Source organism: Nitrosospira multiformis, from assembly GCF_900111585.1.
GTDB classification, from domain to species: domain Bacteria; phylum Pseudomonadota; class Gammaproteobacteria; order Burkholderiales; family Nitrosomonadaceae; genus Nitrosospira; species Nitrosospira multiformis_B.
On the sequence record NZ_FOHI01000001.1, the window covers coordinates 591,016 to 648,686 of the forward strand.

General features: G+C 54.8%; 39 protein-coding genes and 1 tRNA gene (1 of these 40 running past the window's edge). 19 read left to right on the plus strand and 21 right to left on the minus strand.

Going from position 1 to position 57,671, the window contains the following annotated elements:
* Entirely contained in the window at positions 1 to 9,588 is a 9,588-nt protein-coding gene (locus tag BMW46_RS02805) for a non-ribosomal peptide synthetase (RefSeq protein WP_256376925.1), read from the plus strand.
* 100 nt (positions 9,589 to 9,688) lie between these two features.
* Complete coding sequence (locus BMW46_RS02810; protein ID WP_074704257.1) at positions 9,689 to 10,873, plus strand: papain-like cysteine protease family protein; 1,185 nt, start codon at positions 9,689 to 9,691, stop codon at positions 10,871 to 10,873.
* A 21-nt stretch (positions 10,874 to 10,894) separates the two neighbouring features.
* On the opposite strand, the gene BMW46_RS02815 is transcribed toward BMW46_RS02810, so the two are convergent.
* The 4 genes from BMW46_RS02815 to BMW46_RS02830 all read right to left on the minus strand — a co-directional run bounded on the left by BMW46_RS02815 (position 10,895) and on the right by BMW46_RS02830 (position 16,754).
* On the minus strand, positions 10,895 to 11,866 hold the full coding sequence (locus BMW46_RS02815) for an alpha/beta hydrolase (RefSeq protein ID WP_074704260.1): 972 nt from the start codon (positions 11,864 to 11,866) through the stop codon (positions 10,895 to 10,897).
* 44 nt (positions 11,867 to 11,910) lie between these two features.
* Positions 11,911 to 14,151 carry a TonB-dependent siderophore receptor gene (locus BMW46_RS02820; protein WP_256376926.1) on the minus strand — a complete coding sequence of 747 codons (2,241 nt, stop codon included), beginning with the start codon at positions 14,149 to 14,151 and terminating at the stop codon, positions 11,911 to 11,913.
* 190 nt (positions 14,152 to 14,341) lie between these two features.
* Positions 14,342 to 15,649: a lysine N(6)-hydroxylase/L-ornithine N(5)-oxygenase family protein gene (locus BMW46_RS02825; protein ID WP_074704268.1), complete on the minus strand. Its 1,308-nt coding sequence runs from the start codon at positions 15,647 to 15,649 to the stop codon at positions 14,342 to 14,344.
* Between the two features lie 10 nt (positions 15,650 to 15,659).
* Positions 15,660 to 16,754 (minus strand): GNAT family N-acetyltransferase, encoded by a 1,095-nt coding sequence (locus BMW46_RS02830; protein ID WP_074704271.1) that lies wholly within the window; start codon positions 16,752 to 16,754, stop codon positions 15,660 to 15,662.
* Positions 16,755 to 17,226: 472 nt separating this feature from the next.
* Here BMW46_RS02830 and BMW46_RS02835 point away from each other — a divergent pair, with 472 nt between their 5' ends.
* Both BMW46_RS02835 and BMW46_RS02840 read left to right on the plus strand, forming a co-directional pair.
* Positions 17,227 to 18,894, plus strand: coding sequence for a cyclic peptide export ABC transporter (locus tag BMW46_RS02835; RefSeq protein WP_074704274.1), 1,668 nt, complete (start codon positions 17,227 to 17,229; stop codon positions 18,892 to 18,894).
* Between the two features lie 4 nt (positions 18,895 to 18,898).
* A complete protein-coding gene (locus tag BMW46_RS02840; RefSeq protein WP_256376927.1) occupies positions 18,899 to 20,173 on the plus strand; it encodes a PepSY-associated TM helix domain-containing protein in 1,275 nt (424 codons plus the stop codon).
* Between the two features lie 64 nt (positions 20,174 to 20,237).
* Here the strand turns inward: BMW46_RS02840 and BMW46_RS02845 are convergent, their stop codons facing one another.
* The 7 genes from BMW46_RS02845 to rplU all read right to left on the minus strand — a co-directional run bounded on the left by BMW46_RS02845 (position 20,238) and on the right by rplU (position 24,105).
* On the minus strand, positions 20,238 to 20,636 hold the full coding sequence (locus BMW46_RS02845) for a thiol-disulfide oxidoreductase DCC family protein (protein WP_074704277.1): 399 nt from the start codon (positions 20,634 to 20,636) through the stop codon (positions 20,238 to 20,240).
* Entirely contained in the window at positions 20,633 to 21,466 is an 834-nt protein-coding gene (locus BMW46_RS02850) for a hypothetical protein (RefSeq protein ID WP_074704280.1), read from the minus strand. The genes BMW46_RS02845 and BMW46_RS02850 overlap by 4 nt, the downstream gene beginning before the upstream one ends.
* The gene (locus BMW46_RS02855) at positions 21,460 to 21,975 is read right to left on the minus strand and encodes a hypothetical protein (protein ID WP_074704283.1); all 516 of its coding nucleotides are present in this window, start codon (positions 21,973 to 21,975) and stop codon (positions 21,460 to 21,462) included. Before BMW46_RS02855 ends, BMW46_RS02850 begins: the two co-directional genes overlap by 7 nt.
* Before the next feature lie 12 nt (positions 21,976 to 21,987).
* Positions 21,988 to 22,203 (minus strand): hypothetical protein, encoded by a 216-nt coding sequence (locus BMW46_RS02860; protein WP_011381135.1) that lies wholly within the window; start codon positions 22,201 to 22,203, stop codon positions 21,988 to 21,990.
* A gap of 183 nt (positions 22,204 to 22,386) precedes the next feature.
* Positions 22,387 to 23,451 (minus strand): Obg family GTPase CgtA, encoded by a 1,065-nt coding sequence (gene cgtA, locus BMW46_RS02865; RefSeq protein ID WP_074704286.1) that lies wholly within the window; start codon positions 23,449 to 23,451, stop codon positions 22,387 to 22,389.
* Between the two features lie 72 nt (positions 23,452 to 23,523).
* Positions 23,524 to 23,781, minus strand: coding sequence for a 50S ribosomal protein L27 (rpmA, locus tag BMW46_RS02870; RefSeq protein WP_011381133.1), 258 nt, complete (start codon positions 23,779 to 23,781; stop codon positions 23,524 to 23,526).
* A gap of 12 nt (positions 23,782 to 23,793) precedes the next feature.
* Positions 23,794 to 24,105 (minus strand): 50S ribosomal protein L21, encoded by a 312-nt coding sequence (gene rplU / locus BMW46_RS02875; RefSeq protein ID WP_074704290.1) that lies wholly within the window; start codon positions 24,103 to 24,105, stop codon positions 23,794 to 23,796.
* A 192-nt stretch (positions 24,106 to 24,297) separates the two neighbouring features.
* Between rplU and ispB the strand changes: the two genes are divergently transcribed.
* The 4 genes from ispB (at position 24,298) to ampD (ending at position 26,638) form a co-directional block, all read left to right on the plus strand.
* A complete protein-coding gene (gene ispB / locus BMW46_RS02880; RefSeq protein WP_074704293.1) occupies positions 24,298 to 25,266 on the plus strand; it encodes an octaprenyl diphosphate synthase in 969 nt (322 codons plus the stop codon).
* Between the two features lie 158 nt (positions 25,267 to 25,424).
* Positions 25,425 to 25,501 (plus strand) — tRNA-Pro (locus BMW46_RS02885).
* A 277-nt stretch (positions 25,502 to 25,778) separates the two neighbouring features.
* Positions 25,779 to 26,021, plus strand: coding sequence for a PP0621 family protein (locus BMW46_RS15705; RefSeq protein WP_074704296.1), 243 nt, complete (start codon positions 25,779 to 25,781; stop codon positions 26,019 to 26,021).
* Positions 26,022 to 26,092: 71 nt separating this feature from the next.
* Positions 26,093 to 26,638: a 1,6-anhydro-N-acetylmuramyl-L-alanine amidase AmpD gene (ampD, locus tag BMW46_RS02895; RefSeq protein ID WP_074704610.1), complete on the plus strand. Its 546-nt coding sequence runs from the start codon at positions 26,093 to 26,095 to the stop codon at positions 26,636 to 26,638.
* 60 nt (positions 26,639 to 26,698) lie between these two features.
* Here ampD and BMW46_RS02900 read toward each other — a convergent pair whose 3' ends face one another.
* Positions 26,699 to 28,372, minus strand: a complete 1,674-nt coding sequence (locus tag BMW46_RS02900; RefSeq protein ID WP_074704299.1) for an ABC-F family ATPase — start codon at positions 28,370 to 28,372, stop codon at positions 26,699 to 26,701.
* A gap of 205 nt (positions 28,373 to 28,577) precedes the next feature.
* On the opposite strand from BMW46_RS02900, the gene BMW46_RS02905 reads away from it, so the two are divergent.
* Both BMW46_RS02905 and tilS read left to right on the plus strand, forming a co-directional pair.
* On the plus strand, positions 28,578 to 29,546 hold the full coding sequence (locus BMW46_RS02905) for an acetyl-CoA carboxylase carboxyltransferase subunit alpha (protein WP_074704302.1): 969 nt from the start codon (positions 28,578 to 28,580) through the stop codon (positions 29,544 to 29,546).
* A gap of 25 nt (positions 29,547 to 29,571) precedes the next feature.
* On the plus strand, positions 29,572 to 30,921 hold the full coding sequence (gene tilS, locus BMW46_RS02910; RefSeq protein ID WP_256376928.1) for a tRNA lysidine(34) synthetase TilS: 1,350 nt from the start codon (positions 29,572 to 29,574) through the stop codon (positions 30,919 to 30,921).
* Positions 30,922 to 31,156: 235 nt separating this feature from the next.
* Here the strand turns inward: tilS and BMW46_RS02915 are convergent, their stop codons facing one another.
* The 6 genes from BMW46_RS02915 to BMW46_RS02940 form a co-directional block, all read right to left on the minus strand.
* Positions 31,157 to 31,855, minus strand: a complete 699-nt coding sequence (locus BMW46_RS02915) for a pirin family protein (protein ID WP_074704308.1) — start codon at positions 31,853 to 31,855, stop codon at positions 31,157 to 31,159.
* An 83-nt stretch (positions 31,856 to 31,938) separates the two neighbouring features.
* A complete protein-coding gene (locus BMW46_RS02920) occupies positions 31,939 to 33,585 on the minus strand; it encodes an MFS transporter (RefSeq protein ID WP_074704311.1) in 1,647 nt (548 codons plus the stop codon).
* A complete protein-coding gene (locus BMW46_RS02925) occupies positions 33,582 to 34,943 on the minus strand; it encodes an alginate export family protein (RefSeq protein WP_081355641.1) in 1,362 nt (453 codons plus the stop codon). The genes BMW46_RS02920 and BMW46_RS02925 overlap by 4 nt, the downstream gene beginning before the upstream one ends.
* Positions 34,944 to 34,994: 51 nt before the next feature.
* Positions 34,995 to 36,875, minus strand: a complete 1,881-nt coding sequence (locus BMW46_RS02930; RefSeq protein WP_074704317.1) for an amidohydrolase — start codon at positions 36,873 to 36,875, stop codon at positions 34,995 to 34,997.
* Positions 36,876 to 36,956: 81 nt separating this feature from the next.
* Positions 36,957 to 37,583, minus strand: a complete 627-nt coding sequence (gene ycaC / locus BMW46_RS02935) for an isochorismate family cysteine hydrolase YcaC (RefSeq protein ID WP_074704320.1) — start codon at positions 37,581 to 37,583, stop codon at positions 36,957 to 36,959.
* 110 nt (positions 37,584 to 37,693) lie between these two features.
* Complete coding sequence (locus BMW46_RS02940) at positions 37,694 to 38,326, minus strand: isochorismatase family protein (protein ID WP_074704323.1); 633 nt, start codon at positions 38,324 to 38,326, stop codon at positions 37,694 to 37,696.
* A gap of 248 nt (positions 38,327 to 38,574) precedes the next feature.
* On the opposite strand from BMW46_RS02940, the gene BMW46_RS02945 reads away from it, so the two are divergent.
* The 4 genes from BMW46_RS02945 to radA all read left to right on the plus strand — a co-directional run bounded on the left by BMW46_RS02945 (position 38,575) and on the right by radA (position 44,637).
* Complete coding sequence (locus BMW46_RS02945; protein WP_218141741.1) at positions 38,575 to 39,477, plus strand: LysR family transcriptional regulator; 903 nt, start codon at positions 38,575 to 38,577, stop codon at positions 39,475 to 39,477.
* A 613-nt stretch (positions 39,478 to 40,090) separates the two neighbouring features.
* Complete coding sequence (locus BMW46_RS02950) at positions 40,091 to 41,806, plus strand: hypothetical protein (protein WP_143049076.1); 1,716 nt, start codon at positions 40,091 to 40,093, stop codon at positions 41,804 to 41,806.
* Between the two features lie 11 nt (positions 41,807 to 41,817).
* A complete protein-coding gene (locus BMW46_RS02955; RefSeq protein WP_074704332.1) occupies positions 41,818 to 43,152 on the plus strand; it encodes an FMN-binding glutamate synthase family protein in 1,335 nt (444 codons plus the stop codon).
* Positions 43,153 to 43,278: 126 nt separating this feature from the next.
* Positions 43,279 to 44,637, plus strand: coding sequence for a DNA repair protein RadA (gene radA, locus BMW46_RS02960; protein ID WP_074704335.1), 1,359 nt, complete (start codon positions 43,279 to 43,281; stop codon positions 44,635 to 44,637).
* 137 nt (positions 44,638 to 44,774) lie between these two features.
* Here the strand turns inward: radA and BMW46_RS02965 are convergent, their stop codons facing one another.
* On the minus strand, positions 44,775 to 45,302 hold the full coding sequence (locus tag BMW46_RS02965; RefSeq protein WP_074704338.1) for a peroxiredoxin: 528 nt from the start codon (positions 45,300 to 45,302) through the stop codon (positions 44,775 to 44,777).
* 173 nt (positions 45,303 to 45,475) lie between these two features.
* Here BMW46_RS02965 and BMW46_RS02970 point away from each other — a divergent pair, with 173 nt between their 5' ends.
* Positions 45,476 to 46,294: a DUF6962 family protein gene (locus BMW46_RS02970; protein ID WP_256376929.1), complete on the plus strand. Its 819-nt coding sequence runs from the start codon at positions 45,476 to 45,478 to the stop codon at positions 46,292 to 46,294.
* A gap of 72 nt (positions 46,295 to 46,366) precedes the next feature.
* Positions 46,367 to 46,726 carry a group II truncated hemoglobin gene (locus BMW46_RS02975; protein WP_074704344.1) on the plus strand — a complete coding sequence of 120 codons (360 nt, stop codon included), beginning with the start codon at positions 46,367 to 46,369 and terminating at the stop codon, positions 46,724 to 46,726.
* Positions 46,727 to 46,802: 76 nt separating this feature from the next.
* Here the strand turns inward: BMW46_RS02975 and BMW46_RS02980 are convergent, their stop codons facing one another.
* The gene (locus BMW46_RS02980; RefSeq protein WP_074704346.1) at positions 46,803 to 48,221 is read right to left on the minus strand and encodes a DEAD/DEAH box helicase; all 1,419 of its coding nucleotides are present in this window, start codon (positions 48,219 to 48,221) and stop codon (positions 46,803 to 46,805) included.
* 559 nt (positions 48,222 to 48,780) lie between these two features.
* Positions 48,781 to 50,655 carry an ATP-dependent zinc metalloprotease FtsH gene (gene ftsH, locus BMW46_RS02985; RefSeq protein WP_074704613.1) on the minus strand — a complete coding sequence of 625 codons (1,875 nt, stop codon included), beginning with the start codon at positions 50,653 to 50,655 and terminating at the stop codon, positions 48,781 to 48,783.
* Positions 50,656 to 51,046: 391 nt separating this feature from the next.
* On the opposite strand from ftsH, the gene BMW46_RS02990 reads away from it, so the two are divergent.
* The 3 genes from BMW46_RS02990 to BMW46_RS03000 form a co-directional block, all read left to right on the plus strand.
* Positions 51,047 to 52,825, plus strand: coding sequence for an autotransporter assembly complex protein TamA (locus BMW46_RS02990; RefSeq protein WP_256376930.1), 1,779 nt, complete (start codon positions 51,047 to 51,049; stop codon positions 52,823 to 52,825).
* A gap of 6 nt (positions 52,826 to 52,831) precedes the next feature.
* Complete coding sequence (locus BMW46_RS02995) at positions 52,832 to 56,884, plus strand: translocation/assembly module TamB domain-containing protein (RefSeq protein ID WP_074704352.1); 4,053 nt, start codon at positions 52,832 to 52,834, stop codon at positions 56,882 to 56,884.
* A 480-nt stretch (positions 56,885 to 57,364) separates the two neighbouring features.
* Positions 57,365 to 57,671, plus strand: the beginning of a protein-coding gene (locus BMW46_RS03000; protein WP_074704355.1) for a glycosyltransferase. Its footprint extends 1,646 nt past the window's final position; 307 of the gene's 1,953 nt are visible here — the first part of the coding sequence; its start codon is at positions 57,365 to 57,367; the stop codon falls past the right edge of the window.

Consider the following 57,671-nt stretch of genomic DNA (forward strand, 5'->3'; position numbering starts at 1 on the left):
CTGCTCGCTCGCGGCTATCTCAACCGGGGTGGCCTGACTGCTGAGCGTTTCATAGCCGATCCCTTCGATGAAGGAGGCGGACGGCTCTACCGCACGGGGGATTTGGCAAGATGGCGCTCGGACGGTCAGATTGAATACCTGGGGCGGCTGGATCATCAGGTCAAGATACGGGGATTCCGCATCGAACTGGGCGAAATCGAAACGCAATTGCTGGCGCAGCCGGGAGTCAGGGAAGCGGTGGTGGTTGCCAGGGAAGGGGCCGGTGCCTCCAATCCTGCGGGAGGAGCAAGACTCGTTGCCTATGTTTCCTTGCATGCGGACGCGGAGATGGAAGTTTCGCGACTGCGTGAAGCGTTGGGTAAGGTTTTGCCAGACTACATGCTGCCTTCGGCGATTGTAGTGCTGGAGAGTCTGCCGCTCAATCCGAGCGGCAAGGTAGACCGCAAGGCCTTGCCTGAGCCGGAGTTTACCCATACGGAGCATTATGAGGCGCCGCAGGGGGAAGCGGAAGAAGTTCTGGCGGGTATCTGGGGGCAGGTGTTGGGTGTGGCAGAGGTGGGACGGCATGACAACTTCTTTGAGCTGGGGGGCGATTCCATACTCAGCCTCCAGATCGTCACTCGAGCGCGCCGTGCCGGCTGGAAGATCACGCCACGCCAATTGTTCGAGCGGCAGACCATCGCTTCGTTGGCGGCGGTGGCAATGGCACTCGAGGCTCAAGATGCAACCGTTGCTACCCTAACCCCAATCGCAAGCGCAGAACCGAAAGAAGGATTGAGCGACGGAGGCTCGAGGAGACTCCTACCGCTGCTGCCTATTCAGGCTGAATTCTTCGCACAGGAAATTCCTGCGCGACATCACTGGAACCAGGCCGCGCTCCTGGAAAGCCGGGAGCACCTGGATCCTGCACATCTTGGACAAGCACTGGAAGCCGTGGTGCGGCACCACGATGCGCTTCGTTTCCGTTTCGCTAGAAATGAGGGCGGCCAATGGCAGCAGTTTTGTGGGCAACAGTTTTGGGGGCAGCAGCCTTGTGGGGAATCCATTTCGGATGATTTGTTATGGGTGCGCAAAGCTGCTACCGCCGCCGACCTGGAAGCGCTATGCAACGAGGCGCAGCGCAGCCTGAATCTCATCGAAGGCCCACTGCTGCGCGCTGTGCTTTTCGATATGGACGATGGCAGCCAGCGGTTGTTGCTGGTCATTCATCACCTTGTGATTGACGGTGTTTCCTGGCGTATCCTGCTCGAGGATTTGCAGAATGCCTATAGTCAGGCCCGGAACGCCCAAGCTATCGCATTGCCCGAAAAATCGGGCGGCTATGAGGTATGGATCGAGCGGCTGCAGCGTTATGTGCATGAAAATACAGAAGAACTTGTTTACTGGCGAAGCTTGACGAGAGTACCGGCCATACTGCCCCGCGATAACCCAGAGGGTGCGAGCTTCGTCCGGCTCCAGTGCGATGCTGTGCTCAAGCTGGGTAAGGCGCAGACCCGCGCCTTGCTCAAGGAAGCGCCCGCAGCCTATCGTACTCACGTGAACGACCTGTTGCTTACCGCTTTGGGCAGCGCCCTTTGCTGGTGGAGCGGCCATAAGGCAATCCTGATCGATCTTGAAGGCCATGGCCGGGAAGATTTATACGATACCGACCTTTCGCAAACGGTCGGCTGGTTTACCACTCTCTATCCGGTGATGCTCGATCCATCCGGGGATCTGGATCAGAGGATTAAGCGAATCAAGGAAAACCTGCGGAAGATACCGAATAAAGGATTGGGTTACGGACTGTTCAAATATCACGGCACGCCCGAACAGCGTGAATTCCTGGCATCCTTGCCCAAGCCCGAAGTCGTATTCAATTATCTGGGGCAACTGGATGCGAGTTTCGACGAAAGCGCACTGTGGACGTTGGCGGCCGAATCGATAGGGGATCTGACCGATGAAAATGCACCTCTCAGTCATGATATTTCCATAAATGGTCATGTTTATGAGGGCGAGCTGTGCCTTACGGTGAGCTATAGCGACGCGCGTTACCACAGGGCGACAATTGAGGCGTTCATGAACGTTTATCAGGCTGAGCTTGAAACGTTGATTGTCCATTGCACCAGCGGCATACAAGGCCTTGCTCCTTCGGATTTCCCTCTGGTCGAACTCACCCAGCGCGAGCTGGACAGTCTGCCCGTAGCCACCGCACAGCTTGAGGACCTTTATCCGCTTTCTCCATTGCAGGGGGGCATACTTTTCCACAGCGTATTTGACAGGGACGACCACGGTGTTTACCTCAATCAGTTGAGGGCCGATATCGAGGGACTGGATGCAACTCGTTTCAAGGCTGCATGGCAGGCTGCGGTGGCTTGCCACCCAGTGTTGCGGACAGGTTTCGTGATTCAGGATAGCAAGCCCCTGCAATGGGTAGCCAAGTCCGTCGAGCTGCCATTTGTGGAACACGACTGGCGGACCAGGGAGGATAAGGAGCATAGGGAGGATAGGGAGCGCGATCTTGAGGCATTGGCCCGGGCGGAACACGCCTCGGGTTTTGATCTTACCAGACCTCCGCTCATGCGCCTCGCGCTGGTGAGATTGACCGACGAGCGGTACCACTTCATCTGGACGATCCATCACTTGCTGCTTGACGGATGGAGCACTTCCCAACTGGCCGGGGAAGTATTGCGGCGATATGCCGGAGAGCTCTCTCCAGTTCAGGAAGCGTCGTTTCGGGACAGAGGCGAGTATCGCCGATTTATCGAATGGCTGCAGCATCGTGATATGGAAGCTTCCGAAGCATACTGGAGGGAGCGGCTGAAGGGAATCGGGGAGCCGACGCGGCTGGCGGCGACATTGCCTGCGCATCGAGAAAATTCCGATCATGAAGAGTATGGGGAGCATTTCACTGAACTGTCGCTCTCCCTTTCCGAGAGGTTGATTCAGTTTGCCCGTCGCGAGCGCGTCACCCTCAACACTCTGATACAGGGTGTCTGGGCGATCTTGCTGAGTCGGTACACCGGGAAGCAAACCGTTCTTTTCGGCGCTACGGTGGCGGGAAGGCCGGCAACCTTGCCGGGAGCGGAGCACTTGCTGGGATTATTCATCAATACGCTTCCCGTGTCGGTAACGCTCCAGCCCGAGTACCAGATCGGCGCATGGCTACGCGACTTGCAAGCGCAGAACCTCGCCTCGCGCGAACACGAGCAAACACCTTTGTATGAAATCCAGCGCTGGCTGGGACAAAGCGGGCAGGGATTATTCGACAGCATTCTCGTGTTCGAGAACTATCCCATGGATGAGGCGTTGCGCGAATCGACTCCAGGCGGGCCTGCTTTTTCCAATATCCGTAATCGCGAAAGCAGCAATTATCCGATGATGGTATCGGTCATGCAGGGTAACGTGCTATCGCTGGGTTACAGCTACGATTGCAGATATTTCTCGCGAACGGCGGTGGAGTCCATTGCGAAGCAACTTAAACGGCTGCTTGACAGGATTGCCACCACTCCCGCGAATTCGCCACAAAGATTGGGCGACATCGACATACTGAGCGAAGCCGATTGGGCACAGCTTAAGGTCTGGGGGATCAACGAGCAGCGCTATGCCAATACCGAGCCTGTACACAGGCTGATCGAACGGCAGGCTGAAGAGCGGTCAGGAGCGGTTGCCCTGGTCTTTGGCGATGTCGAATTGAGCTACGGCGAACTGAATCGAAGAGCGAATCGTCTGTCGCACCGCTTGATCAGGCTTGGGGTTGGGCCGGAGGTCAAGGTAGGCATTGCGGTGGAGCGCTCGATCGACATGGTGGTGGGATTGCTTGCCATCCTGAAGGCGGGCGGGGCATATGTGCCGCTTGATCCGGAATATCCGCAGGAGCGGCTGGCCTACATGGTGACAGACAGTGGCATCGGGCTGCTCCTGACGCAAAGCCGGGTTCGATCCGCCATCCCCCATTCTGACCAATGCGTGGTACTGGAACTGGACAGGCTCGATCTCGAGGAGGAATCCGGCAGCAACCCGCAAGTCGCCCTGCATGGACACAACCTTGCCTACATCATCTATACCTCAGGCTCTACAGGAAAGCCAAAGGGAGTAGGGGTAGTGCATCATGCGCTAAGCCATTTTCTTACCAGCATGGGCGAGCTTCCAGGTATGAACGCCCAGGATACGCTTGCGGCGGTGACCGCACTGTCGTTTGACATCGCTGCCCTGGAGCTCTATCTGCCTTTGAGTGTTGGCGCACGCCTCGTGCTTGTTCCGCAGGGGGTCAACCGCGATGGTCTGGCCCTTGCGCAACTCCTTCAAACCCACCGTCCCAGCGTCCTGCAGTCCACACCTGCCGGATGGCGCATGCTGCTTGCAGCCGGATGGGATCCTCTGCAAGGAAAAGCAGAAGGAGAAATACACGGTGGAGACAACAAACCGTTCAAGCCCTTGAAAGCGTTGTGCGGCGGCGAAGCGCTTCAGCCCGACCTTGCCGGTCAGTTGTGCGCGCACGGCGTCGAGTTATGGAATATGTATGGGCCCACTGAAACCACTATCTGGTCCGCAGTGGGAAAAATCGACCAAAGCGGAGCACCGGTATTGGGTAAGCCTATAGCGGCCACCCGGGCATACATCCTCGATGCGAATCTCAATCCTGTTCTGCCAGGCGTGGCTGGAGAACTGTATCTCGGAGGGATAGGGTTGGCGCGTGGCTATCCCAACCGTGGAGGACTGACAGCAGAGCGTTTCATAGCCGATCCTTTCGATGAAGAAGGAGGACGGCTTTATCGAACTGGCGACTTGGCAAGATGGCGCGGCGATGGGCAGATCGAATACCTGGGGCGATTGGATCATCAGGTCAAGATTCGAGGGTTCCGCATCGAACTGGGTGAGATCGAAGCCCAACTGCTGGCTCAGCCTGAAATCAGGGAAGCGGTGGTAGTTGCGCGGGAAGGAGCCGATGCTGCCCTGGCAGCCACTGATACGCGGTTATCAGGAGGCGCGAAGCTTGTGGCCTATGTTTCATCGCATGGCGGGGAAGATGTGGATGTTGCCTTACTGCGTCAGGCACTAGCCAAAGGGCTGCCGGACTATATGATTCCTGCGGCAATCGTTGTTTTGGAGAGTTTACCGCTTAATCCCAACGGGAAGGTGGATCGCAAGGCCTTGCCCGACCCGGAATTTGCCAACACGGAGCGTTATGAGGCACCGCAAGGTGAAGTGGAAGAAGTGCTGGCGACCATCTGGGCCCAAGTGCTTGGCGTAGCCCAGGTGGGTCGGCATGACAACTTTTTTGAGTTGGGGGGCGATTCCATTCTCAGTCTTCAAATCGTCACCAAAGCCTGGCGTGCCGGCTTGAAGATCACACCCCGGCAGTTATTCGAACAGCAAACCATCGCTTCGTTGGCAGAAACAGTGGAGGCCATTGAGGAACCGATTGCAGAACCGGCCAAGCCCGAGCGGGGTTATCTGCGCGATTACCTGGGCTCTGCAGCGATTGCAGGGCTCCCATTTACAGAGGATGAAATTGAAGATGCTTATCCTTTGTCACCCACACAGGAAGGCATGCTGTTTCATACCATGGAAACGGCAGCGGAAGGCGCGGGTCTTTATGTAAATCAGCTCAGCGTGGAAGTTGAGGGGTTGGACCCGCAACGATTGGCAAATGCATGGATGACTATGGTTAGCCGTCATCCAATACTGCGTACCGGTTTTCTATGGCAAGCTGGCTTGACGCGTCCGCTGCAAATCATCTTCAAAAAAACATATGCCCCTGTCGCCCCTGTCGTCCACCTGGATTGGCGCGGACTGGATGCGTTGGAATCACGTGTTGCTGCCTATGCAGAGGACGAGTTGAGACGGGAATTCGATTTTCTCATGCCTCCACTGGCGCGGCTTGCCCTCATACGCCTTGCCGACGATCGCTACCAGCTGGTATGGACGCGGCACCACATATTGCTCGATGCGTGGGGGGACGCCATCCTCATCAGCGATTGGCTGCGCTGTTACGCCGGGCAGGCGCTTGCTGCGCCAGGACCGGATTATGGTCACTATGTACGATGGCTTCTGCAACAGGACGAGCAGGCGACCAAGGCTTTTTGGGAAGCCGAACTTGCAGGGGTTGAGGGGCCGACTCTGTTGGCGAAGTCGACAGGCAAAACAACAAACGGAGCAAGCGAGCCAGACACGCGATCAGGGTTTGCGCAGATATATACTCTTCTGAGCATCGAGGAAACCCGTCGGCTGAAAGCCTTTGCGCAGCGGCAGCAAGTGACCCTCAATACTTTCGTACAGGCAGCATGGGCATTGCTTTTGCAACGGTATACCGGCAAAGATACCGTGGTATTCGGCGCTACCGTGGCGGGACGCCCCCCCAGCCTGTCAAAAGCCGAGGAAATAGTGGGAATGTTCATCAATACCATTCCCGTTCCGGTTGAGCGGAAAAGTGAATTGACAGTAGCGGAGTATCTCGGCCTGCTGCAGAAAATGAATGCAAGATTGCGTGAGCATGAGCACGCATCCCTTGCAGATATTCAACGATGGGCCGGTTCCTCCGGTCGGCCCCTCTTCGACAGCATTGTCGTGTTCGAGAATTATCCCATCGATGAGGCAATGCGTAGCAACGAGCTTTATGGACTGCGCTTTGGGGAAATCAAAGGCAAGGGACTGACAGGATACGTGATGGATTTACAGGTCGTGGTGGACGACAGGTTGGAAATCGAATACTGCTACGGACGCGCCGAGCTTCCCGACGACCTCGTGCTTGATTTGCGCGCGCATATGGAATTCCTGATGAGGGAAATGATGGCTCATCCGGAGCGGCGTGTGGGAGAACTGGGATGGATGGAAAAAAGAGAGATTGGCCACCTCCTTGCCCTCGGATCCAATGCACATTTGGAAACCTTGCCATCGCGGCTTTCGCGTCAGTTTGTGCACAACCTGATCGAGCAGAACGCGGAACAACATCCTGAAGCGATTGCGCTGCTCATGGGTGAACAGGAACTATCCTACGCGGAGTTGAATGAGCGGGCAAACCGGCTGGCGCACCATCTCGCCCGTATGGGTGTGGGACCGGAAGTGAGAGTAGGAGTGGCGATGGAACGCTCGCTCGAGGTCATTGTCACGCTACTGGGCGTGCTCAAGACTGGCGGAGCCTATGTACCACTCGACCCCGAATATCCGGTAGAGCGCCTGTCCTTCATGGTGAAGGACAGCGGCATGTCGCTCCTCTTGACGGAAGAAAAGTTGCTTGCCAAGCTCGGCAGCGGCTTTGGGGTGCAGGCGCTGTTGCTGGATTCACTGGATCTCGCGGCAGAATCAGGCTCTAACCCCGATATTCCCCTCCATGAGCATAATCTGGCATACATTATCTACACATCGGGCTCGACCGGGCTTCCCAAGGGAGTGGCGGTCGCGCACGGTCCACTGAGTATGCACTGCCGAGCCACGGCGGGAATTTATGGTATGACCTCGCACTCATGTGAGCTGCTCTTCATGTCATTCTCATTCGATGGCGCACATGAGCGCTGGCTGACCGCACTGACAGTCGGCGCCGGCCTGGCAGTGCGCGACCAGGAACTGTGGACCGCGGAGCAGACATACGACGCTTTGCACAGCTATGGCATTACCAATGCGGCATTTCCACCCGCTTACCTAGGCCAGGTTGCCGAATGGGCTGCGCCACGCAGCGATCCGCCCCCGGTAGAGCTTTATGTCTTCGGAGGCGAAGCCATGCCCAAGGCTTCCTACGACCTGGTGCGAAAGACCTTGCGGCCGCGCATTCTGATCAATGGTTACGGACCCACCGAGACGGTTGTTACCCCATTGATCTGGAAGACGGAAGCAAGCAACAGTTTCGATTGCGCCTACGCACCTATCGGCAGACCCGTGGGAGAACGTACCGCGTATGTGCTCGACGTCGATATGCAGGCGGTACCTGTAGGCATGATTGGAGAATTGTACATCGGCGGCTACGGCCTTGCTCGCGGGTACTTGGAACGAGCGGGGCTGACAGCGGAGCGCTTCGTAGCCGATCCATTTGATGGGAATGGCGGGCGGCTCTATCGCACGGGTGATCTGGTGCGTTGGCTGGAGGACGGCAATATCGAATATATCGGCCGTGCTGACCATCAAGTGAAGATTCGCGGGTTCCGGATCGAGCTGGGCGAAATCGAGGCATGCGTACGTGAGCTTACCGGACTGACCGATATTGCAGTCGTTGTGCGGGAAGGGGCGGGAGGACCGCAACTCGCCGCTTATGTCGTGCGGAATGAGACGACGGGGACGACTGTGCCAGCCCGGAAGGGGAGTGCAGAGCTGGGAAGCACGCTGAAGCAGCAACTTGCCAGGCGGCTGCCCGAATATATGGTGCCCACGCATATCGTCATCCTGGATGAGCTGCCTCGACTGCCCAGCGGCAAGCTTGACCGCAGTGCATTACCGGAGCCGGATGCTGTTGCTGCCGACACTTATCGAGCACCCTCTACTCCGGAAGCCAGGCTTCTGGCTCAGATCTGGCAGGAGGTGCTGGGTGTGGAACGGGTAGGCGAGACCGACAACTTCTTCGCCCTCGGCGGAGATTCGCTCTCCAGCCTGAAAGTCATGGCTCGAATGCGCAACCTGCCCGGGTTGAAATTCGATTTCAAGCTGCGGGATCTGATGCAACGTCCAACCATTGCCGGTTTGCTCGGCCCGGACGTTGAGGCTTCTGACAAAACACAGCCACTGCTGCTGTTAAACCAGCGCGACGAAAAAGCGCAACTCGAGCCATTATTCTGCATCCATGCCGGATTGGGAACAGTGTTCGACTACCAGCCGCTTGCGCGGCATCTGCAGGGTAAGCGAACAGTCTATGGAATACCTTGCCGCATGCTCTCCGACCCCCAGCATCGCGATACTTCTCTCGACAAGATGGCGGCAGATTATGTCCAGATCATTCGCCGGACACAGCCGGAGGGACCCTACCATCTGTCAGGCTGGTCCCTTGGCGGCACTCTTGCAGCCATGATGGCTGCGTTACTGGAGGCGGAGGGGCAGGAGGTAGCGTTTCTGGGTCTCATCGATTCCTTCATTCCCGTCATGGACGAATCCGAGCCCGATGACTGGCGACAGGATTTTTCCGATTTTGTTTCCGTGGTGCTGCCCGGAGCGAAAATCGATGGCGCGGATGGAGTTTTTCCTGATGGAAATCAAAAGAGTTGTCTGCAATCCTTGAAGCAGCCATCGAGAGAGGCTTTGGCAGGTTTGCTGGATGAATTGATCTCCACCATGCCGGCTTCGGAAGGTGCAGCTTCGCCTACGAAAGAGAAGCGCGGCGGGTATGCGGATCTGGGAGCAAGCGAACTTGCTCGTATCTTCGGCATTGCGCGGCACTTGAAAGCGCTTGCTGCACAAGCTCCGGAATTAGGCTGCTTGAACATCCAGCCCGCCTGCTGGTGGATTGCGACCCGCCCCTTGTCCGACCGGCTGGCTCTTTCAAGGCAAACAGGCCAGCCTGAATTGTCCGGAAACGAAATCGATATCGATCACTTTTCGATCATCCGGGCGGAAGCGTTGTTTGTCGAGATGGAAAGTAGGCTTCGATCTGGTGGTGCCAGGACAGCAATTCCCTCGAAGGTTCTATAACCTTTGCGCCTTGTCTTCCAGTCTTTATCGGCTATAAAGAAATATTGGTTTGATATGAAAAGTGCTCGAAGTTAGCTCGATAATCCAAAAGGAAAGAACAATGAACGTATCTGAATATGTTCGCGTTACCAGTCTTCCTTACAGCTCCCTCTCGCACGAACTCAACATTTGGGGCAAGCTTTTCTCATCGAAGCAGCTCGCATTCAACATGCAGATGCAGACCCAATCCAACTGGTGCTGGGCGGCAACCGCAACGAGCGTATCCCATTTCTATTGGTGGTGGAGTACGTGGACGCAATGCCGGGTCGCAAATGGAGAGCTTGATCATAGCGACTGTTGCGACACTCCCGTTCCCTCGGCATGTAATGTGCCCTGGTATCTCGACAAAGCCCTCACTCGTACCCACAATTTTGTCAGCATAATGGGCGGGCAAGCCAGTTTTCAGGCGGTGAAGAGTGAAATAGACGCTGGCAGACCCGTCGGGGCGAGGATCGGATGGAACGGCGGGGGCGGCCACTTCATGGTGATTTATGGTTATAGCCGTGTCCTTGCTCAGGAGTACTTTGATATCGATGATCCGATATATGGAAAGAGCCATCTTGCTGTCTCCGATTTTGCCAGCAATTATCAAGGAAGCGGCACCTGGACACATACGTATTTCACCAAGAGCTTTTTCAAAATGCCAATAAAATATCTCATCCCGCTAGAGTCTATACTTCATCGCATATGGGAAGCTCGTTCACTGCTCCAGATAAAACAGGGAAAAATTCCGGCAACCGAATCCGCAGAATCGCGTGCATCTCGAGAAACAGAGGATGAAAAACGAACATCTCTGGGCATGGCGCAGCGCGTATATTCCCTGGGGCTGGATTCATTGCTCGGTTCGCGGCAGGTAGCTCCGAAACCCGTTGCCTTGCGGGTTTACGAAATTGTAGGAGACACTCCCCAGGCTTTTTACGATGTTACCGAGGAAGGCGAGTCCCGCGTGCTGCAAATGTCCGCGGCACAACGGCAACTGGATTTATTCTCGCAAGGTTTGGCCAAAGTTCTGGAGGCGGTGGGAGAAGCGGAGCAGGAGGCTGAACTTCGCGTATTTCGCGTGCCTGCGCTGAATTTCGAAGCGCTATGGATCAGCTATGGAGACGAAGGCAGGGACTTGCTTGTTCCATTGCACGCGGTAGGCCGTCTGGTGCAAAACGAGCCGGTGCCCATGCGTGAGGCCCTGGAGGCGTTACGAGAAGCAGCACGGCCATTGGCAAACATGGATGACACGATGGGAGCGTGAGGGGTGCCATCCTCATCCTGGTTAAGTTCGAGGCGCAGCAAAAGCCCCCCGTAGCTGCTGCGCAACTTCTTCACGCACCTTGCTTGCGTCGTTGAGGATATTCGTCAGGCGCGCAAAGTCGTGCGTCATGCCCTCGTAAATTTTGAACTGAGCGGGAACGCCGGCGTCTCTGAGCCTGTTGGCGTATTCAATTCCTTCATCCACGAGCGGATCGTATTCCGCCAGTACAATAAATGCCGGAGCGAGGCTGCTCAAATCCTCTGCTTCGAGTGGTGCAAAACGCCAGTCTGTCCGGTCTCTTTCGCTGGTCAGGTAATTGCTGAACATCCATTGCAGCGTCGGGGCTTCGAGCAGGTATCCCTTCGCCAGACGGCGGTGCGAATCGGTATCCTGCCACGCGCTTGTGCACGGGTAGAGCAACGCCTGGAATACCGGTTGTGGCCACCCCATTTCCCTGGCGGCGATAGTCAATCCGGTGGCTAGCGTGCCCCCTGCGCTATCGCCTCCCACGGCTATGCGTTGGGGATCGATACCATGAGCGAGTCCGTTGGAAAGAAGCCATTGGTAGGCATCCTGGGCGTCATGCACCGCGGTGGGAAACGAATGCTCAGGCGCCAACCGGTAGCTGACGTTCAACACGCAGCAGGGGGTCAGCGCAGCCAGTGTCCGGCATAGTGAGTCGTGGGAATCCAGGCTGCCGATACAATATCCGCCTCCATGAAAATACAGCAGCGCGGGTGTCGCCAGGCCGTTCAACGGCTCGTCCAGCAGAGGCGCATAGAGTCTTGCCGTTATCTCGTTTCCATCCCGGCAAGGGATGCCGATTTCCTTGACGCTCGCGACCTCCATACCTGGGCTATCCAGAGCCAGGGTGGATATGTCGTATTGTTCGCGCGCTTTCGTGGGCGGCAACTCATGCAAGGGAGGAGCACCGTTGCTGATGCCCGCTTCCACAAGTTCGAGAAATGCTGCAAGATCAGGATCAAGCGCCACGCAAGTGTCTCAGCTATCGTAGAACAAGTTTCTTTGTGCTGACATTAGAACCTGAGTTTCAATGTCCCTATGACGCTGCGTCGCGTCCCCAGGAAGAAGTTTCCGCCGGTGCTGGCCGAATAGTATTTATCATCGAATATGTTGTTGGCATTGATGAGAAACTGCCAGGGGCCGTGATCGTATCGCAGCATTGCATCGAAGAGGGTAAAGGAAGGTGTGGTGCTGGTATTCGCCTCATCATTGAATACCCTGCCCACATAGCGTACGCCACCTCCGATGAAGAACCCCTTCAACCAGCTAACATTCAATGCGCCGAGGTTATAGTCGAGCCAGGCTGAGGTCGTCAGATTGGGTACGCGAACAGGCATGTTACCTATAAAACCACTGGCGTTTTCTGTTACCTTGACGTCGTTATAAGTGAACGCGCCAATCAAATTCATTCCCCGGTAAATTTCCGTTCTTGCTTCCAATTCCGCGCCCCGGGAGCGTATCTCGCCTGCTTGCGACACGCCAATCGGTGTACGGGGATCAGGAATCAAAACGTTGGTTTTGGTCAATTCGAACAATGCCGCCGTAAACAAATTCCTGGTGCCTGGAGGCTGATACTTGATGCCTACTTCGTATTGAGAGGCTCGCGCAGGTTTGAAGGGGCTGTTATTACCAAAATCAATTCCGTATTGAGGTAGAAACGACTGCGAATAGCTGAAATAAGGGGCGATCCCGTTGGAAAAAAGGTAGGTGAGGCCAGCTCTGCCGGTGTATGCGGAATCCTTGCTCGCGGTATGCTGCGGATCGAAAATATTAACGTTGGTAACGCTCGACACCCTGTCGTGGCGGCCGCTCAGAGTCAACACCCACTGGTTGAACTTGACTTGATCCTGCACGTAAAAGCCGACCTGGTCTATCTTTTGGTTGCCATCGATGAATAGGAAATCCGGAGTGGGCACCGGCTGGTTATATACAGGATTGAAAATATCGATGGAGGGAGCGCTGCCTATAAAATGTTTGAGGGTGGACTCAACACGGTTCCAGTCGATTCCGGCCAGTACGGTATGATTGAGGGGACCTGTTTGGGTACGAGCTTCCACGTGCGTATCCAGCACGGTTTGATTCAACCGTTCACGGGTAGCGACTGCACTGCGATCCAAGGTTCGCTCATCTGCAAATCCTGCAGGATTAATGTCTCTATATCTGCCATTGAGCCCCATGAAACGGAAGTTTTGCCGTACCGTGAAGGTGTCGTTGAAATGGTGCTCGAGTTTGTAGCTGAAGGAAGCCTGGTCGCTTGAGTACCGCGTGAAGTTGGGTTCGCCCAGCAACGTATTAGTGGGGTTGCCCTCTCGCGTTGCTACGTAAAAGGCGGCCGCTTCGCTGCGGTTGTTCAGGATATCGCCAAAAAGCGTGACCGATGTCCTGTCGGTGGGGCGCCAGGTCAGTGACGGCGCAATGTAGAAGCGCCTGATCTGGGCTCGGTCTCCACCTGTATTGGGAAAGCGTACCTGGGTGTCCGTATCGAGCGCGCTAGTCACTAGGCGGAACATGAGCGTTCCATCTTCATTGGCCAGGCCAAAGTCTCCAGCGATTCGCTTGCGGTCGAAATTGCCATACTGAAGCTCGACCTCCCGGATAGGAGTGGAAGTGGGCAGCTTTGTAACACGGTTTATGATACCTCCCGCGTCGCCCCGGCCAAACGTGACCGAAGTGGGACCGCGCAATACGTCCACCCGCTCGAGGGAATAAGGGTCGGTAATGAAGTCAGCAAAAAAAAGTCCTCTCCCCTGCTGGCTTAAATTATCCCGGAAGTTGGCAGTGCTCAGGGAGTTGAAGCCCCTCATGCTTACATACTCGAAGCCTGTTCCATTGAAACCAAGTGTGTCAGCTACGACCCCCGGTACATAGCGCAGCGCCTCGGTGAAATTGAGATTTACCCCGCGCATAGTCAGCTCATTGCGATTGATGACTGAAATGGACTGCGGTACCTCTATAATCGGCGTCTTGGTCTTGGTTGCCGTCATGCTGTTTTTAACGCCATATCCCTCCTGGACCCCTTTTTCCCGGATGACCAAGGTCGGCAGAACCGTTTCGGAGGGTTTAGCTGATTCAGAATTTTCCCCCTGCTGCGTATTCTCCTGAGTCGATGGGGCGTTCCCCTTTGAAGCTTTTTCCCCCAATTTGGGAGATTCTGCAGCAGAGGATTCGGCATTACCTTCTGCTGCAGGAACATTCGTTTGAGATTTTTTGGCTGATTCCGGGGAAGCTTCCTGTGCATGCACGTAGCCAGCCACGGACAGGCTGAGGAGTGCGTACTGTATTGCGATTACAAGTTTGGTGGGTCGTGTAAGTGGACAGAGCCCTTTAATAGTTTTTGTATAGGCTTTCATTTTTTTGTAGTTGCTGGTAATTAAAAAATTGTAAGTGGGGGAGGTGTTATCAACTCGTATTCATGAGATTGAAGTAGATTTTCGTTTTCAAGATTCAACGGACGGCCACTGCGCGCACCGGATTTTCTGCCTGCTTCGCAACCGGATCATTGACCATGCTCATGAGCGCCTGTCCTATTTCGTTCGTTCGAACCGCTGTAACTGAAAGCAACGTATCGCTCAATCCATGGGTTGATTCACAGGCCCCCTGAAGGAAGATGGCAGGCCGAAAATTCTGCGTACTTTTCAGCCGGTAGTTGCGGTCTACGCTGAAGTTACTCAGGTAGGGTGAAAGGGGTTTCAGCAAGGATTTGTGATAATCCCGTCGGTAGCCGGTTGCAAGCACGACCGCATCGTAGACAGCGCTGTACTCCCGCCCCCCATTCAAATTGCGCAGAAGCAATTGAATACCGCCTTCCGGCAAGATACTGACGCTTGCGACTTCATGACGTCGCAGAAAGCGGTGGCGGTTATTGCCGGTCACTCTCTGCTGGTAGAACACATTGAAAATCTGTTCGATCAGAACGAGATCGGGTGCAGCGTAATTGGTATGCCAGAACTCCTCCAGGAGAGAAACCCGGTCGTGCTCCGAACGACTGAAAACAAAGTCGGTGAAATCCGCATTGAAGATTTCGTTTACAAAGGGGCTGTCGTCCGATGGCCTGATTGCGCGGGCACGCATGATCAGGTCAACCTGCGGAGCATTCGGGCGATTGTGCAGATCCATGAAAATTTCCGATGCGCTTTGACCTGCACCCACGACCGCTATTTTTCTCGCTTCCTTGTGCCGTTCGATCTCGCGGAGATAGCTGTTCGAATGAAATATGCGTTTGTCACCTTTCAGCGATTGGAAGCATTCGGGGATGCTGGGAACACCGCCGACGCTGACAATGAGATTGCGGGCCAGCCGTTCCCGCACAGTTCCGGTGGAATCCCGCGAACGTACGCGCAGCAGCATCACTTCATCATTACGCTTCTCCGGTAGCACTTCCAGAACTTCTTCGCCGTAAGCACACCGATCGTCGAAATGGGAGGCGGCCCAGGCGAGGTAATCGTTGAATTCGTGGCGGCTGGGAAAGAAGGTTTTAAGGTTGATAAAGTCCTGCAGCCGCTGTTTTTGATGGAGATAGTTGATGAATGTAAAGTGACTGGAGGGATTCCGCAGGGTGACCAGATCCTTCAGGAAGGAAATCTGCATATGCGCATTGTCCAGCATCATGTTTGGGTGCCAGGCAAAACCCGGCTGTTTCTCGATAAAAAACGCGTCTACGTCGTATCCTTCCTGTTTCTTTTCCTCCAGGGTGATGGCAAGCGCAATGTTGGAGGGGCCAAAGCCGATACCGATCAGGTCATGTATTTGCATAGCGATATCCTCAGGATAAAGAAGATATGGAACAGGATGTTGCGATGACATCGCGTGGAACCCACAGTCGTTCTGCAAAGAAGCGTTCCCGCAACAACATGCCGAGCATGGCGCGTTTGTGGGGGAAATCGAATTCCTTGAGATTCGCATAACCGCACCTGGCGAGATTGCGAATCATTTTGTAATTGTCCGTACGAGGTTCTATGACGACGCGTTGCGTCCTGCAATCGTCGAGAAACAGGTAATGGGAGATTGATGGCAGCCAGGCTGTGACGAAAGGCTTGCCACGAAAGCGGGCTTCGCCGATCAGCACGTGCCAGCCTCGATCGAAGTCATCCACATCATAGAAAGGAGCAATACGGTCTTCTTTTGCCCAGTAAACTTCGAAATAACCGAAAGCCTCGTCATCGAGACTCGCGATAAGGGCTGTGACATGAGGATCCGCAGAAATGGCTTGCAGATAAGCCTGATGTTTTGCCAGATCGCCTTCTTCCCGCCAGGATGCCGCTACTACGGGATCATTCATCCAGCGGCTGAAGCGTTCGAGGTCCCGGTGAAGGTCCACGGTGCGAAATGACAGGGTACGGCCGAGCCAATCGATATGGCGCTGGTATACGATGCCGGCCGGTTTGGGGGGGCGCAGTGGATGGCGGCGCCCCTCGCTGAGCACATAGGTCACGGGGAAGGCATAGGGCTGAGGCGGCACCAGCCATATTTTCGGCTGTTGCCAGAAAAGCTCGATATCCACTGTGGTCTGACCGCTCTTGTCTCGAAGGAGAAGACCTGATCGAAGCAGTTCTTCGGCCTGATCGAAAGGAGCCAGGAGATTCAGTTTATCTGCGACAGGAAAACTGACGAACGCAGCTTCAATTGCCGCCAATACTTCCACGAGCTTTGGTTTTTCAGCATCGGATCCCATCCATTCCAGAGTCAGCCCGTCAGCCTGCTGGCCCAGTTGCCACCGCGAATTTTCGACACCATTCACCGGTTGTAAAAGCAAGGTGTTGCCGTCGAGCGTAGCCGAATATGCCGTCCGATCGGGACGGCAAGTAATCGACGCGGCACAAGCCGAGAGATGCTGGCCTTGCTCGTGTAAATGTCCCATCTCGTTTTCCGGATAAGTATTGTGAGAACGTGCTGTCAGGCTACGCTGTCGCTGTTATTCGTGTTCGCTGTATTTCGCGTTGTTATTCTGGTTAAAGACGAATGAGAAACATTATTTTTTACAATTGCTGCTGGATTAATTGCTCATTGTGATAGCGTGGACCTTGGGAGAAGTAGGAGGGAACTCTGTTCTAGAGGAAATGGGGGATTAGAAGGGCCAAGAGGGTAACTGCGTAAGGGGATAACTGCCTAGGCGGATAACGACAAACACTCTTGCTGCAATTGTCTTTCCAGGCCCTGCAAGAGGAAATTGCCCTAAGGAGCGAAATTGCTCCAAGGAATGAAATGCCCGGAACCTGCTTTGGTGATTAACAGGAGATGACGTGAACCGAGAGGTGACATGAACCGTTCAAGCGTAAATAATTTTAATTCTCATTCGTCTTCCCTGATATCCATTTCATTGCGGGACAGCCATGCTCAAGTATCTCATCAACCAATCCAGGGTATTATTGGCAGGCGCTTCATTGGTCACAGTATTCCATGGTGCTTGCAGCGTGTTGCTCATCGCGCAGATCAGTTCCGCCCTTACCGCGACCGAGAGCGAACGCGGAACCCTGGCGCTTGTTTTTATTGCCACTGCCGTTGCCGTGATGCTGAGTTATGTAAGCGCAGCGATCCTTTTCGAGCGCCTGGGACAACGGGCGCATGCGGAATTGCGCAGTTTTGTCGCCAGAAAGGTGCTTGCCGCCGACTACCGTAATCTTGAAACGGTGGGAGCTGCGCGCATACAGTCGGCGCTCGCCGAGCATTGCACGCACGTTGCCGAATTCTTTGTGAGCTTTCCCGTCATCCTGATGAATGCCGTCATCGTCGCCGGATGTCTGCTTTATATGGCATGGCTTTCATGGCAAGTATTCATGCTCGCTATCCTTGTAGTCGGTCTGGGGTCCGTGGGATATCATCTTGCGCATCTGCGCGCAATACGTCACTTGAATATTGCGTCCGAAGAGCAGGACAAACTGTTTTCCTATTTTCGATCCCTGACCGACGGGGCCAAGGAGCTTCGCCTCAATAACCGGAAGCGGAAGGCATTCTATGAGGATGTGCTGTCGGGCTCGATCGAAACCGTGCGCCGTGAAAGGACATTTGGAATGTCCGTCTTCGTCGCATCCGGTGGCTGGGCCCAATTCCTGCTCTATGTGTTTATCGGGATGGTACTATTCGCGCTGGTGAGTGATGGTCCTGACCGCGCTCTGGTCATGACAGGCTACGCGCTGGTGTTCGTTTACATGGTGGGACCGCTCGAAGCGCTTCTGTTGAATATTCCCCGTGCCAATCTGGCCAAGGTTTCTGCGGAGCGGATCGAGGAAATAACTCGGGCGATGACGACTCAGGAGATCGAGACCGATTATTCTTCTCTCCCCAGCTTGCAGTCCCTCGCGCTCCGAGGCGTGTTGCACCGGTATTATCATGAACAGAGCGATGAATTGTTTACCCTCGGTCCCATAGATCTGGATTTCCGTCCCGGAGAGATTACTTTCCTGGTGGGAGGCAACGGCAGCGGCAAGACCACTTTGGCAAAATTGCTGGTTGGACTCTATCCGCCGGAGGAAGGCCAGATAGTTTTCAATGGGAAAGTGGTCGATGAAACAAACCGCGATCTCTACAGACAGCTTTTTTCGACAGTTTTTTCGGATTTTCATCTTTTCGATCGCTTGCTTGAAACGAGCAGGGTTGACCTGGATAATGAAGGCAACCGGCTTTTAGCCAAACTGCACCTGCAAAACAAGGTTAAAGTACAGAACGGGGCTTTCACTACGCTTGCGCTTTCGCAAGGACAGCGCAAACGTCTCGCTTTGGTGGTTGCCTATCTGGAGAATCGCCCGTTTTTTATATTCGACGAATGGGCGGCGGATCAGGACCCGGTATTCAAGGAGGTCTTTTACCGCGAGCTCCTTCCGGAATTGCGCGCCATGGGCAAGGCCGTACTGGTGATATCGCACGATGACCGTTACTTTCATCTTGCTGACCGGTTGATACGTATGGAGAGCGGATGTCTGACGTTCAATGGCTGCCCATCTCTGAAAGATGCCCTGCACGCAACCCCGGTCCCGCCGCTGGTACTTAATGGTGTGACATGAAGCAATGAAACGAATGATCACGGTGCCGCCGAGCGTAGCCGGAGCACAAGATACCCGACGCGCGGAGAAACTTTCGATCGGGCGCAATTTTCTAGTGCTGGCGCACCGCTGGGCAGGTCTTCTATTGGCTGCATTTCTTTTCGTATCCGGCCTTACCGGCGCGGTCATCTCCTGGGATCATGAGCTGGATGAGTGGCTGAATCCTCAGCTCTTCGAGGCCCGGAATGCTGGCGGCATGCCACAGCCTCCACTGCTGCTGACCGACCGGCTGGAAGCAGCGGACCCCCGGTTACTGGTGACCTGGGTTCCACTCTCCGTCGAGCCGGGGCATAACATTGGGCTGGTAGTGAAGCCACGCCTCGATCCGGCAACAGGCACGGCCTTCGATCTGGATTTCAACCAGATAGCCCTCGACCCAGTTGATGGGGAAGTGCGCGGCAAGCGCATGTGGGGTGAAATTTCGCTCAGCCGTGAGAACCTGTTGCCGTTTCTATATAAGCTGCATTACAGCATGCATATTCCGGATGGGTTTGGAATCGAGCTGGGTATCCTGTTCATGGGGACTCTCGCGATTATCTGGGCACTCGATTGCTTCATTGCTCTGTGGATTTCATTTCCCAAGGCGAGTGCATGGACCAAATCCTTCGCATTCCGCTGGCGGCAGGGAGGAGCAAGGCTGAACTTCGATCTGCATCGATCCGGTGGGGTGTGGGTATGGGGATTCCTGCTGGTTCTGGCCGTGACCGCCGTGTCGATGAATCTCAACCAGCAGGTCATGCGACCGCTGGTATCGCTGTTTTCGACGCTGTCGCCCAGCCCCTTTACACGTACTCCCAATCCTCCCGACCAGCCTATCGAGCCAATGGTGGATCGCCACACTATCCTGCAGCGTGCGATAACCGAAGCGGAAAAGCGCGGATGGAGCACGCCTCCTGGCGGCATATTTTATGATCCCGAGATAGGGGTTTATGGTGTCATCTTCTTCGAGCCGGGGAACGACCATGGCGATGCAGGGCTGGGGAACCCCTCGCTTTTCTTCGATGGCAAGGATGGAACATCCGTCGGAGCGAATGTGCCGGGTGAGGGCAGTGCGGGTGATATTTTCATGCAGGCGCAGTTTCCGCTGCATTCCGGACGTATCGTCGGTCTTCCGGGTCGCATTTTCGTATCCGTCATGGGCCTGCTGGTGGCGATGCTGTCAGTTACGGGAGTGATCATCTGGCAGAAGAAGCGCTGGGCGCGAAAGAAAATGCTGATGAAGGGAGCAGGAGAGGTATAGCTGTATTGCCCTGATTTTTGTCGTTTCCGCACCTTTCTGATTTTCGGAAAAAACGCCTTTACCGTCATTGGTGCGGAATCATTTTTCTGCCCAGTAACGATAGAGCCACTCTGCGGCCGGCCGCGAGCACAGGATAAACCACCTCAGCGGCATTTCTGTTGCGGAACAGGAATTTGTTCAGTCTTCCAAAAGGTCCCCTGTCAGCACTGAGTATGGAGAGAAGGTGCATCGCATTGGCCCCGTGGTAATAATGCCTCTGCCATATCACGACCATGCCTTCATTGATTTCCATGCCTTGGGCCCGCAACTCCGCGACCAGATCAGGCCTTGTCCGGGCGTCGATGAGTTCTATCCCGCCTATATTCTTCCGTAAAGCGTAAAGCTTCACAAACGCCGCACAAAAAGGGCATTCCCCGTCATAAATGATGGAGAGGCGATTTGAATCACTCGCAGTTGCTGTCATATCCAGCCCATCCAGTTTCGAACCGCCGAATTAGCTAGCATGACAGCCGGATAAGTCGCGAGAAAAGGCCAGACGAACGCGTTCAATCCCATGAAGTAGGCATTGGCAAAATGAAAAAGGGCGAAGCAGCAAAGACTTGCAATCGCCACGCCGGGGGGTGCCAATAGAACGAGTGGAAACAGCATTTCCGTCCCGATAGTCAGCCAGCATACGAACTTACAGAAGGCGGGCCGCTCTGCGGCAAAACTCGCGGCAAGGGAGTGTCCGTATGTTCGAGTTTTCATCACACCGAGCAACGCATTTCCATCTCGCCAGACCGGCGAAACAACCTTAGCGGCGCCGGCAACAAAATAGGCGAGGACCGCTTGACCGCTGATGGCAAAAACACCAGAGGCCGCCAGGTTCATGTCATCCAGCGCAAGGCCGGCGGAAATGATGGCAACACCTGCGGCAATGACCATTCCCATCTGATCCGAGCCATCGCCACCGAACCACGTGCGGCGTGACATGTAGAAGCATGAAAGCAGAATGAGCAGGCTGCACGGCAAATCCGCAGGACTAGGGTAGGGGATCAGCAGCAGAAGCCCTGCGGCAATACGGCATACCAGGACAGCAATTACAGCGGATTCCGCATACACATGATGGCGAACGGATACGGGGATTAAAAGACGTGGGCGCAGGCGCAGGATATTCCATGTGAGCAAGCCATCGGATCGAAATAGGTGAAGGTTGGCAAACCATTCCGCTGCGGAAAGGAGGGCCCATGCGGCCAATAGAGTCTTGGTGATGAGAAGGCATAAGGCGATGTCCGCCATGCCTTCAGTTACCATCGGCTATGAAAACTGGAAAGGAATGAGCATTCCAGTTCCCGCTCAAGGTGCCCTGTAGACTCGATAATCGCGATTTGAAATTCGGCAGCGTCCGGCTCGGCCGGCACAGCATGGGCTGCGTAATGCAAAAGAAGGAGGTAGGGGACAGTGAAAGGAAGTCCGGAGGGTCCTACATCGTCGTGTTTCAATAACAGCTTTATTGCCTGAATCGCATCGGTCAGAATCTTCGATGCGCGCTTCTGTGGATTCCACAAGTACGCCAATTTCGGACGCGGTGGATAAACAGCCACGCTTTTCCAGTCTGTCAGCCGCCCATCGCGGTAACGCTCCCTTATAACCAGGTGATAATCCCTGACCCCAGGATTAGGCGCAAAGAATGTCCAGCGCGGAATGATATGGAGTCCGTTAAACCGGTTGATGACGGACTGGAAGCGCGAGTTTTGCGCCAATAATGTGACTACCAGCCAAAGAGTCACTACCGAATAAAGCAGGATAGAGACTAATGACATGGTGAGTTCATATCAGCTAAGCGCGTTCTCGCGAAGTTTCATGAGTACGCCCAGCGACAGGCCCTCTCCCCCTGATAAGCCTGCATTATCACCCGCTACAGCCGTGCCGGCATTACCAATGGGTATCACGATCTGCTCATATTTGTCGGACGTATCGGACGTCATTCTTCTTGCTTCTATAACGGCATCCAGTCCCGCAAGTTCCGCCTCGGCAAGTTTTGTCATCATTCCTCCATAGTCAAGATATTCTAAATTTAATGTCAGCCGGAAAAGCGCAGCAGGGCTTTATCTGGAAATCTGATTAAGTGTAGTACAACTTGTGCGCCATGTACGCTGCTGTGAGCTCCGCTGCTGTAAAGGAATGAAAGGGGATCGCAATGGATGGCGCCTGTTAATGGACCCGGAGGGAAATCAATCGGATGTATCCGGTTCCGCAAATTTTGCCAGGTCCTGATTTTCGTCCATCGATTCCCGCTCCAGAAATTCCATGATCGCGTAGGTCAGTTCCTTGCAGCCATCCCCTGTCACGGCTGAGATGGCAAAATTCTTGTCTTTCCAGCCAAGGCTACGGATGAATTTCCTGCATATTTTTTCGCGCTCATTTTCCGGCAGCAGATCAACCTTGTTGAGCACCAGCCAGCGCGGTTTGCGATAGAGCACTTCATCATACTTCCTCAGTTCTTCGAGAATAGCCTTGGCCTCATGCACCGGATCAACCGCTTCATCGAGCGGCGCAATATCGACGACATGCAGCAACAGGCGGGTACGTGCAAGATGCTTCAGGAAGCGGTGTCCAAGTCCCGCGCCTTCCGCTGCGCCTTCGATCAGCCCCGGAATATCAGCCATTACGAAACTGCGGTTCTGATCCACGCGCACCACACCCAGAGCAGGGTGCATGGTGGTGAAAGGATAATCAGCTACTTTTGGGCGTGCCGCTGAAACTGCGCGAATCAGCGTCGACTTGCCCGCGTTGGGCATGCCGAGCAGTCCCACGTCCGCAAGAACCTTGAGCTCCAGCTTGAGGTTGGCTTCCTCTCCCGGTTCACCCAGCGTGAATTGCCGAGGCGTGCGATTTGTACTGGATTTGAAGTGCAGATTGCCCAATCCCCCCGTGCCGCCTTTCGCCAGCAGGATTTTCTGATCATGCTGGACCAGGTCGGCCACCCGTTCTCCGGTAGCGTCGTTGGTGACAACGGTGCCAACGGGCATGCGCAACACAATATCCTCGGCGCCTTTTCCGTAACGATCCGAGCCTTGTCCGTTTTCGCCGTTTTTTGCGCGGTGGATGCGGGCAAACCGGTAATCCACCAAGGTATTGATGTTGCGGTCGGCCACCGCATAAATGCTGCCTCCGCGTCCGCCATCACCTCCGGACGGGCCGCCTTTGGGAATGTATTTTTCCCTGCGGAAAGCTGCGACGCCATCCCCACCTTTTCCAGCGATTACATGGATAATCGCTTCGTCAATGTATTTCATGGAATCAATTTACCGTGATGCAAACAAAAAAGCCCTATCGGCTGATAGGGCTTTCCTGAGAAATAAAATAAATTAAGCCGGGATAATGCTTACTGTCTTGCGCTGTGGCAACCCTTTGACCGTGAAGTTTACCCTGCCGTCCACCTTCGCGAACAGTGTGTGATCCTTGCCCATTCCAACATTCTCGCCCGGATGAACTCTTGTGCCGCGCTGGCGGATGATGATACTGCCAGCCGGAATCAGCTCACCGCCAAAGCGTTTCACGCCAAGGCGCTTGGAATTGGAGTCTCGCCCGTTACGGGAACTGCCACCTGCTTTTTTATGTGCCATGCCAAACTCTCCTTATACCGAAATACCGGTAATCTGAATTTCGGTGTAGTTCTGCCGGTGCCCCTGCTGCTTCCGATAGTGTTTGCGCCGGCGCATCTTGAAAATACGGACTTTGTCATGCCTGCCTTGCTCCAGTACGGTTGCTTTGACAGAAGCGCCGCTTACCAAGGGTTTCCCCAGCGAAATATTGTCGCCGTCAGCAACCATCAATACCTGGTCGATCAGAAGTTCGCTTCCGATTTCTGCTGGTACCTGTTCTATTTTGAGTTTTAAGCCGTTTTCGACCCGGTACTGCTTCCCGCCGGTTTTTATGACTGCGTACATGATGAAATCCTGTTTATTGCGCCCGCCAGGGAGCCATGAAAAGAAGTAGACGCGGATTATACAGAGTCACCCACTTAAGGTAAAGGTCTGTTGTGGATGAGTTTTGTGTCCCGATCCGAGTTTTGCCTGTTTTCGAACTTGACACGTTGGCGGCGACATTTCTACCATGGCATCTTTTTTGCAGGAACCTCCGTGTCAATTGAACGTATCAGAAGCCTGATTGCCCCCGATATGGGCAGGGTGGATACCGTAATTCGTGAAAAACTCCATTCGGAGGTCGTGCTCATCCGGCAGGTAAGCGAATATATCATCAACAGCGGCGGGAAGCGTCTACGGCCCGCTTTGGTAATCCTGTCAGCAGGCGCGTTCGGTTATACCGGACAATACCATTACAATCTTGCTGCCATCGTGGAATTCATCCATACGGCAACCCTTCTGCATGACGACGTTGTGGATGCTTCCGAACTGAGGCGAAGCAAGGCGACTGCAAATGCCCTGTTCGGAAATGCCGCCAGTGTATTGGTCGGGGATTTTCTATATTCCCGGGCATTCCAGATGATGGTCGAGGTGGATAATATGCGGGTCATGCGGGTATTGGCCGATGCAACCAACACGATTGCTGAAGGCGAAGTGTTGCAACTGCTCAATGTTCGTGATCCGGACGTTGATGAGGAAAATTACCTGCGCGTGATTCGCTATAAGACCGCGAAGCTGTTCGAAGCTGCAACGCGGCTCGGTGCGATCCTAGGTAATGCCACGCCAGCGGAAGAAGAGGCGATGGCCGTGTATGGCATGCATCTCGGCACCGCATTCCAACTTACCGATGACATGCTGGACTATTCCGGAGATTATCAGGAAACCGGCAAGAATCTGGGTGACGATCTGGCAGAAGGCAAGCCTACCCTGCCGTTGATCTATGCCATGAAAACAGGATCGAGCGCCCAGGCGGAGATTATACGCAGCGCCATCGAGCAGGGAGGCGAAGGGGGGTTTCAGCCCGTGCTGGAAGTTATCCAGCAGACCGGCGCATTGGATTATGCCAGACAACGAGCACAGGCCGAATCCGAGATCGCGTCCAATATGATTTCCTCACTGCCGGATTCAGACTACAAGCAATGCCTGCTGGATCTGAGCACCTTTGCGGTGGCGAGAAATTATTAATAGTTTTATCTGGACCTAATTCGCCTGCTTGGCAGGGGCGCGGTGGCACAGTCACCGCGCTAATTTGGATTGCTCCGAAACCCCTTCCTGCGTACAATTGCAGCCCACGTGCCTGACATGAATTGCTCCAGGCATCGCCAGTATCAAAATTGATTTTTCGGGGTGTAGCTCAGCCTGGTAGAGTACTGCGTTCGGGACGCAGGAGTCGGAGGTTCGAATCCTCTCACCCCGACCATTCGGTTTGTTCACATTGGCGTTTTCGACTACTTTTACTGGAAACGCTGTCATATGCAGAATATCTGCGTCATTCATTCCTGACTGTATGCAAGCCGATCAGATTTGACCCTCTCCCCTGGCCCTCTCCCCCTTGTGGGAGAGGGCCAGGGGAGAGGGTGGATTCGGTGGATTTTTATCTCCCCTCAAGCTTGCACACTATTGCATAAGCGGTAGAATGCCGTACATGTCATTTAACTGCTTGCCGCCGGTTTCGATGCCGCAATGGAGATTCCACCTTGGGTAGAATCCTGTTCTTCGCCCTTATTGCCCTTCTTTTTTTCTGGGTAATAAGGAGCTACCGTCGCGCTCTCAAAAAACGTGAGGAGATGCATAAACAGCCTCAATCTCTCGAAGGTGAGGATATGGTCCGATGTGTCTACTGCGGCGTTCATTTACCCAGAAGCGAAAGTATTACTTCGGAAGGCAGGTTTTTCTGCAGCGATGAGCATCGGCGACTGCACCTGCAATCTGAATCGTGAACCCGCCGGTACAAATGGGTTACAGCCGGCAAAATAACGTGGCGGGCGGTGTCCGACAGGATGAGTTCCTCATGCAGGTCGACGCAACGGGATGTGCGAACGGCATCCGCTTCATCGCATCACCCAATTTTGACGAACGGCCGGTCGGGTGCGCGATTTCACTGCTCGTGATCCACAACATCAGCCTTCCTCCCGATCAGTTTGGCGGGGACGGTGTAGCCGAGTTATTCACCAACAAGCTTGATCCGGAAGCTCACCCCTACTACCGCACCATTCACGGCCTCAAGGTTTCCAGTCACTTTTATATTCGCCGGACAGGAGAGGTCATTCAATTCGTCCCGTGCGAAAAACGCGCCTGGCATGCGGGGGAGTCCTGCTGGCAGGGCCGGAGCCGGTGTAATGACTTTTCCATCGGCGTCGAGCTCGAGGGCACCGATTCGCAGCCTTTCACCGATTCTCAATACAGAATGCTGGTCGAGCTCACGCTGGAACTGCAAAAGGCGTATCCCATCAAGCACATCGCAGGGCATTCCGACATTGCCCCGGGTCGCAAGACTGACCCGGGCCCCTGTTTCGACTGGGAGCGTTACCGCACCGCCCTCGCTGCCCCGCGTTAAGCCTTATTTCGAGTCTTGCGCAGCCTCTTGGCTATAAACATCGGAAAAAAATCCCATCCGTCATCTGGATGAAGCGCGCGCTTTTTCCTTGGCCGCGGTAGAACTATTTCCGCGCGCATTCACGCCATCCGAAAAAATTCCCTGGCTTCGCAAATAGTCCTCATAGTTGCCCTTGAAGTCGACGATTCTCTCTGGTTTCATTTCAACGATACGTGTTGCGAGAGAGGATACAAATTCGCGATCGTGGGAAACGAAAATCAGCGTGCCTGTATATTTCTCCAGCGCTGCGTTAAGCGATTCGATGGATTCCATGTCGAGATGGTTGGTAGGTTCGTCCATCAGCAAGACATTGTTTCTTTGCAGCATGAGCTTGCCAAACAGCATACGCCCTTCCTCTCCGCCGGAAATGACGTTCACCGATTTTCTGACTTCATCGCCGGAAAACAGCAATCTCCCAAGCACACTCCGTATAGCTTGGTCATCATCGTGTTCGCGGCGCCACTGCGTCATCCATTCGGTAAGCGATATATCGTTGCCGAAGTCTGCGGCATGGTCCTGCGCAAAATAGCCAGGACGTGCTTTCTCCGCCCATTTGACTTCTCCCGCATCAGGCGACAGATCGCCGGCAAGACAGCGCAGCAAGGTGGTCTTGCCAATGCCGTTCGGACCGATAATCGCAATTTTTTCGCCCGCTTCCACATTCATGCTGAATTTGTGGAACAGCGGTTTTTGCATTCCCGCAAAACCTTTGGTAATGCTTTGCACCGATACCGCCAGACGGTGCAGTTTCTCGCGCTCGTCCATGTCCAAGCGGATGTATGGATATTGTCGGCTTGAAGGTTTCACGTCTTCCAGCTTTATTTTTTCGATCTGACGGGCACGGCTGGTTGCCTGCCGGGCCTTGGAGGCGTTGGCGGAAAAGCGGCTCACGAACGACTGCAATTCAGCAATCTGGGCTTTTTTCTTCGCGTTGTCGGCCAGCATGCGCTCCCGCACCTGGGTAGAGGCGAGCATGTAGTCATCGTAATTTCCGGGATAGATGCGTATTTCGCCATAATCCAGATCAGCCATATGGGTACATACGCTGTTCAGGAAATGCCGATCATGCGAAATGATGACAATCGTGCTCCTGCTGGCGTTGATGACGTCTTCCAGCCAGCGGATGGTATTGATATCGAGATTATTGGTGGGCTCATCCAGGAGCAGGATATCCGGATCAGCAAACAATGCTTGGGCAAGCAGTATGCGCAGTTTGAAGCCGGGCGCCACAGCGCTCATCAGCCCCTGATGTTGCGGCAGCGGTATGCCCACGCCGAGTAGCAGTTCTCCGGCGCGCGCTTCGGCGGAATAGCCATCCAGTTCGGCGAACCTTGCTTCCAGTTCCGCAGCGCGCATGTAGTCATCTTCCGTCGCATCGGGGTTGGCATAAATTGCGTCGCGTTCTTCCTTTACGCGCCATAGTTCTTCATGCCCCATCATCACCGTATCGATTACGAGACAATTTTCGAAAGCGAACTGATCCTGGCGCAATTTTCCCACGCGCTCACCCGCATCGACACTGACATTGCCGGAAGTAGGCTCCAGATCGCCGCCCAGGATTTTCATGAAGGTCGATTTCCCACACCCGTTGGCGCCGATCAATCCGTAGCGGTTGCCATCGCCGAACTTAACCGAGACATTTTCGAACAGGGGTTTTGCCCCAAACTGCATGGTGATATTGGCTGTTGTAATCAACGTCTTTCCTCTCTTTGTCCCCGCGAAGGGATTGGAAAAAACCTTCCATTATACGTCTCCTACAGCAGAAACGGAATTATGATCCTCCGCAGAGGGACAAACAGGGAACCGGTAAATAGGACTCGCAGACATCCGGCTTACTGAGAGATTCCTCGGTTTTCGCCTGATCCTGTATCATTACCGTTTCGGCTTAAATCGGTGTTTTATGAAGATTACATTTCTGGATTTCGAGCAGCCGATTGCTGAGCTTGAAGCAAAAATAGAAGAATTGCGTTTTGCCCAGGACGATTCAGCGGTCGATATTTCAGCCGAAATCCTGCGTCTGCAAAAGAAAAGCCAGTCCCTCACCAACAGCATATACGGGAAGCTCACGCCCTGGCAGATTTCACAAGTCGCGCGCCATCCGCAGCGCCCCTATACGCTCGACTACATTCAGAATCTTTTCACGGATTTCGAAGAACTCCATGGCGATCGCGGCTTTGCGGATGACTACGCCATAATAGGCGGATTGGCGCGTTTTGATGGCCAGACAGTCATGATTATCGGTCACCAGAAGGGGCGCGACACCAAGGAAAAAATTCATCGCAATTTTGGCATGCCCAAGCCCGAAGGGTATCGCAAGGCGCTGCGCCTGATGCGTCTGGCAGAAAAATTCGCCATCCCGCTGTTCACGTTCATCGATACGCCAGGCGCATATCCGGGCATTGGGGCCGAAGAACGCGGTCAATCAGAAGCGATTGGACACAACCTGTATGTAATGGCGGAGTTGAAAGTGCCCGTGATCTGCACCGTTATCGGGGAGGGCGGGTCTGGCGGCGCGCTGGCGGTGGCAGTGGGCGACGCCATCCAGATGCTGCAATATGCAACCTATTCCGTCATTTCTCCGGAAGGCTGTGCCTCCATCCTTTGGAAAAGCGCTGAGAAAGCGCCTGAAGCTGCCGAGATCATGGGAATCACGGCGCATCGACTCAAGACCCTGGGTCTGATAGACAAGATCATCAACGAACCTTCCGGGGGCGCTCACCGCGACCAGCCCGCTACCATGCAAGCCGTAAAGAAAGCCTTGCAGGACTCGCTCAAGCTCCTGCAGGACTATTCCACCGAAATGTTGCTGGAGAAACGCTTTGAGCGGCTCATGGGATATGGCCAGTTCAAGGAACTCAAAGTCAGATAATATCTCGCGCAGAGCGCAGCATGTATTGCGTACCCGGGTCCAAAGCGCCGATCATCTGACTATCGCTTTGAGCGGGGGAGTGGATTCAGTGGTGTTGCTGGATCTGCTCGTCCCAATTGCCTCGCAAATGCAACTCCCGCTCTCGGCCGTTCATGTCAACCACGGCATCAGCCCCAATGCAGATAAATGGAGTGAGTTCTGCCGGAATCTGTGCCAGTCCCGAAACATTCCCCTTGAAATTGCCAGGGTAAAAGTCGCGCGAGGACCGGGTATCAGTCTGGAAGCCGCAGCGCGTGAAGAGCGCTATCGCATCTTCAGGGGTCTTCAAACGGATTATATAGTGCTGGCCCAGCATCTGGACGACCAGGCGGAAACGCTGCTGCTGCAATTACTGCGTGGCGCAGGGGTAAAGGGTCTGAGCGCGATGCCGGTCGTGAGGACCGGGCGAAAAGAAATGGGTGAGGCAGTCTCGGTGAACTCCATCCCTGCACTCGAAGGCAGGCCGAAGCTGCTTCGGCCTCTGCTCGACGTTTCGCGGCGGGAGATCGAAGACTACGCGAGAGCGCGTGCCTTGCAGTGGATTACCGACGAAAGCAACGACGAGATATCTTTCGACCGGAATTTTCTGCGCCACGAACTTTTTCCGCTGCTGGAAAAGCGCTTTCCCGCTTACCGTACGACTTTCCTGCGCGCCAGCCGCCATATGGCAGAGGCCTCCGCTTTACTGGATGAATTGGCCGAAGTCGATAGCGCGCAATGTACAGTACCCGGAAAACTCCACGTCGAAGACCTGCGGAAACTGGGTTTTCCGCGTGCCCGGAACCTGTTGCGCTACACGCTGACGCAGCATGCCGTCGTACTGCCCAGCACGGTAAAGCTCGAAGAAATCCTGCGGCAACTGCTCTCCTCGTGCCCCGATACAAAACTGCATGTCGTTTTCGGGAATACAGAAATCCGGTGCTTCCGAGATCGGGTACATATACGAAAAGTGGAAGCGATTCCTGAGGCTTGCTGGCATTTGGTTTGGCGAGGAGAAGAGCAGCTTCCCATTCCCGAGCTTGGCGGAACCCTCCGATTTACACGTTGTATGGGCGCAGGGCTCGGCTTGCAAAAGATCAACGAGCAGCCCGTAACGATCCGTCTGCGCCAGGGCGGAGAACGGCTGCGTACGGACTGTAACCGTCCGCGCCGGAGCCTTAAAAACCTGCTACGGGAAGCATCCCTGCCACCCTGGCAACGGCAAAGGTTACCGCTGATATTCAGCGGGGAGCAGCTGATCTGCGTACCGGGGATTGGCGTAGACTGCGATTTTCAGGCAGCGGGCGACGAACAGGGTCTCTTGGTGGAGTGGCAGCGGAACCTTGTTTCACCCTGATCTTTGATTTCTGGTTCCGATGGAATGAATGGGTTCCGCTGTCGCGGAAATGACAAATATTTATTGCTGAGATATTTTCTGGAACCCGGGTTAAACGCAATTCCCATTTTTTCGGACATCATTCGCTCGAAAGGGGAATCCAGGAACTCCTGATCCATATTATGGATTTGTCATTCCGGATTTAACCCCGGACCCCGGAACCGATCCATTGTTATCGCGCGGGCCCCGACATGTTTCACCACAATTCAAACACGAGCACTTCCGCTTTTTGACCCTGATCGAGAACCAGACGATCCTCGCCGGTAAGCATGGCGGCATCTCCCGTTTCAAGCGTATGGCCACTCAGTGATACACGACCGCGTGCGATGTGGATATAAACGTCATTGCCTGAGCCGATACTCTGTTCAATTCGCTCGTCCCCATCCATCAGCGCAGCGAACATCTTCGCATCGGTCTGTATTTTTACAGAGCCATTGGCGCTATCCGGCGAGGCAACCAGGCGTAGCTTCCCGCGCTTTTCCGCTTCATCAAAGTATTTCTCTTCATAGCCGGGCGGAATACCCGTCTTGTTGGGCAGGAACCAGATTTGCAGGAAATGGACTCTTTCACTTTGTGACGCATTGAATTCGCTATGCCGTACACCCGTGCCCGCACTCATGCGCTGCACGCTACCGGGGCGGATCACTGAACCGCCCCCAGTACTGTCTTTATGCGCCAGCGCCCCTTCCAGCACATAGCTGACAATCTCCATGTCGCGGTGTCCATGCGTGCCAAAACCCTGCCCAGGCTGGACAGTGTCGTCATTGATCACCCGCAACGAACGAAATTGCGTATGCTCAGGATCGTAATAGTCTGCAAAAGAAAAGCTGTGCCAGGAATTCAGCCAGCCGTGATCGGCGTGACCCCGCTCATGGGCGCGACGTAGTTCGATCATGTAAATGCTCCTTTCAGTGAGATGGAAAAAGGGGGACTATCAAGTTCGGCAATTTGCCTGGCAGTTTCCTCTTTATGCCTGAGTCATGTCCCCGTCGCCGCTGTACTGTCGGTTGACGCTGCCGGTGCGCCGCCGATGAAATGTGAAACGCGCGGTGCTTCATTGCCCGTATGAAAACGATTGACGTTTTCCTGCACACGCTGATCCTCGCGGGTAACGCGAGCATGCTGGCGCAAATGATCGAGCCACGAATCCTGCTGAAAGAATTCGATATAACGTCCCGGTTTGTCGAGGTCCTCGAAGATTCCCCAGGCAAACGCACCATCCCGCCGACGCATTGCTCCCAGCGGCCGGATTGCTTCCAGGAAGGCTTTGCGTTGACCGAGCGCGATTTCATATTCGACGGTTACCAGCACCGGTCCCCGCCGCAAATCCGATTCCTCCACCGTGGGTGGATGCGCCCAATGGTAGGAAGGAGCAAGATCGGGAATCTCCCGAGAGCCCAGGCTGAAATTGCGTACAGCCAGCGCTGCCACCATGATCCCGCCGGAAGATAGCAGGAGCGCGGCGGGAACAGTGGTGCTGGCGGCAACCCAGCCCCAGACGAGACTTCCGAGCGCCATTCCGCCGGAAAACACCATGATGTAGAGGGATAATGCCCGCCCGCGCACCCAGGCGGGGACGGCTGTTTGCGCCGCAACCTGCAGTGACCAGAGCACACCCACCCACGCCGCACCGGATACCATCATGGCGCCGCAAAGCGCCGCTTCGTTCCGCAGTGTTGCCAGCGCTATGATCGTCGCGGCATAAACCAGGCTTGCCCCCAGCACCAGGTGATCGCGGGACAAAAGCTCATGCAGCCGCGGCAGGAAAAGGATGGCGCCTACAGCACCGAGGCCCACGAAGGAGAGCAGCAATCCATATGTTCCCGGACCACCCGCCAGTTCGACCCGCGCAATCAGCGGAAGCAGCGCCCATCCTGAAGCCGCGAAGAGAATAAAAGCCGTGGTACGAATCAGCACCGCGCGGAAAGGCGATGCTACATGAGCATAACGTACCCCGGCACGCAATGCCTGGAAGAAGCGTTCGGGCGGCAGCGATCGCTCTTCCGGTTCGCGTTTCCACCTCCAAAGGACGACAATCATGCCTATAAACGAGAGCGCATTCAGGCCGTAAGCAGCCCATGGTCCGATCTGGGCCAGCAATACGCCGGCAATGGCTGGACCGAGGGAACGCGACAGGTTCATCGACAATGAACTCAATGCGACCGCTTCCGGCAACATACTCCTGGGAACGAGCTCGGGGGCGGTGACATTCAGCGCGGGAGTTGCCAGTGATGCACCGATGCCCAAGGCAAAGGTCAGAATCAGGAGGTTCCAGATATCGATCTGATCGATAGCAGCAAGTACGGTGAGCATTGTCGCCGCCGCTGCCATCCATATTTGCGTGAAGAGAAGATAACGCCGCCGGTCTACAATGTCAGTCAGCGCACCTGCAGCCAGCGCGAACAGTACCATTGGCAACGAAGTTGCCGCCTGCACCAACGATACCATCACCGGCGAGGGAGACAGGTCGGTCATTACCCAGGCGGATGATACGCCATTGATCCAAGTTCCGATGTTGGAACCAAGCGCGGCAAACCAGAATGCCCTGAATGGCAGTATCTTGAGCGGTGCCCAGGTGCCGGAGCGCCCTCCGCTCGATACTTCATTGCCAGCTTGTTTGGTCACCAGCGAAAACCCAGGCTTGTCATAAGAAATGTCACGTCCCTGCCGCCAGCCTGAATCAAGGCATCGCCCACCCGAAAATGGACTGCGGCAGCGCGGATTTCCCATTGTGGATCGAGAAGGTAAGTGCCCTCCAGCCTGATCTGGTCGCCGATATATCGGCCGGTTCCAATTGTTTCGCGTATTGCCACCAAGGGAGCAGGCGGAGTGTAAACGGCATCTGCTTTGTGATGCTTCCACAAAAAATTCCAGCCCAGAAGGAATGTCAGTGACGGGATGGGTCTGATCGTCACGGCCGGCTGCAAATCCATGATATTGCCCGGTGCCAAGAGTGCTGCTTCGCTGAAATAGGTAGGGTTGGGATAGAGCGCATTGAAGGTACCAAGCTGACCATCTCCAGGTTTTTTATCACCGCTGGCGATATCCGCTTTCAGACTGAGGCGGGGTGACCATGGCAGCGTGGCGAACGTGAAACCGGTATCGGTGGCAACAGTCCAGGCACGAATGGTTTGATCGCCGACATGACCTGTCTGAAATACCGTTTCCACGTTCCAGTCCCAACCTTTCTTGGAACCAAAAAGCCGTGCACCGAAGGAATGTCGATGTTCTGGTCCTTGTGCCGCCGCAAACCGTGCTTGGTCTCTTTCATAGCCAAGCCAGTAGAGATCGAGCTTGAGGAGCTTGATGCTTTCCGGAGCGAGTGAGGCATGCAATCCATATAGCCACTGGGTCTTATTGTCGGTATCGTCAAAAGCTCCAGGTTTGTTGACAACCGGACGAAAGGTGAATCCGTCGATGCGATGCGATCCCTGTTTCCAGCTGGCACGTACACCGTCGAAAGCAAGGCGAATATTGGGCCCCTCCCGCACCGAGACGAGCCGCGAGGTGCCAAGTGTCATTTCCTGTCGACCCGCACGAAAGGAAAACATGTCGCCGTTCCACGCCAGAAACCCTTGCTGCAGATCGGGGCTGCTCTGATCGGTGCTGACGGGTCCGCCAGCGCGGCCGGCTTCGTCATATGCTCCGAATTGTACGAATGCCTGCACATGCTTTCCAACCCTCAGGTCGCCATGGGCAAGCCCCCGAAACAGGACATAACTATCGCTACCGCTGCCGATACCAAAATTATCCGGCCCGTAATGCTGAGCGCGTACACGCGCATTGGCGCCAAGGGTCAAAGTGGCCGATTCTCCGATATGCCAGCATTTGGGCTTGACCTTGTCACACACTTGACTCCAGTCTTCATCGAACCGGAGAGGCTTGTACTCGGATGCATGCGCAGGCGCTGCCAGGGCCAGTACCACAGCACCCAGCCCCAGATTCCTGTACTGTGCCGGCCGCCGGGCCATTGAAATAGGCATCGAGCGGAAAACTGCTGCCAGTTTGCAGAGCAAGCGAGGACTAATAAGCACTCATACCGCCCAGCACGAGCAGCCAAGCGCGCCCCAGAAGCCCCCTTGCCCGGTGATGTCGACAGCGTTCTGATAGGCTCGCCCGTGTGCGTGCCCATGCACGGAGCAACGAGTGTCACAACCGCAGAGTGCCTCGGCCTGTCGATTCATGACCGGTCCGCTTGATACAGCCCTGGAAGGTTTGAAATAGCCACCAAAATGCTGCACCGGCGCCCAGTCCGGCATCGCCGGCGGCAAGGGCGGGGCCAGCGTGCCAAACTCGTCGTCACCGTGGACGATGCGTCCGCCGACGACCGTGAGCACGGAAACAATATTCCGGATCTGCTCGTTCGGCACTTCGAAATAATCGTCGGACAGCACCGCAAGATCGGCATATTGACCCAGCTTGATCTGGCCTTTGACGCCTTCCTCGTTGGAGAACCAGGTATTGGCCTGCGTGTAGAGCTGTAGCGCTGTCTCCCGGTCTATCAGATTGGCCTCGGGATAGAGCGACAGGCCTCCCACTGTCCTGCCGGTAATCAGCCAATAGAGGGCATTCCATGGGTCGTAACTGGCCACGCGGGTGGCATCGGTGCCTGCGCCCACCTTTACACCCATTTCCAGCATGCGCTTGTAGGGCGGCGTGCGCTCCGCGGCCTTGCTGCCGTAGCGCTGGACGAAGAACTCGCCCTGGTAGGCCATGCGGTGCTGTATTGCAATACCGCCGCCGAGTTTGGCAATGCGCTCGAGATTGACGTCCGTCACGGTTTCGGCATGGTCGAAAAACCAGTGTATGCCATCGAAGGGAATATCCCGGTTCACTTTTTCGAAGACATCCAGTGCACGCGAGATCGTCTCGTTGTAGGTTGCGTGCAGCCGGAACGGCCAGTGATTGCTGGCGAGAATGCTCACCACTGCTTCCAGATCGTTCTCCATGCCCGGCGCCATATCCGGGCGGGGCATGCGGAAATCTTCGAAGTCCGCCGCGGAGAAAACCAGCATTTCACCCGCACCGTTGTGGCGGTAGTAGCCGTCACCATCACCGGGTTTTCCCATTTTTGTCCATCTGGTGAAATCGGAGACTTCCTGCCCGGCTTTCTGCGTAAACAAGTTATAGGCAATACGCAGAGTCAGTTCGCCAGCCTTGTGCAGGTCCTCGATGACCTTGTAATCATCCGGGTAGTTCTGAAAACCGCCGCCGGCATCGATTGCTCCGGTCAAGCCCAAGCGATTCATCTCACGCATGAAGTGGCGTGTGGAATTGAGCTGATACTCATAAGGCAATTTGGGGCCTTTGGCCAGCGCCGCATACAGAATCATTGCATTTGGCTCCGCCAGCAGCAGGCCCGTCGGTTCCCCGTTGGAGTCCTTGGCAATCAGGCCACCCGCCGGATTAGGGGTATTGCGATCGTAGCCGCAGGCACGCAGGGCTGCTCGGTTCAGTAATGCGCGGTCATAGAGATGCAAGATGAAGACCGGCGTATCTGGCGCCACCGCATTGATTTCATCGAGCGTTGGCAATCGTTTTTCGGCAAACTGCATTTCAGTAAAGCCGCCGACGACACGCACCCATTGGGGTGCAGGCGTGCGCGCAACCTGTTCCTTAAGGCGGCGCATGGCGTCAGCCAATGAGGGGATGCCGTCCCAGCGCAACTCCAGGTTGTAGCTGAGTCCGCCTCGGATGAAGTGCAAATGCGAATCCGTCAGACCGGGAATGACGCGACGGCGATTGAGATCCACCACCTGCGAGTTGCTGCTGGCAAGGCGCATTATCTCGTCGTCATCTCCCACGGCGCTGAAACAGCCGTTGGAAATTGCGACGGCCGTTGCTTGCGGATTCCCGCGATCCAAGGTCGTAAACTGGCCGTTGCGGAGGATCAGTTCGGCGCTGGGTTTGCTCATCGGTTCCTCCTGAAATAAGAATAATCGGCATGTCCGGCGAGAGATGTGACGCCTTCCTCTGCCTTTTAGCCTTCCTGTGTTTTACTTGGTTCGGGCAAAGTAACTCGTCATCAGGTTCCGATAGTTCGGGATGTGATTGGAGAATAAGGCCCCCAAGCCTTCCACATCGTTGCGCCAGTCGCGGTGCAGTTCGCAGGCCACGCCGAACCAATTTATCATCTGTACACCCGCCGCCTGCATTCTGAACCAGGCGGCGTGACGCGTTACCTCATTGAAAGTGCCTGAAGCATCAGCGACGGCAAATACCTCAAAACCCGCCTCGATGGCGGAAAGTGCCGGGAAAAGCACGCAAACTTCAGTTACCACCCCGGCGATGATGAGTTGCTTGCGTCCCGTCTTTTTGACCGCATTGACGAAGTCCTCGTTGTCCCACGCATTGATATTGCCGGGCCGCGCGATGTATGGCGCATCGGGGAACGTTTCCTTGAGTTCCGGCACTAACGGCCCGTTTGGACCATCCTCGAAACTGGTGGTCAGGATCGTCGGCAGCTTGAAGTACTTGCCGCAGTCCGCCAAGGCAAGGACGTTATTCTTGAATTCATTTGGGGGGAAATCCTGCACCAGCGAGATCAGGCCAGCCTGGTGATCCACCATCAGCAAAGCTGCATCATCCTTGGAGAGTCGGCTGTATTTGAAAGTCTTGTCCATTTTTATATTCCTCGTGGTTTTTGATTGGATCGGGATAATAAGAAAGTAACGGTGAGTTCTTCAAGCTGCGATAGGATCACTCACGAATATTGCGAAAATAAGCACGCGGCTCATTTTTTCTCCTTCTGCACCGCCTGTGCCTTGTCATAGCTTTCGATGAGTAATCGATAATGGGGCATGGGGTAGTCAGCATAAATATCGGCAAACCCCATCGCCTCTGGCCGGTTCCAGGTTTTCTGCAACTCCGAAATAACCGCTACCGTGTCGATTGGAATCACGCCGGCTTGCACGATGCGGGCGATAGTCAGCTCGGTTCCCATCTTGCTCCAGTTGCCCGACGCATCCACGACGGCGTATACGGTATACCCTGCGGCCACCGCGCTGATGGATGGGAAGGCCATGCACACGCTTGTAAGCGTTCCGGCAAGGATCAGAGTTTTGCGCCTGGTCGCCTCGACAGCCTTGACGAAGTCAGGACTATCCCAGACATTGATTTCCCCGCGGCGTGCCACGTACTGGGCATGAGGGGCAGCCTGGTGGATTTCTGGAATCAATGGGCCGTTGGGGCCATCGGGAACCGAGGCAGAGGTAATGACCGGAATCTTGAGCAGCGCAGCGACCTTGGCGAGGGAAATCGCATTGCGGCGCAGATCCGGCACGGGGAGGTCCTTGACTAACTGGAACAATCCACTCTGGTGATCGATAAGAAGCATGACGCTATCGTCGGGGTTGATGTGACTCATAATTTCTTCCTTGATTTAGAGTTTAATAAAAGAGGCTTCATGAGCGTGGCTTCGGCCGCTTCCTTTTTATAGCTTTTAACAAGCCCGTAAAATAATGGTTCTTGCTCATCCGAGGTGGATTTCGCATCGTCGTATACCTATTCAATGTAGTCTATAAATTACTCTTTCCCAGATTGCTTCGGAATTAGTCTTTTCTAGAAATCGGTGTTCGAAAATTCAGAACAATGCATTATCGACTTGATGATATTTTGGCCTTTCTACAGGTGATGGAAACCGGGAGCATCAGCACTGCGGCCCAGCGCATGGGTTTGTCGAAGTCAGTTGTCAGCAAACGTATCAGTGACCTGGAGGCTGTGTTAAAGGTTGAATTGCTGCATCGTTCAACACGCGGAGTGGTTCCAACAGATAAGGGGGCTGCATTCTATCAGCGGGCATGTTCAATTGTTCGACAGCTTGATCAGGCAGCGGAAGAACTCATGGAGCAAGATGAATTATGCGGATCGCTACGAATTGCTGCGCCCATGACATTCGGGACTACTTACCTTGGGCCGGTTCTTTTTTCCTTCATTAGCGACTATCCACGTCTAGGTCTTGTGCTGGACCTTGACGACCGGAGTACCGACCTACCCGGCGAAGGCTACGATCTTGGGATCCGTATCGGACGACTCCATGATTCATCCCTTGTAGCCCGCAAGTTGGCAGTGAGCCGTCGCGTGGTCTGTTGTAGTCCCGCCTATGCTCAGCGTGCCGGTTTGCCGGCAACGATCCAAGAGTTGGCGAACCACGAGTGCATTGGCTATGTCAATGCCTCCCCTGGTCAAATCTGGCAGTTCGAACCCAAAGGATCTGGAAACATTCCTCATTCGCTGATTGTCCGGAGCAGGATTGTCACCAATAACGGCGAGTCAATGCGGGATGCGGCTATTGCAGGTCTCGGTATCTGCGTCCTTCCAGTCTTCATCGTCGCCAAGGCGCTGGCGAGCGGTCAGCTCATCAACGCTTTGCCGACCGCATCCCCGGTTGCGGATACGGTCTATGCCATCTATCCGCGCAACCGGCATCTGCCGAAGAAAGTTCGTGCAGTAATTGATTGCTTGGTTGCGGCGTTCGAGGGAGAGCCGCCTTGGGAGCGGGAGTTGAGCACCCCATAAATTATTCTGTTTCTATCTGGAAGGACACCTTCACAAAATCATTGACTTACAGGAAGCCAGCATGCTTTTGCGAGTGGCTACAGGACTGGGGCCAAACGAAATCGTGCTGATCGGGATATACCGAGGATATTCGCTTCATGATGGAAGTCTTAGGATTAGCGAAGGCATTCCTCGAGCAGGCGTAGAAGATTGGATCCTGATGCTAACGTATTACACTCACACTTATCCCCACAGAAAATAATAAGTTGGGAATCTTCAAGACATAGTCTTCACTTGAGTGCTGCCATCGAAGAGCAGTACGGTGAACGATACCTAATTCATCCCTTAAGTTCGATCAAGGATCAGGAGCTGGACGCGTGACTCAAGTTTGCGCTCAGTTTGCCGATTACTTATTCAATAACGATATTTCTTAGGTAGAAAGCAGCTACCTCAGACTCCTGGAATCGGCGCTCTCGGCCAGCCGCCAGTTTCTCATCAGAAGCTTTCGCCTGCTTTGGCAACCCCATCCCCATCATATGGCCACGCAGACAGGGATATCTATGTGCTTCAACCTGAACTAGTACTTCAACCTGAATAATAAGTTTGTTTAATTGATAGATCGATGGAGATTGAGATGCAGCAAAAGATTTTATCCAGCTTTTTTCTCCTGCTTCTTACGTTTGCCTCAGAACTCTTTGCGCAACAAGCCTATGAGGATGAGCCTGACATGACGCCGGTGGCCGCGCCGTCCAAGGTCAGAATTGAGATCAACAAGAAATATTTCGAGGTTTGTGAAGCAGAGCTGGGATCATTTCCCCAGGAGACCCTCCACTGTCCGGATGCAGTGCTGATTCCGACCGAGCGCACGCTTGACGGCGGCAAAGTGATCAAGCTGGGTGATGATTTGCCGGAGAGCACTCCCCGGTTCCGCAATTCCGAAACCGGGCAACTCAAGTTGAATGCCGATACCCAGTTATTCGATGACATCACCTCCTGCGACAAGCCCACCGGCATTTTTCGGGACATGCGTAATGCTGGCTGTGTCCCCGGCAATCGCGTCAAACACCTGACAAATCAGATCAAGGGCGGGCAAACCGTCGATTGGGTCTACATATGCCGGAAAAATAGCAATTTTTCAAAGCAGAGGGATCATTACAATGAACTGGGCCTGATCGGCTACAACCGGCATACGGGTAAAACCTGCTATTTTGCCGGGCAGCCGACGCAAACCCTCAAGGTCAACGGGAAGTGGAAGGTCATCGAGAAGAACGATGAAGGTGCGCCGGTCGAAACCATCAAAACGGAAGTGGATGTTGCTCTGATTCCGGGGGAAAAGATTCCTGCGCCAGGCTTCAGTAAATTCGATGAAAAAATGGTGGTCCACTGGTCGGTGCCGACCTTTGGCGGCTGCACCCGTTGTCACTCCAACGGTCCGTTCATTCGCTACCCATTCAATGAGCCGGTCTGCCTGGTTGCCGGTAGCTCTGCCAACTGTCTCAGAAGTTTTTCCAGCAACGAGGCTTGCGGCAAATATCTCGAACAAACCTATGCGCGTGGCGACCGTATCAAATATCAGTGTAGGGTTCTGAAACCACGTCGCCAGCCGGGAATGCTGTATTCGGTGATTTCTCCTTTTGATGGAGACGGTACGCTCAACAAATTTTTACTGGCGATGAGCGAAGCCGACAAAAAAGATAAATATTATGAAGATCTGATGCAGTATCCCTGGGAAAAACCCAGGCGTCTGGTCAGCCCCGAGGCGAAAGCGTGCGCGCAATGCCATGCACTCGGAAATGGTGTCTACGCCACTTTTGTTAATTCCCTGTTTTCCGTCCATAGTCTGAAGGATGAAAAATTTCATCCCGCGGTTGGAGAAAACTGGCGTGCCCGTTTGTTTTTGTCGAATGTTTCCGAGACTCAGCGCAGCGATAGCGCACACGATAAAAAGATAAAGAGCGAAGGCATCCTGCCGATCAGGATCAGCGCCAAATCGATCAAGGAAGAGAACGAATTGCGGGAAAAACTATCGCTCGGACATTATCAGACGGCCTTGCAAAAGATCAATGATTGCGACCGGCAGCCGGGAAATTGCCAATGGGATGATCACTGGACGATGGAGCGGGTCAAAAAGGAACCGTTCAAGTATTTGCAGGAACATTGCAGCTATTGCCATACGCCGGAAATGGCCAAGCCGGTTTTAATGACCGAAGCCGATTTCAAACACCCCGATCTGGTTGACAAAATCATAGGCCGCATGCACGAACCGACCAATCCGATGCCCCCCAGCGGGCAACTGCCAGGTTCGGTGTTAAATGTCTTGTCCGACTATCTGCGCAAAGCAAATAATTAAAGGATGCAATAATGAACGAAGAATTGAAAAAGAGCATAGCAGCCAGCATTGAAAACACTCGATTCGACATTTTGCAGATGATCGAACTGGGACGTCAGCTTATTGACTATCCCGATGAAATCCATCACGGGCCGGTGGTATCCATGGGGGTGCCGAAGGATACGCTGCCCAAATGGGACGATATCCAGATTCTGACAGCGCAGCTCCATAAAAAACCATTAACGGATGATGCGTCGGTGGATACTCAGCTAGTGATCGGTCCGCGTGCCCAAAAACCCCTGGTTCTGGATATCCCGCTGCTGGTCGGCGATATGAGTTATGGCGCGCTGTCGAAAAGGGCAAAGCAGGCATTGTCAAAGGGGGCTGATCTGGCCAGCACTGCGATCTGTTCAGGCGAGGGCGGCATTCTGGGGGATGAACTCGAGCTGAATCAGAGTTATATGTTCGAATTGGGCAGCGCGCGCAACGGCCTGAAGAAAAACAACGATTTGAGTCGGTTCGCGAAGGATTTTAAAGGCAAAGTCAAGGCGTTTCACTTCAAGGGCGGCCAGGCGGCCAAGACCGGCACAGGCGGGCATTTGCCGGGAGGCAAGGTCACGGAGGAGATTGCCAAGGCACGCCAGATTGAGGTCGGCAAGGATGCGATCTCCCCATCCACCTTTGCCGATTTCCACACACCCCGCGATTTTGCTGATTTTGCCGATCAGATCCGCGACCAGATGGGCGGCATTCCGATTGGTTTCAAGATAAGCGCAAACCATATCGAGGATGACATGCGCTTCGCGCTCGATGCCGGAGCCGATTACATCATTCTCGATGGACGAGGTGGCAGTACCGGTGCTGCGCCGGGAATTTTCCGGGACCATATTTCAGTGCCAACGATCGCCGCGTTGGCGCGGGCGAGAAAATTTCTCGACGCCGCAGGCCATGAGAAAGGCGCAAAGAATAGCGTGACCCTGATCATTACCGGCGGTTTGCGCATCCCTTCCGATTTCATCAAGGCGTTAGCCTTGGGGGCCGACGGAATCGCCCTGGCCAACAGTGCGCTGCAGGCAATTGGCTGTACCGGTGCGCGCATCTGCTACTCCGGCGATTGTCCTGCCGGCATAGCAACTCATGCCCAGCACCTGGTCAACAAGATCGACGTCGACGCCAGGGCGCGTGATCTGGCACTGTTTTTCACCGGCAGCGTGCACCTGATGAAGATCATGACAAGGGCCTGCGGCCACCATTCCCTGCGGGAATTTACTCGGGATGATATTTGCACCTGGAAAGCCGAAATATCGAGGTTGGCCGGAATTCCCTATGCCGGCGTCGAGCCCTCAATCTCTGACCGTCGGAACTGATGCAATCCTTGCGCTGGACGGAACCTGCCGTCTGCTCGATATATCTATGACGGGATTCGTGGAAATGAAATATATTACTTCGATGATTGAGCTTTCAGAGCGATAACGAATTCCGGTTTTCCACACATGGCTAAATCCAAATCCACTTATTCCTGCACCGAATGCGGCGGCCAGACCTTGAAATGGCAGGGCCAATGCCCGCATTGTCAGGCATGGAACACGCTTGTCGAGGCGATGAGCGAAAAGGCGGCAGCGCGATTCACTCCCGTTTCGGAAAGCAGGGAAGTTCAGAGCTTGAGCGAAGTGGAAGCGGAGGAAGAGCAGCGCTATTCGACAGGTTTGCTCGAGTTTGACCGGGTGCTGGGTGGAGGCCTCGTGCAGGGTGGTGTGGTACTGCTGGGGGGCGATCCGGGAATCGGCAAATCCACGCTGCTGCTCCAGGCATTATGCAATATGTCTTTGCTGCCGCTCGCGAGAAACGTGTTGTACGTGAGCGGTGAAGAGTCGGCCAGGCAGGTGGCGATGCGCGCCAAACGGATGGGGCTCGATGCAAAGGCGTTGCATTTGCTGGCTGAAATTCGCCTGGAGCGAATCCAGGAAGTGCTGGCCGAACGCAAGCCTGACGTGGCCGTCATCGATTCCATTCAGACAGTTTATTCCGACGCACTGCAATCCGCACCTGGTTCCGTCGCTCAGGTACGCGAGTGCGCCGCACAATTGACCCGACTCGCCAAGGCCAGCGGTACCAGCATAATTCTGGTGGGCCATGTGACGAAGGAGGGTGCATTGGCCGGTCCGCGCGTGCTGGAGCACATGGTGGATACGGTGCTCTATTTCGAAGGCGACACGCATTCGAGTTTTCGCCTGATCCGCGCCTTCAAGAACCGGTTTGGGGCAGTGAATGAACTGGGTGTTTTTGCGATGACTGAAAAGGGTTTACGGGAGGTGAGCAATCCCTCGGCCCTGTTTCTTTCTCATCACGGCGGGCAGGTCCCGGGTTCCTGCATCATGGTGACCCAGGAAGGCACCCGGCCGCTTCTCGTTGAAATCCAGGCCCTGGTGGATGAAGCGCACTCGCCTAACGCGAGAAGGTTGAGCGTTGGACTGGAGCAGAACCGGCTTGCTATGCTGCTGGCGGTTTTGCATCGCCACGCAGGCATCGCCTGTTTCGATCAGGATGTGTTCGTGAATGCGGTGGGGGGCGTGAAAATTACCGAACCGGGTGCCGATTTAGCCGTATTGCTGGCAATCGTTTCTTCGCTCAAGAACCGGCCGCTGCCGGAAAAAACGGTGGTGTTCGGGGAAGTGGGCCTGGCAGGAGAAGTGCGCCCCGTCCAGCGGGGCTTGGAAAGACTGAGAGAAGCCGCCAAGCTGGGTTTTGTGCAAGCCATTGTTCCCAAGGCCAACAAACCGAAAGCGACACCTTCCGGCATCGAAATCATCGCGGTGGAACGAGTGGAGGAGGCGGTTGCAAGAATGCGATGAAGAACCCCACGGAAAGATTCGCTTTCAGGAATATCTGTTACTTTATCTACAGACAGGCTTGGTGATGATTCCCGGTCCGTCACAAGGATTTGAGAAGGTTTCACATTTCGGGATTCACTTCAATCTTTGACATGCAACTAGGAACCCTTCATTCTTCTCAAATCCTCGATTATTTCAGCAGAATTGCGCGAAGCGCTGGCGGATAAATAAATTTTAGCGATCTTGCCTTCCGGGTCAATGAGGTAGGTATTGCGTTTGGCCAGGCCGATGATGCTCCATATCGAGTCGTAACGCTTGGCAGTCTCGCCTTTACTGTCTGCCAAAAGCGGAAAGGGAAGATCATACTTTTTGGCAAAGTTGGCATGGCTTGCGCTATCGTCCACGCTTACACCGACAACTTCCGCGCCCAGATCCCTCAATTGGTGAATGTCATCACGGAATTTACATGCTTGCTTGGTGCACCCGGGTGTATCGTCCTTAACATAGAAATACAATGCCAGCCATTTGCCGTGATAATCCGAGAGCTTGTGGTTTTTGCCATTTTGATCGGGAAGATTGAAATCCGGTGCTGCCTCTCCCACCTTAAGAGGCTCGGCAAGTACGCCACGGCTTCCAAAAGTCATAATAAGTGTTACCAACGTTGCAAGTACTCCCAGTACTTTCATGATTTCTCCTTGATATTCAAATCGATGTGGCGATTCGGCATCACACGATGTTTCTGCATGGGTTGAAACACTCGTGCTCATACCAGGTCTTCTCTTTTCATGCTGCATGCATCATATTATGGTTCACTTCCTTATTTGCATGCAAAGCCCTTCAGTTGAGTTTGGACGAGTAATTGAGTAATAAATTCAAATTATGGATACTGGCTATACTTTCAGTCGCCATGTTGTTGCTTGCGGCAATTGTTCCACCCATTCCGCAACCCCCGTCATACCACCATTTCGCCGATAGCCGTGACTGTTTCGGCATTCCAAACTGTTTTAACGTAATCTCCAATCTCGCTTTTCTCTTCGTGGGAGTCGCAGGACTGACATTTTTGGTGAACTCTCGAGGTTCGCTCGCGGCAAAGGCCTTTACCCTGCCGTCCGAACGCTGGCCTTTCATGATTTTGTTCCTGAACGTGGCCCTGGTATGCTTCGGTTCAGCTTACTACCATCTGGCTCCTGACAACGATCGCCTGATATGGGACCGGTTACCCATTGCAATTGGCATCATGGCGCTGCTGGCAGCAACGATCAACGACCGGATCGGTCCAAAAGCAGGGACACGCCTTCTGCCTGTCCTGATTGCGATCGGAGCGGGTACCGTACTGAACTGGTACTGGAGTGAGCAGCGCGGGGTGGGCAATCTGAACTTTTACGTAGTCGTGCAGTTCTATTCGTTGCTGGTCATCGTTCTCCTGGGTGTTTTTTTCCACTCGCGCTATACCCGCGCACGAGACATCTACGCTGCGCTGGGGCTTTATGCCCTTGCCAAGGTTGCGGAATTCACAGACCGGCCGATTTATGCTCTCGGACAAGCAATCAGTGGACACAGCGTAAAGCATCTGCTTGCCGCTTGTGCCATCTACTGGGTTTTACGCATGTTGAGGAAACGTGAACCTTTGCAGGGAACAATGGAGGAAGCAGCCCCTCGTTCTTCCGCCCTTCCCTGACGATGTGATTATCAGTTAAAGGATAAAGGAAAGAAGGAGAATGAAGTGCACCTTATAGAAGCTTACGAACGGATGGGTGGGGAAGCAGCCATCCGCCGTTTGGTAGACCGTTTTTACGACCTGATGGATGAGGATCCCGACTATTACGGCATACGCAAGCTTCATCCGCAGGACCTGACTAGTTCCCGGGAGAAATTGTTCATGTTCCTCTCGGGTTGGACCGGGGGGCCAACACTTTATACGGACAAGTATGGCGATCCTCGCTTGCGCAGTCGCCACATGCCTTTTCCGATTGGCACTTCGGAGCGCGATCAGTGGTTGGGTTGCATGTATCGCGCCATGGTGGATATCGAGCTGGATGAGGTTTTGTGCAAGAAGCTTGCCATGGCGTTCGATCAGACTGCGGACTTCATGCGCAACCAGCCGGAATAAAACCGATGCAAGGATTGCGCGAATAGCGGGGTGGGAAATGCCCCGCTGCTGATCCTTCAGAACATGGATGAAACGGCTACTTCCCCCTGAAATAAGCGCTGGAACCGGTCGTGCTTCCAAATGAATCGCGCCTGCTATTCCCTCCGCTACTGGCTCTGGCGGCTCTGGTACTGCTCGCTGTATTACCCCATGTATCTCGATTACCGGCGGGTGAACGGTTCTGCCCGGCCTTCCAGTCTCCATCGGCTCTGTAAGCGTTGCTCCGGTGCGGAACATCGCTGGACCAGGTACGGCTGCGTTTATGGGCGACACTAGGCGTACTTCTGGGCTGGACACCCGCGCCAGAGCGCGGTTTAACGCGTGGTTCCAGGCCGGGAACGACATGCGAAGCAATGCGCTGGCCGGTAAAGCGTTCAATTTTTTTCAGATGGATTCCATCCTTGCTGGAGGCGAATGAAACCGCGATTCCTGACGCGCCAGCGCGTCCCGTCCGCCCGATGCGATGCACATAATCTTCGGCAAACTTCGGCAGATCAAAATTGATGACGTGGGTAATGCCTGCCACATCGATTCCCCGTGCGGCTACATCGGTCGCCACCAGCACTCTTATGCCGCCCTGGCGCAGTTTTATGAGAGTACGGTTCCGGTCGCGCTGGCTCATGTCCCCGTGCAGGGCGGCTGCTGCATGACCCTGGGCGGAAAGACCGTCGGCGAGCATATCTGCATCACGTTTGGTGGCCGTAAAAACGATGGCTTGTTTGAGCGCTATATCCCGAAGCAGGTGATCCAGCAACTGGTTTTTGTGGGAAATGTCGTCCACGTAATGCAGCCGTTGTTCGATATTGTTCAACCGGGCCTTGGATGTGGCTACCTGGATGCGTTTCGGTGAATTCAGCAGACGTGCAGCCACATTATCCATTGCACTGTCCAGGGTGGCTGAAAACAGCAGGGTCTGACGGGTTGCAGGAGTGGCCGATGCGATTCGCTCAACATCCTCTATGAAGCCCATGTCGAGCATGCGGTCGGCTTCGTCCAGCACCAGCATTTCCAGGCGGGAAAAATCGATCCGCCCCCGTTGGATGTGGTCGATCAGCCGCCCTGGAGTGGCCACAAGAATATCGACCACCTGCGAGAGCAGCTTGTTTTGCAGCGGATAAGGCATACCACCCAGTATGCTTACCACTTTCGCCCGCGGGAGATACTTCCCATATTTGGCAGTGGCTTCGGATACCTGGAGTGCAAGTTCCCGCGTTGGGGTCAATACCAGCACGCGGGGTCCGCGGCTACGCACCTCGGAAGGAGAAGCCAGGCGGTGCAGAGCGGGCAACATGAAAGCAGCAGTTTTGCCGGTGCCGGTCTGGGCTGATGCCATGACATCATGCCCCGCCAACAATTCGGGAATGGCGTGTTCCTGAATGGGGGTAGGCGAGGTATAGCCCGCATCATTGATGGCTTTAAGAATGAGCGGATGGAGATTCAAACTTTCAAAAGACACGTTGTTTTTTCCTGTTGAATGAAAAAGTGTGCATCCTCATAAAAACCCGGGTTTCCGTGCCTCAGCCCCTACTTGGAAGGATTTTGCGCCAAGAGAGTTACGACAAAACTGTCGAGTTCTGCACGGGATGTTTCCATCCCATTTTGTGCCTGAGTCAGGTGATCCGGTATTGATTCTTGGATGCGCTCTCAAGCGCGCAAGCAGGACGTCCCCCCGAAAACGGACGGGCTGTTGGTCGGCCAGCGCACATACATAAGTAACCGCTTGAAGAACCCATAAAGGGTTGATCAAGAGTTCCAAACATCGCCGCTAACCACGGTGCCGCCAATTTCCGCTGGAAACTTGAAAATCGAAAAAGCTCTGAAACGGTCAGGAACGATGGACCGAAAAAAGCCGTGATGCTATTAGGGCTTTTCGTCGAAGCGCGGAGTATACAGGAAACTGGAGCCTGTATAGAAATTTTTATTGTGAGCTTGCCAAGCTGGAACAGATTCAGCACAGACCCAGCGGATCCTGTTCCAGCTTGGCAACCTGTCATGCAAAAGTCAACATTCGAAGCCTACACTTTCTGCAGGACTTTGTCGCTTTCCGGGGGAGTAGTATCGGTGCGAGGAAGCACAGGCCTGGCAGTGATCTGCCGTTTCAGGTTCTCTATCTCGGGTTCATTCAACGTTTCGACCCGAAGTAGCTCCTCCGCCGTCCGGTCGAGCAGCGCGCGATTGTTTTGCAATATCTCGATCGCCCGCTCCAATGCACCATCGACGAGCGCACGCACAGTGTTGTCAACCGTGTTTGCCGTATCTTCGCTATAGTCCCGGCTTTGCGGCATGGGAATGCCGGGTTGCAGAAACTGCGAACGTTCGCGGTCATACGCAACATTCCCGAGAGCTTCGGTCATTCCATAGCGGAGCACCATCGCACGGGCGAGGTCGGTTGCGCGGACGATGTCATCCGATGCGCCGGTCGATATTTCGTTGAATACCACACGTTCGGCCGCTCGTCCGCCCATCATCACCGCCATTTTGTTTTCCAACTCTGCCCGGGTCATCAGAAACCGGTCTTCGGTCGGTCGCTGCACTGTATAGCCGAGCGCGCCTATTCCACGTGGGATAATAGAAACCTTGTGGACCGCATCGGTTCCCGGCAAGGCGAGCGCCACCATCGCGTGTCCCAGTTCATGAAACGCGACCACGCGGCGCTCTTCGGGATTGAGCAGGCGGTTGCGCTTCTCAAGGCCGGCTACCACCCGCAGAATGGCGTTATTGAAATCTCCCATTGTCACGGCGGCGCCATTCCTGCGGGTGGCAAGCAGGGCAGCTTCGTTGACCAGGTTGGCGAGATCAGCGCCCGTAAACCCCGGTGTCAAAGCTGCGACCTGCTCTTTTTTTACATCAGGATCGAGCTTCACTTTTTTCAGATGCACAGCAAGAATCTGCTCTCGCCCCAGTTTGTCCGGCCGGTCCACCAGCACCTGGCGGTCAAATCGCCCCGCCCGCAGCAGAGCGGGGTCGAGGATTTCCGGTCGGTTAGTCGCCGCGAGCAGCACCACGCCACTTTTAGGGTCGAAGCCATCAAGCTCGGCCAACAGTTGATTCAGCGTCTGCTCCTTCTCGTCATGACCTCCAAGCCCATAGGCACCCCGGGCTCGTCCAAGCGAATCCAGTTCATCGATAAAGATGATGGCAGGTGCCATCTGGCGTGCTTGTTCAAACAGGTCGCGCACCCGCGCGGCCCCAACCCCGACAAACATCTCTACGAACTCGGAGCCGGAGATCGAGAAGAACGGAACATTCGCTTCGCCTGCCACGGCACGAGCCAGCAGCGTCTTGCCCGTACCCGGTGGACCCACCAGCAGGATACCCTTCGGTACCCTCCCGCCCAGGCGGCTGTATCCGGCAGGATCCTTCAAAAAATTGATGACTTCTTCCAGCTCTTCCTTGGCTTCATCTACTCCGGCCACGTCTGCGAAAGTTACCTTGGTTTCTTTCTCCACGAAAACTTTGGCGCGGCTCTTGCCGATCGACATCAACCCGCCGGTCATGCCGCCTGGATTCATGCGGCGGATGATAAACAGCCATATCCCGAAAAAAATCGCCATCGGCAATAGCCACGACAGCAGATCGCGCATCCAGGTGCTCTGAACCACGCCCGTGTACGTCACGTGATGTTGATCGAGCTTATCAGCCAGCTCGGGTTCCACCCGCGTGGTCACGAAATCCTTCAACCCGTCGGCGCCTTCCCCCTTCAGGGTGCCATAAATATGATTTTCGGTGATGGCTATCTCCGCAATCTTGTCCTCATCCAGCAGGGTATGAAAGCGGCTGTAAGGAATGGGCTCGACCTTGGTATAGCGGGCATACATGCTTTGTATGAGCAGAATGCCGAGTATCGCAATAATGACGTACCAGAAGTTGATCTGGGTTTTTTTGTCCATGGGAAGTTGGGCCTTTTTATCCTTTTTATCCATCAGGTATCCTTGCTCTCGTACTGTTATATTCGTAGACAGTCAAATGCCTGACTTTGTTCAGCATAGTATACGGAGGCTATAGCGCAAAGCGCTGCACACAGGTTGGGTAGACCACAGGTTGTGTAGACTATGGCAGGAGAGGACTTGCTAAGCAAAGGCTTGACGCGACCGGGCCGGATGCGCTTTACTCAGGAAAACTGCTTATATCGCTGGTCTGCTATTCTTTGATTCTGGCGGTCCGCCTGTGGGGATAAAGATTTACCTTATTCCGCAGGTTTACATGCAAAGCCTGCCTTTCATTCGCGGGCTTCCAGTAGTGTTTATACAGCCCTTCTTGCATTTGCCCGTCTTGAAATTCTTGTTTTCTCTTTTGGCGGATAAAGCGTGTCTTTATCTCGGGGTGATCATTTTGCTCATGCTGAGTAACGACACGGTCGAAGCGGGTCTCTTCGGGGGTCTCTTCGGAGACGAGGCTCCGCCCCCCTCCATCAGGCTTTCCGCTCCGGAGCCCGTAGCGGATCTGTTGAAAACACATTTCCGTCTGCCAACAGAGGCTTTGGAAGACGAAACCGCGCGCGCCACTTTCATGCGGCGCGCCCAGCGCGAAATCAGCGAACTGCTCGCCACCGAGGGTTATTTCATGCCCAGGATAACATTGCATCTCTCCACACCCGGCGAGGTACCGCAATTGGAAGTCGCGCCGGGACCGCGGACAGTGGTTGCCGGGGTGCATATCGAGTTCAAGGGAGACCTGAGTGTTGATGAACCTGGACGGCGCGCCCGGATTGAAAAGCTGCGATCTGCCTGGTCCCTCAAGGAAGGCCAGCCCTTTCGCTCCCCTGCCTGGGAAGAGGCCAAATCGGTATTGCTATCCAATGTCGCAGGAGAGGATTATGTCGCAGCCCAGATCGAGGAAAGCAAGGCGGAGATAGATCCTGATTCTTCGCAGGCGCGGTTAATGGTGATAGTGAACTCCGGGCCGGCATTCCGCTTTGGCGATCTCGACATAAAAGGGCTTAATCGCTATGAACCCTCACTCATAAGCGGCCTTGCGCCATTTAAACCCGAGGATCCTTATCGCCGTGATCAATTACTCTCGTTCCAGACGAAATTGCAGAATCTGCCTCAATTCAGTTCCGCGGCTGTCAATATTCAACCTGACGAAGCAACGCATCAGGCGGCGCCGGTAGAGGTAGTGCTATCAGAGGCGAAGTCGAAGAGGGTAGGGTTCGGCGCAGGTTACAGTTCCAATACGGGTGCGCGTGGCGAGGTCACTTATACGAATAACGATTTTCTGAATAGCGCATTGAGGCTCAACAGTGGATTACGTATCGAGCAGAAACGCCAGAGCTTGACGGGCTCAATCGACAGCGTGGCGGATGCGTCGGGAACATGGTTTTCCCTGGGGGCGGCGGCGGATAGAACCTTCATCCAGCAACTGGAAACCATACGCCAGAAAGTCGGCATCAGCCGCAACCAGCTCTTAGACAAGACTGAAACAAGATTTTCGTTGAACTGGCAGCGGGAAAACCGGGAGCCGGAAGGGGGCCTGGAGCAGATCAACCAGACCTTGGTGCTGGATGGCTATCTGCGCTATCGTTCCGTGGACAACCCGTTATTCCCCAGGGATGGCAGTGTTTCGGAATTGCGTATCGGAGGCGGCAAGCGGGAATTGCTGTCCGATCAGGACTTCTTGCGGACCTATGCAAGACATCAGTTCTGGTATCCGGTGGGCAAGCGCGACGTGCTGTTTCTGAGGGGCGAGCTGGGGTACACCTTTGCTCCTTCACGCTTCGGCATTCCCCAGGAATATCTCTTTAGAGCGGGCGGTATTCAATCTGTTCGCGGATACGCTTTTCAGCGTTTAGGCGTGCGGGAAGGGAGCGCGGTGGTCGGGGGCAGGGTAATGTTCACAGGATCGATTGAATATAATCACTGGCTTACGCGTAATTGGGGTGCTGCCATCTTTACCGATGTGGGGGACGCAGCCGATACCATAGGTGGGCTGAATCCGGCTGTCGGATACGGTGGAGGGATACGCTGGCGCAGTCCTGTGGGGCCACTGGCGGTGGATGTTGCCCGTGGGCAGCGGGACGGGAAATTCCGTTTTCATTTTTCGATTGCCGTGGCGTTCTGACAGCGCATGAAGCCTGCAAGCGAACAGCGAATCCAGCATGCCTTCCCAAGCTTCCGCTGGTGGCAATGGATGCTGCTGGCCGCGATCTTCATCATCCTCACGGTCGCGGGCTCCGCCCTCTGGCTGGCCACAAGCAACTCGGGCCTCGTCTGGCTCGGGTCGGCTCTGTCTCGCCTGAGCGCGGATAGCATTTCTTTTGAAGGACTGGAAGGAAAACTGTCCCGATCCGTCAGCGTCCGGCGCATGCGCTTTTCCGGGGAAAACCTGCTTATCGTCGCACGGGATGTGCAACTGGATTGGGAACCTGGTGAATTACGATCAGGCCAACTCAAGATCATCGCCTTGACAGCGGGGGAAGTGGAAGTGGTTTCACCCCCTTCTCCGGAACCGGCAACGCAGCCGGATAATCTGGAACTGCCCTTGTCGCTGGATGTGCGCAAGTTCGAGATCGGCGTCCTTCGTGTGATGCGCGAAAAAGGGGGCGCTCCGGTTTTTCGGGCGCTGGACCTTGCCACGAAATTGACAAGTGATGGACACGTTCATCAGATTCCTGAACTGCGTGTCATGCTCGACTATGGCCGCCTCACTGCATCAGCCGAACTGAAAGGCGAGAAGCCTTTTCCCCTGGAAGGCCACCTAATCCTGGCAGGGATTGCCGTTCCCAAAGTGCAACAACCACCCGGTACGGGGAAATCGGAAGCACGCATTTCTGCCACCCTTGGTGGCGATCTGGCACAGATCGACGTGAAAATCGAGGGGCAGGGCGCCGGGCTGTCAGGGGAGGGAGACGCGCAATTGCGTCCCTTTGCCCCATTCGTGGTGGCGGGCCTGCGGTTGTCCCTGAGCGGTCTGGATCCTCATGTTTTTTCCGCTACGGCGCCTCAGGCCAAACTTGATTTGCAGGCGGATTTGAATGAAAAAATGGGGGGACAACTCGAAGGTACTCTGACCGTCAAAAACAGCAAGCCTGCCGCTCTGGATACGGGCGGTCTCCCGGTGCTCGAAGCACGCGCGGACCCCGTGTTGTCGGCGGAACTGCTCCAGCTTCATGACTTGAAACTGCTGCTGCCAGGCAGCGGATCAATCATGGGGGATGTCGTATGGCAACTCAAGCAGGCAAGCGGATCGGCGGATTTGCGCATCCGGCAGGTTAACATGGCCAGGCTGGATACGCGCATGCGCCCCACGAATGTCAGTGGATCGCTGAGACTCAGTGGGGATGCGAAGAGTCAGCAGGGAATATTGGCGCTTCATGATCGGAAGCTGAGTGCGGGTGTTCATATGACACTGGCAGACGATGTGCTGACACTGGAAAAAGTGCGCCTCAACCATGGGCAATCCCTGTTTACCGGTCAGGCCAGGATGGAGTTGAACGGGCAGCGGGAGTTTGATCTGGCGGGCAGCTTGCGGCGCTTCGATATTTCTGCGTTTTTGCAGGGGCCTCGAACCGATCTCAACGCGACACTCAAACTGACAGGTGAACTGGGTTCATCCGGAACGCGCGAATCCTCCCGAAAAGTTTCAGAACCGGCGGGTACGGCTCAGTTTGCAATCACCAACAGTCACGTTGCGGAACAACCGGTATCAGGCAGTGGCCGCATCGAGTTTGCAGGGCTCAGCCGGGCCAAAGGGGGAATCGAGTTAAACTTCGGCACGAACCGGCTTTTGGCGCATGGCGGTTACGGGCGTCCAGGCGATCAACTACAGCTTGAATTGAACGCTCCTGCGCTGGCACAAATCGGATACGGACTTGCCGGCTCACTGATGGCGAAGGCAATAATGGGGAGCAGTTCCGCCAGTTTTATCGAGAAGCCGCTTGAATTGCCGGATATAAGCTTTTACGCCATCGGAAAGGCTATCAAGCTCCCGAATGAGCATTATCTCGATAATTTTACTGCCGATGGCAAGCTGCACGGCGATGCGATCACGTTAAAGATCCTGGCAGCGGACTACCGGCTCCAGGCAAATCCGCGTCTGCAACAACTCAATGTGGAAGTGGGGGGCAGTACTTCACAACACGAGATCCAGGTCTCTGTTCAACTGGTCGATGATCAGAGCCTGTCCCTCCGAGGCAGAGGTGGTCTTACCAAAACGGGGGGACAGTGGCGGGATGCCGAGTGGGCGGGGGAACTGGTGGAGTTGTCCGGGTCCGGCCGAGTTCCATTTAGCCTCAAGAATACCTCTCCCGTGCGAATTGGCTCCAGCCACGCATCACTCGGTTTATCGAATATCGGCATCGCGGGAGGCGCAGTGCAGATTCGTGAAATCGATTGGAGTCCTGAAAGGTGGAGCACAAAGGGGCATTTTTCGGGGATTGGGCTGCGTCCCGGGGCTGGAGGGAAAAAGTTGGAGGAGGCTGGGGAGGCTGTGACGGCAGCGAAGACCGTAAAGACTGCAGGGGCAAATGAAAACGCTGGTGCGGACGAGCGCAGGCGGTATGAAGCCGATCGGGGAGCAGCTTATGAAGCTCTCCGGCTACACGGAGAGTGGGATATTTCAGCCGGTAGCCAACTGAAAGGTTTTATTGACATCGAACGCGAGGGGGGCGACTGGATATTGCCGGATGAGCCGCCGCTACCACTGGGTCTGCAAATCCTCAGGTTGTCCGGCCGGGCCATAGACGGCCAACTGACCGCAGAACTCACTGCAAGAGGCAAGCGATTGGGCGAGGCGAACGCTCTTGTCTCCATGCCGCTGGCGAAATCAGTCGAGTCCGGGATGCACTGGACGATTTTGCAGGATGCTGCTCTCTCCGGGCACATCTTTGTCAATATGCAGGATATTTCCTGGACGGGTCCCGCCATTGACAACAGCATCAAAACCGGCGGTGCAGTCGCATTGCAGGCAGATGTGATCGGGACGTTTGGCAAGCCGCGTCTGGAAGGAAAGATACAGGGGGATAATCTTGCGGTTGCCTCGCTGGAGCATGGCGTGCGGCTTGAACAAGGAAAGCTCGCCGCGCATTTCGACGAGAAGTCCCTTCACATGGACATCCTGGATTTCTCGGCGCCCCATCAATCCCCTCCGCAGGACCCTCTGTTGCGGCATCTGGAACTTGCAAAAGGACCGGGTACTTTGCGGGCGTCGGGAGTCATGGATTTTACCGGAGAGCGCGGCAGTGTCGAAATTACTGCCAATCTTATTCCGTTGGCTCAACGGCCTGATCGCTGGATTATTGCTTCGGGAAGCGGTAATGCCACGCTGGAACACAATATGCTCACCCTCAAAGGAAATCTCATGGCGAATGCAGGGCTGCTGGCGCAGCCTACCGCGGGTCGTCCTCATTTACCCGATGACGTGATTATCATCGGCCGGGACGAGCCGGATGGACCGCAATCCGAGCGCAAGGGATTACGTATCGATGTCGAAGCTACCCTCGATCTGGGCGAGCGGTTCTACATTCATGCATCAGGGCTGGAGGGCAGGCTTGCCGGACAATTGCATTTGAGGGGTGAGCCCGGACAGAAGCTCCGTACTGTCGGCACCATTACCGCACAGGATACGAAATTCGAGGCCTATGGGCAGGATCTGACTGTGGAGCGAGGCATCGTGAGTTTTCAAGGTTCGATCGACGATCCGGCACTGAACGTGCGTGCAGTGCGCAAGGGGTTGGCAGTGGTGGCAGGAGTTGAAGTGACTGGCAGTGTGCGTCATCCCGTCATACGGCTGGTATCGACGCCGGCCGTGTCCGATCTGGAGAAACTCTCGTGGATTACGCTGGGGCGGGCTCCGGGAGGCAAGGCAGACGCTTCATTATTGCTTGCCGCGGCAGGCTCCATTCTCGGAGGGCAATCCGGTGGGGTGACCGATAAAATAACCCGGGCACTGGGAGTAGACGAGCTATCGATCCGACAGGCGGGAAGCGATCCCTTGACCGGACAAATTGGCACGATCGGCAAGCGCCTGTCGAAGGAGGCTTACATCAGCTACGAACAAGGCCTTGCCGCGGCGGCGGGTGTGACGAAGCTCACCTATGCGCTAACTCCCAAGATCACGTTAGTTGCCCGTGCAGGAATGGATAATGCGATCGATGTGCTTTATTCGCTCAGTTTCGATTGATTGAATCCGCCGAGTGCGCGAAAAAGGCCGGGAATCAATCAGATTGCCGGAACAAACCTCGTATCCGCGTCATAAAAAATACCCTTCCTGCTTATTCTTCAGTTGCGGATGCCCGCCCCGGAAAGTCCGCAGAATAAAGCCTACCCTTTCGCCTGGCCTAAACAGGCTTCCACCGGAAAAGCCTCACCGCTCAGGATGAGTGTGTTACCGAACAGAGAGGGCGCGTTTTCGTTCTTAAAATTCGGGCATCTGCTCTAATTCGAGTCGGTGATTGATCTGGGATCAAAGGGACAGACTGCATTGGAATGCAGTATGAGTCTCCATGGAAAATCTCGTAACCCTCGATCCTTCGACATCCGACATACTCTAGTTGGCCATGCAGACGCCGGTCTGTGTAACAGGAAGTACTCTTGCTTGCGCCTTCTTCTGTTTCATTGCCGGCAGGTGCTTCGTGACCGGCTTCAATGAAAGGGGAGGAGTATGAAGAAGAGAATTGCCCTCATCAGTGAACACGCTTCACCCATCGCGGCAATAGGGGGTACGGACACCGGCGGACAAAATATCGCGGTGGCCGAACTGGCCCGGCATCTTGCCGCTCTCGGCTACGAAATTGACGTCTTTACCCGCTGGGATGACCGTCGTGTTCCAAAAATCCTCAACTGGCGGGATGGCATACGCATCGTCCATGTGGAAGCCGGGCCAGTCACGTTCATTCCCAAGGAAAAGCTGCTGCCTTATATGCCCGCCTTCACGCGGGACATCCTGCGGTTTATCAAGGCGGAAAACA

Coding starts and splice junctions, on each gene's coding strand:
- BMW46_RS02810 (WP_074704257.1), top strand. CDS start 9,689: ATGAACGTATCTGAATATGTTCGCGTTACCAGTCTTCCTTACAGCTCC.
- BMW46_RS02825 (WP_074704268.1), bottom strand. CDS start 15,649: ATGCAAATACATGACCTGATCGGTATCGGCTTTGGCCCCTCCAACATT.
- BMW46_RS02830 (WP_074704271.1), bottom strand. CDS start 16,754: ATGGGACATTTACACGAGCAAGGCCAGCATCTCTCGGCTTGTGCCGCG.
- BMW46_RS02835 (WP_074704274.1), top strand. CDS start 17,227: ATGCTCAAGTATCTCATCAACCAATCCAGGGTATTATTGGCAGGCGCT.
- BMW46_RS02840 (WP_256376927.1), top strand. CDS start 18,899: ATGAAACGAATGATCACGGTGCCGCCGAGCGTAGCCGGAGCACAAGAT.
- BMW46_RS02845 (WP_074704277.1), bottom strand. CDS start 20,636: ATGACAGCAACTGCGAGTGATTCAAATCGCCTCTCCATCATTTATGAC.
- BMW46_RS02850 (WP_074704280.1), bottom strand. CDS start 21,466: ATGGTAACTGAAGGCATGGCGGACATCGCCTTATGCCTTCTCATCACC.
- BMW46_RS02855 (WP_074704283.1), bottom strand. CDS start 21,975: ATGTCATTAGTCTCTATCCTGCTTTATTCGGTAGTGACTCTTTGGCTG.
- BMW46_RS02860 (WP_011381135.1), bottom strand. CDS start 22,203: ATGATGACAAAACTTGCCGAGGCGGAACTTGCGGGACTGGATGCCGTT.
- cgtA (WP_074704286.1), bottom strand. CDS start 23,451: ATGAAATACATTGACGAAGCGATTATCCATGTAATCGCTGGAAAAGGT.
- rpmA (WP_011381133.1), bottom strand. CDS start 23,781: ATGGCACATAAAAAAGCAGGTGGCAGTTCCCGTAACGGGCGAGACTCC.
- rplU (WP_074704290.1), bottom strand. CDS start 24,105: ATGTACGCAGTCATAAAAACCGGCGGGAAGCAGTACCGGGTCGAAAAC.
- ampD (WP_074704610.1), top strand. CDS start 26,093: ATGCAGGTCGACGCAACGGGATGTGCGAACGGCATCCGCTTCATCGCA.
- BMW46_RS02905 (WP_074704302.1), top strand. CDS start 28,578: ATGAAGATTACATTTCTGGATTTCGAGCAGCCGATTGCTGAGCTTGAA.
- BMW46_RS02915 (WP_074704308.1), bottom strand. CDS start 31,855: ATGATCGAACTACGTCGCGCCCATGAGCGGGGTCACGCCGATCACGGC.
- BMW46_RS02925 (WP_081355641.1), bottom strand. CDS start 34,943: ATGCCTATTTCAATGGCCCGGCGGCCGGCACAGTACAGGAATCTGGGG.
- BMW46_RS02930 (WP_074704317.1), bottom strand. CDS start 36,875: ATGAGCAAACCCAGCGCCGAACTGATCCTCCGCAACGGCCAGTTTACG.
- ycaC (WP_074704320.1), bottom strand. CDS start 37,583: ATGGACAAGACTTTCAAATACAGCCGACTCTCCAAGGATGATGCAGCT.
- BMW46_RS02940 (WP_074704323.1), bottom strand. CDS start 38,326: ATGAGTCACATCAACCCCGACGATAGCGTCATGCTTCTTATCGATCAC.
- BMW46_RS02950 (WP_143049076.1), top strand. CDS start 40,091: ATGCAGCAAAAGATTTTATCCAGCTTTTTTCTCCTGCTTCTTACGTTT.
- BMW46_RS02955 (WP_074704332.1), top strand. CDS start 41,818: ATGAACGAAGAATTGAAAAAGAGCATAGCAGCCAGCATTGAAAACACT.
- radA (WP_074704335.1), top strand. CDS start 43,279: ATGGCTAAATCCAAATCCACTTATTCCTGCACCGAATGCGGCGGCCAG.
- BMW46_RS02965 (WP_074704338.1), bottom strand. CDS start 45,302: ATGAAAGTACTGGGAGTACTTGCAACGTTGGTAACACTTATTATGACT.
- BMW46_RS02975 (WP_074704344.1), top strand. CDS start 46,367: ATGGGTGGGGAAGCAGCCATCCGCCGTTTGGTAGACCGTTTTTACGAC.
- ftsH (WP_074704613.1), bottom strand. CDS start 50,655: ATGGACAAAAAAACCCAGATCAACTTCTGGTACGTCATTATTGCGATA.
- BMW46_RS02995 (WP_074704352.1), top strand. CDS start 52,832: ATGAAGCCTGCAAGCGAACAGCGAATCCAGCATGCCTTCCCAAGCTTC.